The sequence below is a fragment of the Hymenobacter coccineus genome, assembly GCF_001816125.1.
Classification (GTDB): domain Bacteria; phylum Bacteroidota; class Bacteroidia; order Cytophagales; family Hymenobacteraceae; genus Hymenobacter; species Hymenobacter coccineus.
The window spans coordinates 1-45,265 of the sequence record NZ_MDZA01000188.1; the positions used below are offsets into that span (position 1 = coordinate 1).

Annotated in this window: 39 protein-coding genes and 3 pseudogenes; 21 read left to right on the forward strand and 21 right to left on the reverse strand. The window is 55.8% G+C overall.

Going from position 1 to position 45,265, the window contains the following annotated elements:
* Window positions 1–283 (reverse strand): hypothetical protein (locus BEN49_RS28865; protein WP_204376099.1); only part of this gene is annotated, 283 nt, incomplete at its 3' end.
* 636 nt (window positions 284–919) lie between these two features.
* On the opposite strand from BEN49_RS28865, the gene BEN49_RS26855 reads away from it, so the two are divergent.
* Window positions 920–1,096 (forward strand): YqaE/Pmp3 family membrane protein, encoded by a 177-nt coding sequence (locus BEN49_RS26855; protein WP_125916789.1) that lies wholly within the window; start codon window positions 920–922, stop codon window positions 1,094–1,096.
* A gap of 125 nt (window positions 1,097–1,221) precedes the next feature.
* Here the strand turns inward: BEN49_RS26855 and BEN49_RS11830 are convergent, their stop codons facing one another.
* Window positions 1,222–1,449, reverse strand: coding sequence for a helix-turn-helix domain-containing protein (locus BEN49_RS11830; RefSeq protein WP_070743677.1), 228 nt, complete (start codon window positions 1,447–1,449; stop codon window positions 1,222–1,224).
* Between the two features lie 241 nt (window positions 1,450–1,690).
* Here BEN49_RS11830 and BEN49_RS26860 point away from each other — a divergent pair, with 241 nt between their 5' ends.
* A complete protein-coding gene (locus BEN49_RS26860; protein ID WP_125916791.1) occupies window positions 1,691–1,900 on the forward strand; it encodes a hypothetical protein in 210 nt (69 codons plus the stop codon).
* Here the strand turns inward: BEN49_RS26860 and BEN49_RS11835 are convergent.
* Window positions 1,851–2,105, reverse strand: a complete 255-nt coding sequence (locus tag BEN49_RS11835) for a helix-turn-helix domain-containing protein (RefSeq protein WP_070743680.1) — start codon at window positions 2,103–2,105, stop codon at window positions 1,851–1,853. The two genes, BEN49_RS26860 and BEN49_RS11835, sit on opposite strands and share 50 nt — an antisense overlap.
* Before the next feature lie 533 nt (window positions 2,106–2,638).
* Here BEN49_RS11835 and BEN49_RS11840 point away from each other — a divergent pair.
* Window positions 2,639–3,211, forward strand: coding sequence for a hypothetical protein (locus BEN49_RS11840; RefSeq protein WP_070743682.1), 573 nt, complete (start codon window positions 2,639–2,641; stop codon window positions 3,209–3,211).
* A gap of 1,048 nt (window positions 3,212–4,259) precedes the next feature.
* Here BEN49_RS11840 and BEN49_RS11850 read toward each other — a convergent pair.
* Genes BEN49_RS11850 through BEN49_RS11860 form a run of 3 tightly spaced genes read right to left on the reverse strand, consistent with a single transcriptional unit; the run spans window position 4,260 to window position 6,456 of the window.
* Entirely contained in the window at window positions 4,260–4,997 is a 738-nt protein-coding gene (locus BEN49_RS11850; RefSeq protein ID WP_070743687.1) for a hypothetical protein, read from the reverse strand.
* 56 nt (window positions 4,998–5,053) lie between these two features.
* On the reverse strand, window positions 5,054–6,088 hold the full coding sequence (locus BEN49_RS11855; protein ID WP_070743690.1) for a relaxase/mobilization nuclease domain-containing protein: 1,035 nt from the start codon (window positions 6,086–6,088) through the stop codon (window positions 5,054–5,056).
* On the reverse strand, window positions 6,085–6,456 hold the full coding sequence (locus BEN49_RS11860) for a ribbon-helix-helix domain-containing protein (protein ID WP_070743693.1): 372 nt from the start codon (window positions 6,454–6,456) through the stop codon (window positions 6,085–6,087). The genes BEN49_RS11855 and BEN49_RS11860 overlap by 4 nt, the downstream gene beginning before the upstream one ends.
* Window positions 6,457–7,279: 823 nt before the next feature.
* On the opposite strand from BEN49_RS11860, the gene BEN49_RS26865 reads away from it, so the two are divergent.
* Window positions 7,280–7,738 carry a hypothetical protein gene (locus tag BEN49_RS26865; protein ID WP_125916793.1) on the forward strand — a complete coding sequence of 153 codons (459 nt, stop codon included), beginning with the start codon at window positions 7,280–7,282 and terminating at the stop codon, window positions 7,736–7,738.
* Window positions 7,739–8,743: 1,005 nt separating this feature from the next.
* Here the strand turns inward: BEN49_RS26865 and BEN49_RS11865 are convergent.
* Window positions 8,744–9,619 (reverse strand): MvdC/MvdD family ATP grasp protein, encoded by an 876-nt coding sequence (locus BEN49_RS11865; protein WP_070743695.1) that lies wholly within the window; start codon window positions 9,617–9,619, stop codon window positions 8,744–8,746.
* 521 nt (window positions 9,620–10,140) lie between these two features.
* Here BEN49_RS11865 and BEN49_RS25640 point away from each other — a divergent pair.
* Window positions 10,141–10,890: pseudogene (locus BEN49_RS25640) on the forward strand (IS5 family transposase); the annotation flags it as partial.
* Window positions 10,891–11,008: 118 nt separating this feature from the next.
* On the opposite strand, the gene BEN49_RS26870 reads toward BEN49_RS25640, so the two are convergent.
* The 6 genes from BEN49_RS26870 to BEN49_RS11890 all read right to left on the reverse strand — a co-directional run bounded on the left by BEN49_RS26870 (window position 11,009) and on the right by BEN49_RS11890 (window position 16,974).
* A complete protein-coding gene (locus BEN49_RS26870) occupies window positions 11,009–11,191 on the reverse strand; it encodes a peptidase associated/transthyretin-like domain-containing protein (RefSeq protein ID WP_125916795.1) in 183 nt (60 codons plus the stop codon).
* A gap of 534 nt (window positions 11,192–11,725) precedes the next feature.
* Complete coding sequence (locus BEN49_RS11870; RefSeq protein WP_070743697.1) at window positions 11,726–12,919, reverse strand: replication initiation protein; 1,194 nt, start codon at window positions 12,917–12,919, stop codon at window positions 11,726–11,728.
* Between the two features lie 335 nt (window positions 12,920–13,254).
* A complete protein-coding gene (locus BEN49_RS26875; protein ID WP_125916797.1) occupies window positions 13,255–13,695 on the reverse strand; it encodes a hypothetical protein in 441 nt (146 codons plus the stop codon).
* Window positions 13,692–14,453 (reverse strand): ParA family protein, encoded by a 762-nt coding sequence (locus BEN49_RS11880; RefSeq protein ID WP_070743703.1) that lies wholly within the window; start codon window positions 14,451–14,453, stop codon window positions 13,692–13,694. Before BEN49_RS11880 ends, BEN49_RS26875 begins: the two co-directional genes overlap by 4 nt.
* A gap of 1,479 nt (window positions 14,454–15,932) precedes the next feature.
* The gene (locus tag BEN49_RS11885) at window positions 15,933–16,406 is read right to left on the reverse strand and encodes a hypothetical protein (RefSeq protein WP_070743706.1); all 474 of its coding nucleotides are present in this window, start codon (window positions 16,404–16,406) and stop codon (window positions 15,933–15,935) included.
* A 268-nt stretch (window positions 16,407–16,674) separates the two neighbouring features.
* On the reverse strand, window positions 16,675–16,974 hold the full coding sequence (locus BEN49_RS11890; protein ID WP_070743708.1) for a hypothetical protein: 300 nt from the start codon (window positions 16,972–16,974) through the stop codon (window positions 16,675–16,677).
* Window positions 16,975–17,384: 410 nt separating this feature from the next.
* Between BEN49_RS11890 and BEN49_RS11895 the strand changes: the two genes are divergently transcribed.
* A complete protein-coding gene (locus tag BEN49_RS11895) occupies window positions 17,385–17,789 on the forward strand; it encodes a helix-turn-helix domain-containing protein (protein ID WP_158022873.1) in 405 nt (134 codons plus the stop codon).
* Window positions 17,790–18,127: 338 nt separating this feature from the next.
* Here the strand turns inward: BEN49_RS11895 and BEN49_RS11900 are convergent.
* Window positions 18,128–18,913: pseudogene (locus BEN49_RS11900) on the reverse strand (IS5 family transposase).
* Window positions 18,914–19,854: 941 nt separating this feature from the next.
* On the opposite strand from BEN49_RS11900, the gene BEN49_RS30930 reads away from it, so the two are divergent.
* From BEN49_RS30930 to BEN49_RS11910, 3 genes are all read left to right on the forward strand, one after another.
* The gene (locus BEN49_RS30930) at window positions 19,855–20,163 is read left to right on the forward strand and encodes a helix-turn-helix domain-containing protein (protein ID WP_125916799.1); all 309 of its coding nucleotides are present in this window, start codon (window positions 19,855–19,857) and stop codon (window positions 20,161–20,163) included.
* A gap of 215 nt (window positions 20,164–20,378) precedes the next feature.
* Window positions 20,379–20,738: an integrase core domain-containing protein gene (locus BEN49_RS26310; RefSeq protein ID WP_070743745.1), complete on the forward strand. Its 360-nt coding sequence runs from the start codon at window positions 20,379–20,381 to the stop codon at window positions 20,736–20,738.
* Window positions 20,739–20,976: 238 nt separating this feature from the next.
* Window positions 20,977–22,038 carry a hypothetical protein gene (locus BEN49_RS11910; protein ID WP_070743713.1) on the forward strand — a complete coding sequence of 354 codons (1,062 nt, stop codon included), beginning with the start codon at window positions 20,977–20,979 and terminating at the stop codon, window positions 22,036–22,038.
* Window positions 22,039–22,182: 144 nt separating this feature from the next.
* On the opposite strand, the gene BEN49_RS26885 is transcribed toward BEN49_RS11910, so the two are convergent.
* Window positions 22,183–22,671, reverse strand: a complete 489-nt coding sequence (locus BEN49_RS26885; protein WP_125916801.1) for a hypothetical protein — start codon at window positions 22,669–22,671, stop codon at window positions 22,183–22,185.
* 172 nt (window positions 22,672–22,843) lie between these two features.
* Window positions 22,844–23,616 (reverse strand): annotated as a pseudogene (locus BEN49_RS11920) (transposase).
* 541 nt (window positions 23,617–24,157) lie between these two features.
* Here BEN49_RS11920 and BEN49_RS27930 point away from each other — a divergent pair.
* From BEN49_RS27930 to BEN49_RS11955, 11 genes are all read left to right on the forward strand, one after another.
* The gene (locus tag BEN49_RS27930; RefSeq protein ID WP_158022875.1) at window positions 24,158–24,319 is read left to right on the forward strand and encodes a hypothetical protein; all 162 of its coding nucleotides are present in this window, start codon (window positions 24,158–24,160) and stop codon (window positions 24,317–24,319) included.
* 188 nt (window positions 24,320–24,507) lie between these two features.
* Window positions 24,508–24,681, forward strand: coding sequence for a class I lanthipeptide (locus BEN49_RS27935; RefSeq protein ID WP_158022877.1), 174 nt, complete (start codon window positions 24,508–24,510; stop codon window positions 24,679–24,681).
* A 98-nt stretch (window positions 24,682–24,779) separates the two neighbouring features.
* The gene (locus BEN49_RS27940) at window positions 24,780–24,953 is read left to right on the forward strand and encodes a class I lanthipeptide (RefSeq protein ID WP_158022879.1); all 174 of its coding nucleotides are present in this window, start codon (window positions 24,780–24,782) and stop codon (window positions 24,951–24,953) included.
* Between the two features lie 381 nt (window positions 24,954–25,334).
* Window positions 25,335–28,508, forward strand: a complete 3,174-nt coding sequence (locus tag BEN49_RS11925; protein ID WP_070743716.1) for a lantibiotic dehydratase — start codon at window positions 25,335–25,337, stop codon at window positions 28,506–28,508.
* Between the two features lie 16 nt (window positions 28,509–28,524).
* Window positions 28,525–29,208, forward strand: a complete 684-nt coding sequence (locus BEN49_RS11930) for a hypothetical protein (protein WP_070743718.1) — start codon at window positions 28,525–28,527, stop codon at window positions 29,206–29,208.
* Between the two features lie 63 nt (window positions 29,209–29,271).
* A complete protein-coding gene (locus BEN49_RS11935; RefSeq protein WP_083326026.1) occupies window positions 29,272–31,710 on the forward strand; it encodes a TonB-dependent receptor in 2,439 nt (812 codons plus the stop codon).
* A gap of 31 nt (window positions 31,711–31,741) precedes the next feature.
* Window positions 31,742–32,956, forward strand: a complete 1,215-nt coding sequence (locus tag BEN49_RS11940) for a lanthionine synthetase LanC family protein (RefSeq protein ID WP_070743724.1) — start codon at window positions 31,742–31,744, stop codon at window positions 32,954–32,956.
* 16 nt (window positions 32,957–32,972) lie between these two features.
* Entirely contained in the window at window positions 32,973–33,707 is a 735-nt protein-coding gene (locus tag BEN49_RS30530; protein ID WP_317040443.1) for a cysteine peptidase family C39 domain-containing protein, read from the forward strand.
* 2 nt (window positions 33,708–33,709) lie between these two features.
* Window positions 33,710–35,170, forward strand: coding sequence for a peptidase domain-containing ABC transporter (locus BEN49_RS11945; protein WP_317040444.1), 1,461 nt, complete (start codon window positions 33,710–33,712; stop codon window positions 35,168–35,170).
* Window positions 35,171–35,211: 41 nt separating this feature from the next.
* The gene (locus BEN49_RS11950) at window positions 35,212–36,237 is read left to right on the forward strand and encodes a hypothetical protein (protein ID WP_070743727.1); all 1,026 of its coding nucleotides are present in this window, start codon (window positions 35,212–35,214) and stop codon (window positions 36,235–36,237) included.
* 85 nt (window positions 36,238–36,322) lie between these two features.
* Window positions 36,323–39,436: a lantibiotic dehydratase gene (locus BEN49_RS11955; protein WP_070743730.1), complete on the forward strand. Its 3,114-nt coding sequence runs from the start codon at window positions 36,323–36,325 to the stop codon at window positions 39,434–39,436.
* 1 nt (window position 39,437) lies between these two features.
* On the opposite strand, the gene BEN49_RS11960 is transcribed toward BEN49_RS11955, so the two are convergent.
* Both BEN49_RS11960 and BEN49_RS11965 read right to left on the reverse strand, forming a co-directional pair.
* Window positions 39,438–40,166, reverse strand: a complete 729-nt coding sequence (locus BEN49_RS11960; protein WP_239691915.1) for a LytR/AlgR family response regulator transcription factor — start codon at window positions 40,164–40,166, stop codon at window positions 39,438–39,440.
* Between the two features lie 21 nt (window positions 40,167–40,187).
* On the reverse strand, window positions 40,188–41,192 hold the full coding sequence (locus BEN49_RS11965) for a sensor histidine kinase (RefSeq protein WP_158022881.1): 1,005 nt from the start codon (window positions 41,190–41,192) through the stop codon (window positions 40,188–40,190).
* A 722-nt stretch (window positions 41,193–41,914) separates the two neighbouring features.
* On the opposite strand from BEN49_RS11965, the gene BEN49_RS11970 reads away from it, so the two are divergent.
* The gene (locus BEN49_RS11970) at window positions 41,915–42,961 is read left to right on the forward strand and encodes a glycoside hydrolase family protein (RefSeq protein WP_125916805.1); all 1,047 of its coding nucleotides are present in this window, start codon (window positions 41,915–41,917) and stop codon (window positions 42,959–42,961) included.
* A gap of 315 nt (window positions 42,962–43,276) precedes the next feature.
* Here BEN49_RS11970 and BEN49_RS11975 read toward each other — a convergent pair whose 3' ends face one another.
* From BEN49_RS11975 to BEN49_RS11985, 3 genes are all read right to left on the reverse strand, one after another.
* Window positions 43,277–43,837 carry a PIN domain-containing protein gene (locus BEN49_RS11975; protein ID WP_070743740.1) on the reverse strand — a complete coding sequence of 187 codons (561 nt, stop codon included), beginning with the start codon at window positions 43,835–43,837 and terminating at the stop codon, window positions 43,277–43,279.
* Between the two features lie 4 nt (window positions 43,838–43,841).
* The gene (locus BEN49_RS11980) at window positions 43,842–44,291 is read right to left on the reverse strand and encodes a helix-turn-helix domain-containing protein (protein WP_070743742.1); all 450 of its coding nucleotides are present in this window, start codon (window positions 44,289–44,291) and stop codon (window positions 43,842–43,844) included.
* 670 nt (window positions 44,292–44,961) lie between these two features.
* A partial coding sequence (locus BEN49_RS11985; protein WP_141765658.1) for a recombinase family protein occupies window positions 44,962–45,265 on the reverse strand: 304 nt, incomplete at its 5' end.

The following is a 45,265-nucleotide window of genomic DNA, read 5'->3' on the forward strand; positions in this document are numbered from 1 at the left end:
ACCCGGGCGGGCCGGACCCGGGGTGGTCCGCGGACGTGGCCAAGCGTTGGACCAGGCGCACCAGGGCCGGCCCCTCCAGCCACGCCGCCGGCCCCTGCACCACCAGGTCGGGTTGGACATCCCCGAACGCGTCGCGCCACGCGGGCCAGTCCAGCCGGGGAAAGAGCGCGGCCAAGTGCGCCGTGGCGTAGGCCAGCGCCTGCGCCGCCTGCGGCGCCGACGCCGCGGCGAAGGGGATGCGCCGGGCCCCCGGGGGGAGCAACGGCAAATCAGGGGTTGTCATGGCTAGCTAAGAGTTAGCGGAGGCGGGCGCCGATCGCTGCGTGGGCCCAGCCGCAAGGGCCTTCCGCGCCCGGGGCAGTGGAAAAGACGGCAACGGGCCCAAAGCTACGCGTCTTTTAGCAAAAGGGGAACTATGTGTCCACAAAAACCCATCGGGCTGCGGCAGTTCGCACCCACTCTCGACGCGCGGATCTCCCTGAATCGGGCCCTGGCCCCAAAGGTCCGGGACTTGGTCGACGGCCCAGCCCTTCCCAACGCTGATCCGGAGGTGCCGGCTGGGAAAGGCGCCGCGTCCCCACTGCCTTCACCAACTGCGAAAGCAAGACTAGGCGCGGCAAGGCCCGGGCGTATGCGGCGGGGTGGGGCACACCCAAGACGAAGCAGCTTTTTAGGCTGCGTTGGGGGCCAGCAACCGGGCAGGGGAAGGAACGCGCGCCAAAAAGCGGCGCCTCATCGCCCGCGCGTTGCGTGGCAGTGCGTGCAAAAACACCCGCCGTGACGGGCCGCGGAACGAACGCGGGCCAGCAAATCCGGTACTGGTGACGGAACATTTGGAGACCGGGTTGACTTCGCAGGCTACCCTTTTGCTGTTTATCTTCGACACAAAAGAGCCAACCCGCTAGCTAGCTACTTACGCATGCTCCTTGCTTACCTGCTTCCGGGACTATCGCTGGCCTTCAACCGGCGTCCCGGCTTGGGAATACTCTTGTTGGTGCTCCAGCCCACACTCATTGGGTGGATTGTGGGCGCACCGGTGGCCGCTGAGCACCTGCGGCGGCAGCGCCGGCGGCGCCGGCACCAGCGGCCGGCTTAGTTGATCCGGTAACGACCGGCTAGGAGTCTTCAAAACGGGCAGCGGTCGGCTAATTGCCAACCGCCGCACCAGGTAACTATGCCGGATGCAACTGCTGTGGCAAGCCCGTACCGCCCGTTGCGCCATCAGGTAGTGGGCGCAAACGTCACCAGTTCCGCCAGCGAAATCTCCAGCCCCTCGGCCAGGCACACGAGTACGTCCAGCGTGGGCGCCGTTTGGGCCGTTTCCATCCGGTAGACCGTCTTTTTGGTGATGTCCGCCGCGTCGGCCAGCGCCTGCTGGCTCCAGCCCCGCGCCTCGCGCAAGCGCCGCAGGTGCTGGCCGAACGCGTGGATGCTGGCCGGTTTCTTCACCGGCGCAAGCTCCGGCCAGTCAGTCGCGCTTTTGTGGACACATAGTTCCCCCTTTTGCTAAAAGACGCGTAAATTTGTGCACCCGCGGCGGCCTTCGCCCGGCTGGGGGGTGTCCTCCTGTGCGACCGCAAACACCTGCGCCACGTGCGCCGCGCCCGCCGGCGGGCCAAGGCCCAGCAACGGGCGCTGCTCGCCCTCGAGTTGGAAGGCTTCGTGGCCTGTACCCTGCACAACGCTGACCGTGCCCGTTGAGCGGGCCGTGGGCGCGCACGTCGCCGACGCCCTGCGCGAAGCCTTGCGCGAGCGCCGCCAGGTCCTGAAGATCGAGGCGGCGCAGTTGCGACGCGACGGCGGGGAAAACGCCTACCGGCGGGGTCCTGCTCCTCCAGCGCCCGCGGCCCCTAGCGGCTTGGCCCCGCCCCCGGACGGGGCCCGGGCGGCGCAAAGCTGACCAGCTCGGCCAGCGGAATCTCCAGGGCCTGGGCCAGCGACACGAGCACGTCCAGCGTCACGGAGTACCGGGCGGTTTCGATGCGGTACACCGTGGGCTTGGACACGTCGGCCACGTCGGCCAGCGCCTGCTGGCTCCAGCCCCGGGCCTCGCGCAAGCGCCGCAGGTGCTGCCCGAAAGCATGCAGAACCACCTCGTTTTTCACCCCAGCAAGCTGGAACTGAAAAGTACCGGCCTTGTAATCACATGTGATCACATTTTCCTTTTCTCCGCTATCTTGCGGCCGCTTTCGTGCTACGTTTCCCTTTGCCCCTCGCCCTGCTGCCGCAGCCTGGCCCACTTTGCTAATCCCGTGCTTCCCCGCCGGGAAGGCTACCCTGTTCCAACGCCCCGTTTACGCTGCCTTCTCCCTCCTGCCCAACCGCACCACGCGGCCTACTTTTCGTCTGCTGTCCTTATGCTCCGCGAGTAGCCCGGGGTCCTGTCCACCGCCCGACCGAACGGGCCCAAGCGTCTGCTCCCGCTACGCCCAACGGGCCGCCCCGCCCGCTGCGATGCCACCGCGTTGCGCTTCGCCCACCCCGGCGGCGTAGGGGCACTCGCTGGGCCAGCGACGAGCGGATGGGCATTGGGGTAACCAAGGGCCGCGTGGAACGGACAAGGCACTACTTCCGGCCCATTTTCCTGTTTTTTCTTGATTACAATTTAACGCCGATGCGCCCCTCTTTCCGTTTTCCTTTGGTTCCTGCTGCCCTCGTGGCCTTGACCGGGGCCCTGTTGACCAGTTGCTCCTCGCCCAGCCCGGCCACAACGACCGGGGCGCCGGCCGTCGGAAATTCCCCTCAGCCGGCGTCTCAGTTTCCCTTCGGCGGCAAAGTCGATTCGCTCAACGGCATCGCGGGCCACATCTTCGGCCAGCCCCTGAGCGCTTTTCCCAAAATGCGGCTCCTGCCCCCCTCGCCGGGTGAGCTGACGCGCACGTATGAGTACGAAGGCAGCGAGGGCTGGTTCGGCAAGCACCATAAGCAGGTCCGCACGCAGTTCTACTATTTTCTCAACGGCAGATTCTGCCGTTTTATGGCCCTGGGCGACCCAACCGTGCTGCGGCCGGAAGCGACTTACCTGTTCGGGCCCGGCCAGGCCCAGGGTAGTTACCGGCTCTTCTGGGAGGGCAGCCGGGCGCGGGCCGCTTACCGCGAGCAGGCCACCGGCATGGGCATGGAAGGCCAGTTTGATGTACTCAGCAAGGCCCTTGAAGCCGAGCAAGCCGCTCAGGCCCAGGCCAAGCTCAAGGCCGAGAACGCTCAGTAGGTACCAGAGCTGGGCCTCCTTGGGTAGCAGGGCTACCCGGGCGGACCCCAGCTGAGCCGCTCAAACCAGCTTCGGGTACCCAACCTTATTAGCGACCTACACAGCCTCGGCAGCCCGACCCTTCGGCGCCGGACTCCTGCCAGTCTGCTCTCAACACGGCCTACGACGCCCGCTACGCGCAGCGCTACCCCATTGAGTGACGCTTCAGCCGCCTCCAGCAGTTTCGCCGCGCGGCTACGCGTTACGACAAGTTGGACAGGTACTCGCCACCTGCCAGCGTTTCCGCGACCAAAGCGCGGGCTTCACGGTGCTCAGCGTCTCCCTCGACGAGAAGCCGGCTGCCTGGCAGCAGGCCGTGCAACAGGAAGGACTGCCTTGTTTGTTTCTTTCGATGCTTCGGCCCAGGGCACTGACCGGCCCCTGCTGGCGGCGGAGGCAGTGTATCCTTTTGGCAAAGGGCTACCAGAGTCGCCCAAAAGCTTGGCCTACGGCGCAGCCGCTGTGAACTGGGAAGGCCAGCGGGTGCGGGCGACGCGCTCGGATGGCCACAACGAATGCCGGCTAATAAACGAATGCCGGCTAATAAGCAGGCGTAAGCTCGCCGCCGCTCAGAAAGTAGTGATTGAAACCGCTCAGAAAAAGGCGGAGGCCGCGGCACGGGCGGCCAAGCTTTGGGTGGGTAACGCGCCGACCGGGCATTAAAGAAATAAGTGCCAGAAGCTACTTCAAATGGGCGTCAGGTTTTTGGGGTACCCGCTGCTCCTGTTTCGTGGCCGCCGCAAATGACCGACTCGCTGGGCCTGCACAGAACGCTAAATGGTTGCGTCCTTGGCATCTTAACCATCTTCTTCCCCGACCCCACCGGCCGCCTCGTGCCTACGGAACTGCGACCGACGTAGAACAGAAGTTGCTCAGGCGCTTAAAATAATGCGCATACGACTCTCTGGCGTACCACGCTCTACCGGCCAAGCTCCGCGTGACAGCAGGAGCATGTCCACCTAGGTAGCCCGGCCGGCCGCCACTACCCAGGTGGCCACCGGCCAGGTTACTATTTCTTAGCAGGCGAATACACGGGCAAACCAGCTGCGAATTTGGGAAACTTCTTCCGATGTTGACGCAACTGGTTTCGGTAAAAAATCAGTTCTTTTCGCTGGGCAAACCCCTCTTGCCGCAAACTGTCATTTGCCCTTGCTAGGCTAATGCTACGCGCTCTACAATCAACATATGCTTGAAAGACGCGATTATAATTGGCTACCGGGTCTTTCGAGAAGGTTCCGATCATCCCCAATATTGCCAGCACAATCAGCAGTGGCCCCAATGCTACATACGCTAAATTTAGCCAACCCCGCACAAAATCCACTTCTACCCTGCGCGGGATTCTATCGGTTGTCTTCTGAAAGCTCGCATCGCGCGCTTCCAGGTCCTTCAGCCGCGCGGCTAGCGTCGCGTCGCTCGTCGCTAGGTGTTGGGTCAGGCCTACTAGCAGGCGCTCATTCGTGGCCGTGATGGCCGTTACCTGCTCATTGACGAGGGGCGAGAGCAGCTTGGCTACCTCCTCCGTCTTCGGCTCAATCTTCATGGGCAATTGCTTCGGCAACTGCGCCATCAGTTGCGGCATTAGCTGCTGCGCCAGCTTCACCGGGTCCGGGGCCGAAACGGGTTGCGCCCTTATTTCTTTGACGAAGCCTACCAGCTCTGCTCGGGTAATGGGCTCTTCTCGTTTTAGAATAATTTCCAGTTGGCCCTGAAGCGCCTTCATCAAATGGTAAATTTCTTCGGCCGTCATGAAACAGATAAAAACAGATAAAATAGGTTGCGACGACTGGCCCGTAAAGCTGCTCCTTACAGTTCCAGTTCGTCCGATTGGCTCAGGGCTGGCAAGGAGCGTGCCACCTGGACGGTTGACTGTAGGGGCGCTTGAATCGGTTTTTTTACCTCAACCGTTCGTTGCGCGGCAGCGTGCGCCCCTTCCTTTAACAGCGCATTCAGCCGTCCCGTCTCGAAGAGATTGGTGAATTCCATTATCGCCGACGTCACTTGCTGCTTGGTCTGCGCCTGCCGTTCCGCCTGAACTTGCGCAAAGCCTTCCAACAGCTTTGGTGCCGTAAACTGCGGCCCTACTTCTCCCCCTTTGAACCGGTGGCCATTGTATTCGTAGCGAACCCCGTACCTGGTTGACCCATCCTTGTGCCGGTGCTCACTCACCACTTGCTTGATGCGCTGGGGCGCAAGCTTGTCCGCTAGCTCCCCAAAACCTCCACTGTCACCCACCGCGGGTTGTAGCGCGTTGGCGACCGTATGCCTTGCCCGCTGCCAACCCGCCGTGCGCACTTTCCGGGGAGTATCCGCGGCCATTTGCCGGTTTGTAGGCCCCTCGCGCCGCGCTTGCGCGCGGCCCTGCTCTTCGGCCGTGGCCAGGCCCAATTGCTGCTCGACCTGCTGGCACGCGCGCCGGCTGTGCTCCCCGATGAATGCATCCGGAATAACCTGGCCGTGGTCATCCACTCGATTCATCACCAAGTGTGCATGCGGATGGTCTTTATCAAAGTGCTGTACTAGTAGCCATTGGGTCTTTAAGGGGCCAATTGCTTTCGCCAGTTCTTTCTGATACGCCTGGCTAGCGGCTTTCAGCAGCGTGCTTACCTCTTCCGGACTGCGCCCCTCGGCATCTTCGGGCCGCAACGACAGGGCGATGTGGAACACGGCCTTGCCTAGATTTGGTCGCAGCTGTTGCTGAAAAGTAAAGTCCTCCGCCATATGCTGCGCGCTGTCCGTACGGACTCCTTCGGCGGCCAGGACTTCCGCCTTCTTGCTTTCCTGGCACAGATAAGCGCAAACTGCCCGAAAGCTGTCGCCGGTAATCGCATGGGCAATCATTGCGTGTCGCCTTCATTTAAAACGCTTATGAACCGCTGTACCTGGTCAAGCTTAGCTTGCGCCTGCCCCTGGGTAGCCGGTCCAAATTCGTCCGTAGCCACCAGTTCTTCTAGGCTTTTCACTAGCCTCACCAACTGTCGATAGAAAGCCACTGATAGTACTCCGCGCTTCACCTGGGGTGTCAGCGGCAAGCCTTGCCAGGCTCGCCGCAGCAGCTCAGAACGGCTGCGGCCGGTTTGCTTTTTCTGTTCCAGCAGGCGGTCAATGTCCTGTGGCGGCAGTGAAATCGTGAGTGATTTGTAGTGAAGAGCTTTGGGACGCGGCCCTGGGCCACGCTTCTTTTTCTCAGGTCCGTTGGAGTCAGCCATAAAATGGGTAAGCGCAGATTTACTGAAGTTTGGCGATGGTGGGGATAAGCAAAGGGGGCCTTTTCGTAATTCAACACGGGCGCAACACTTCTTGCTTTACATAATTCTTCGGTCCAGCATTAACACTAATGCCGCCCTTTTACAAGTCCTATAGTAATCTTTTGTCGTCCCCACTGCCTGCTCTTCACAACATCAACACCTATTATCAAGTCACAACATTAACACCTATCATCAAGCAATTTCCAATAAACTGTTTAACTGGTTAACCAGGATAACTAAAGTTTTCTCAACTCCAGAAAAAGCAATAACCTTTAAACCAGAAATCAGCCTATGAATTATAATCATAATTTGTAGGTTAACTTTTTTTACATAAAGAAGATTAGCACACTAACCAAAGACCATTCATCAAATTCCAATAAATTTCTCTTAAACTATTATAACTCGAAACGCTCAGAATCCGATTACTAATTTTCAGCTATTTTGGGTAATAGAGCTATACTAATTTTCAGTACTAGAATGATAATCATTGGTATGAGTTAACCTAAATTATCTTTTTTTCATCTTTATGGGTAACTTATAAAGCCGGGTAATAACAGTTTTAGTAAAAACATTATTTAGCAATAATACAATGCATAAGACATACAAAGGATGCTGAACAATGAATAATAGCTAGTCAAGTGCACAATATTTTTTCAAATGATCTTACGTATCCTTTAATCAACACAAATACTCTCAAAAGCCACTTTTGAGAGTATGCATGAAAACAAAATTATTCTTTGAATGAATTATAATAAACAATATTTTTAACACTTTATCTCATCTTTTGCTACTCAAGCTTTGTTACATACCGCCCTTAACGCTACCTTGCTCAAAGCTAGGTTTTTTCTTCTTATCAGTTTCTTTCGTTCCTTCCATTTCTTATTTCATTCAAATGGCTGCCCAATCCCCTCCACCCAAAAAAAGCGCTGGTGGTCGAATCAGTAAAAAGACCCCTGGCGTTGCTTATGATACAACAGCTTACTACATTCCAGAGACTCTCGCCGGATTGCTACAATATGTGGAGATGGTATCACGCAAAAAAGCCGACCCTATCCTTTCACAGCCAATACTGGAGGAAGGATTAGCCAGGCAGATTATGATGGTATGCAAGCAAAAAAATATCATCACTCCCGAAGACTTGTTGCCTACTGATAATCCTGATTGGTGCACTAAATTTCGCAACCTCAACACTGCTATTGCTACTACTCTCGCCACTACTGCTGCGGCCGGTTCCGGCGTTTAATGTAGAACAGGACGAGTGTTTTTCGCAGTTGCGTGGATTCGACAAAATAGCACTTGCCTTCCAGCCGCATTGTTTGTCGACTATGCTTCGCAGGCTATGGCTGTTGCTACCCGAGTACTAACTTGGGTTTGCCGGCAAGTGGACTATGGCTCGCGAGAATAAACTACTCGATGGCAACCCCTCTACTTTGCTCAATCAGACACCTTTTGGCAAGGGCGGTAAGGCCACCTTGCCCAACAGAAACTTAGCCCTTGCTTTGCGAGCACCCCATTGACTACCTACCCAACAGGTAAGACATGGGGTGCTTTCTTGACCAGCGTATCACCCTTTCTGGCGGGCACTGGTTACCCGACTTCCACTATCGGGCCCGGCACCAGTCGCACTTTGCTAGGACCGCTACGCTTGAACAGCAAGCTCGCGCTTACCAATAAGAGCAGCACCATTGGCAACAACAGGGCCGTTGCAAAAGAATGGGCCGCGTCATTCAGAAAGTTGGCCTTCTGGTCGTTATTATCCTTATTGCGCTGGCAGGATTTGTAATAGGCCAGTACCAGCTCGCTTTTATAGGGCTCATAGGTAGCAGGCGGGGTAACGGTGACAGCTGGGTAGTGCTTGAATATGTTCTTCGCGCGCGACCGCGTATAATTTCACTTCAGTACCTTCGTCGTAAGGCTGTGTGAAATACCGAGTTGGTGAAAAACAGAATGGTAGCCGTGAATAACCCGGCTACGACGACGAGTAAGGGCTTCGGTAACTGCGCCAGACTGTAGACAATGAGCGGCGTGAGAAGGGCCACCGGCGACAGTACAAAGCCCGCCTACCCCAGCAGTCGCCCGGCCTTGCCTTCCAGGGCAGTCTTGCGCTCGTTTTCCTTGCCAAAGGTTTCCTTTATAAACTCCAGGTGCTGGTCCAACGTCGGGGACTCAGGCAGCAGGGTAGGGCCTACCACGGGTGCTACTACCTATTAAGGTGACAGGCGTGTGGCGGCGAAAGAAACCGTGGTTATCAGCTACAAATTGCAGCCGGGCCCGTAGGGTGGAGAAAACAGCCATGCTGGGCGCACCAAGTGGTGAACTCCGCAATCAGCGCGCGGGAAATCGGCAGGCCGCAATCCAGTTCCACCCAGGCCCACTGCCCGTTGGGATTGATTTCCAGAAAATAACACTGGCCATCCGTTGACTTTATCAGGTCAATGGCTCCGAACCGCAATTGCAAGGTCTGCACCAGGGCCACGCATTTGCCGGCTATGGTGGTTGGCCGTTCGTAAGCCCGAAATGGTAGTCGATCACGCCGCCAGCCCTGCCGGATAGCAGCCATGGCTTGGGAATCCACCGCCGCCGCAAAGACCTCTTGGCCCACTACGGTCACGCGCGCCCCGTAGGCCTTGGGAATGTTGCGCTGGCAGATGCTGGGGGTTAGCAGACAGTCAAGTTGCGCGACGTGCTCCGGCTTCAGCTTGTTGGTAAAAAGTATCCGCTGCTCCTCGCCCTGCGCCACCCGGGTGTTGTAAAGCGGCTTCAGAAGAACCTCGCACTGGTGACGATGAAAAAAATCCCGCAAAGCTGATTTTTCATTGGTCACCAGCGTTTCCGGTACTGTAAAGCCCAGCTCCTCCGCCCGCTTAAGTTGGTAAAGCTTGTTTTCGACTTGAGTAGATGTAAGCTGGCTGGCTAACCCACTTGCAGTCCAGCAACAGGTACAGGGTTTGCAGCAGGGCCGCAGTTCCCCGGCCACGTACTCGGCTACGTGCGCCTCGGCCAGGGCAAGCACCGGTTTCTTGACGCGTCGGAACCACACGGCCGTGAAGCGCTCAATGCCTTTCAGGGCCAGGGACTGGCCCACACCTTGACGCGGGGCGAAATCCTGGTGCTGGTGCAGCAAGGGGTAGCCCAGCCCATTAGGGACTGGACGACGGTTGAGCCGATCACCAAACAGCTGTTCTGGACGGAGCGAACGCAGCAGCTAGCCGCGTTTTGGCCCGGGTAGCTGGGCAAGGCCCTGTGCGGGCATTGAATGGGCCAGGAATCACTCGATCAATTACGCACGCAGTGGTTCATGAACGCGACCCGTGCGCTAAAAACAGGTCGATTGCCTGCTCTTGCTTGCATTGTTCGTTCGGGGGGGCCTACTGCCAAAAGCGTTTCTAGTGCCCTGTTCTTCTCCAGTAAACCACCCTGATTACGCTGGTGGCACTCGACTCGCTTAGCAAGAACGCCTACGCCAGCGAAGAGCCGTTTGGCTGGCATTAAGGCGCCGTTCGAATTCGAAGGCAGCCAGCCGGCTCTAAGAACGTGTTTGGGAATTAGAGTAGCCCAAAAGAAAACGAGCCAGTAAGTAGCAGGCGGAGTTCCTAGGCTCCCACTAGCTTTAGGGTTGACGTACATCAACCCCTTACTGACTCGCAGTGGCAAGTTATGGTGCCCCTGCTGCCACTGCGCCGAAAACGCCGCCATTGTTTACGGCAAGTACTTGATGCGATGCTTTATGTTTGCCGCACGGGTTGTCAGTGGCGTAATTTGCCTGCCTGCTTTCCACCCTGGTCAGTCGTGTATTACTACTTTGCGCAGTGGCGGGCAAATGGCACCTTCGAGCGCCTGAGTCAGGCCAGTAACCGCGCCGACCGGCTGGCCCAAGGACGCCTGCCGACGCCTTCGCTGGCGCTAGTCGATGCCCAAAGCGTCAAACTAGCCCCACGCCTGGGGCAGCAGCGTGGGCTCGATGCCCACAAACGAGTTAATGGACGCAAACGCCAGGGGCTCTGTGCTACGGGGGGACGCATTTGGCGGGTCGTGGTGCACGCGGCCCATGGCCACGACAGTCGCGGAGCTCTCCCGCTGTTGCCTGCGCAAGACCAGCTTCGTCCAGCCTGGGCTAGCCGCCTAGGCAGTGTCTTGACGGACAAGGCGTACAAAGGACGCTTTGCGCGGCAAACGCACACTTTGGGCTGGCAACACCAAGTGGCGAGTCGTCCACCAACGGCGACCCGCGGGTTTGTGCCGGTGGCTAAACGCTGGGTTGTCGAACGCACCTGTGCCTGGCTCAACTGCTTTCGCCGAGTGGTCATGGACTACGAACGTCAGCCCGCTAGCCATGCCGCGTGGCTCTTTGTCGCCAACTTGACCATGTCCCTTCGGCGAGCCACTACCTCTTAATTCCCAAACACGTTCTAAGCGCTTAGCTTAGCAATGACTGAAGGGACTACATAGTAGGCCCCGTGAGTACTCTGCCAGAGCAGAGCTTAGTTTGAACTGAACCCTGCCCCCCGCTGAGCTATTTGAGATGAGCCTCCAGTGGTTGCAGCCGTACGGCCGGCGCCGCGGGGCCCTGCACCGGCACGCGCGCCGAGGCGTAACCCAGGCACGATACCCGCACCGAGTTGGCCCGCTGCCCGGCCGGCAGAAAGAGTGCAAACGCACCATCGGCGTTGCTCACGGTACCTAGCTTACTGGGCAATTGAGCAGCGCGTAGAGCCGGGCGCCGCAGGTGGTGACGGACGCCGTCCAGCCTGGGCAGCACCTGACGAGCCGCCAGGTCGCTGGCGTACAGCTGTGCTGCACTGGGCCCAGCAAGCCGTAGACGGGTAGGTCTAAAACGGGCACTCCTGGGGCGGCCGCCAGGTAGCTGGGCTAGGTGCGTCAAGTCCGCGAACACAAACGCGACGACTGGGCCCTCCAGCAGCAGGTTAGGACGAAACCCGAATTGGACCCAGGTGGTGGGGCGCAGGGCAGTGTCTGCGTCCGCCGGGGCACCGCGGCGTGGTGGTAGGGGTACCAGCGGAGTAACTGTGTTGCCATTGCCTGCCATGAAGTATCCCCGCCTCGGCGCGCGGTCTCTGGTCGGCCTGCTAGCCATGGCATGTGGCACCCCCGAGTCCAGGGTTTCATTCGAATTTTATCACTCTCGCCGTGCCGGCTTTCCCCGAGCACCTGGCCTTTGGTAACCCCAGCGGGGTCCAGGTTTCCCTGGACTACTACCGTTCTTTTCCGGTCACTTCTTAACCAGCCACTCCTCACCAGCCCGCAGCTCGGCAACAAAGCCATCGGCTAGGTAGACCTGCTCCACATGCTGCGCAAAGGTTTCCTCCTGGCGCCTGCTCTTCAAGAAGGGTCCGGGATTGTCATAAATTTCCCGAACCGCGCTCATGCTGAAGGCAATTTCAGGCTCCGCAACTGGTGCCAGCAGTAGCTTTTTCTTTGGTTCGGCCTGCTTTCGGCTTCCCAGATATTCTTCAAGTAAGTACTTTTCTATTAACGCTTTGTAGATAGCTCCGGCTAATTTTTTAACCTTGCCCAGGCTGTGCTGCCGCTGAATGCGTGTCAAGACAAAGTCGACGTACCCTAAGTCGTATTCGCCCGTTTCCAATTGCCGGGCAATCTGGGTAATGCTGCGTTTGCTTACCCCTACTTGTTGCAAGGAAAATCCCCAGTCCGACGTGTTGTCACTGGAAGCCCCATCCTCGGTGGCCAACGTCTTTTTTGTTGCACCCTCCGTCAGGTGCAGCAGGAATTTGATGCGTTTTACTACCTGGCTTTCCCTTTCCAGCTCGAACGTAAAGGGCAGGTCGGTCCCGGCCAGTTCGTCCTGGGCCTTGTCGAGTACCCGCGATTTAAGTGAACTGAACCGCGGGTACTCGTGCTCGGCGATGTTGAGTACGAAGCGTAGTTGGTCAACGCTCATTGTGCGGCGCCCGAAGTCAGCGTATTCCTTTAGTAGCCAATAGATGCGCAAGGAGTAGGGACTCTTGAGTTTGCGTAGTTGCGCCAGGGCCGCCGTCGTAAAGTTGCCACTTTGCCGCAGCTGAAGCAAATAAGGCATGATCAGCGGGTTGAAGATGGCCAGTACGCCGCCCAGATCCCCCCGGTACTCCGCCTTGGACATCAGGGGCAAGTACTGGTAATTGGGCTTTTTACGCCGCCGCCGCGTTCCCTCTTCCAGGTCTTCGATGTAAAGGGTGAACTGGGTCAGCTTCTCACACATTTCGTCTACCTGCTCGTAAGCTGAGCCGCCGCGGCGGTCAAACACTAACTCGCTGACCGGCACGAAGTGTTCTTTGAAGTCCGCGTCCTCAAACTCAATGCGGGCCAGCAGCGCCAGAAACAAGCGCATCTGCAAAGGCAAGAAGCTGAAACGCGCGTTAATCAGGGCGTTATGCTGGGCAACAATCTTATCGGGCTCTTCCATGCTAAACGTCTTTTTTGTTGCACCCACGTCTTTTTTGTTGCATCCTGCCGGCGAGTAGACGTCTTTTTTGTTGCAACTTGACGTCTATTTTGTTGCAGGCTAACGTCTTTTCTGTTGCACCCTGACGTCTATTTTGTTGCAACTGACCATTTGGGGGAATTAGTAATCAGTTAGTTAGGCCAACTATAATACTACTATAATAGGAGTAATAATAAAAAAAAGCTAGCTTTTAAATGGACGCCTTTTTTGTTGCAACCGAGTTAGCTTTTAAGGTATAAAAAAGTATAACCGTGAGAAAAAAAATTGCGCTTTATACTTTTTTATACTGATGATTTTTAAGCTTTTGTGCGATTTATTTTCTTTATGACCGCCGCCAACTGCTCGGCGGGCAATGGCTGCTGCGAGTTGGGCAGTTCAGCCAGGGCCGTCAACAGCACTTTGTTCACGAACTTACGAATTTCGAAGCCGGGCTCCCAGAACTCCGCCTGCTTAAGCGTCAGGTACACTTGGTCGTGCAAGTAGGTGCCAAAAGGAATCCAGCGGTCGCCGACGATGCCCCCTCCCCCACTGCCTGCGTTTGCCGGTGACGTAGTAGCGGGCGGCGTAGTAGCTGGTGGGACTAGAGATCCGGCTGGTGCGCCTGGTAAACGAGTGCCGTACAGCTTCTGGTCGTTCTCGGCCTGGATGCGTTGTTGCTCTTCGGGCGAGAGCGCAGGCACAGTTGGTTGCTCCCGTAGCAGAGCGGTTAGCGAAGGACGCTTGGTTTTGCTGTTCATAGACGGGCAAGGATTTCGCGGGTGAGCGCTTCGTAATCGTGGGCCCCGTTACTGGCCGGGGCCCAGTGGTAAATGCTTTCCTGTTGAATCTGGGCTTCGGCCAAGGAGACGTTTTCGCGGATGGTGGTGTTGAGCACCAGCTGTTCCGCGGCGTAGCGCTCCCCAATCAATTCGACTATCTCGTGGTGCAGCCGCCGCCGGTACTTGGGCGAGTACTTTGTGAAGAACAACCCGCCTACCCGCAACTGTGGATTGAAGTGTTCGCTCACGCGGGCGCAGGCGTCGAGCAGATTTGTTAAGCCGGTATAGCCGTAAAATTCGGGCTGACACGGAATGAACACCCGGTCGCTGGCGACCAGTGCAGCGTAGGTGAGCGCCGAGAGCCGGGGCGGGGTATCGAGTAGGCAGTAGTCGAACTGGTTGTGCAACGGCTCTAATCCAGTGCGCAGGATGTGCTCGTAACCGAACTGCTGGGCCAGTACCTTTTCCAGAAAATCCAGTTCGGCAGTCGCGGCTACTAAGCTTAGCTTATCGTTTAGGGGCACCACTACCTCCGCCAGGGTAGCCTTCTTGCTCAGCACCAGACCTAAATCAGGGTACGTCGCTGGCAAGCGAAGCGATTGCGTGAGATTGCCCTGCGCGTCGCAGTCGACTAACAGGACTTTGCGCCCATCCCGCACGAGCGTTTGGGCTACGTTCAGGGTGGAAGTGGTCTTGCCAACTCCCCCCTTATGATTGGCAAATGTGATAATCTTCATAGCCGAGCAGTTGCTTAATGGTTGACAATAATAAGCAGATACCAAGCAACAGTTTATATAACTCATTAAATAAACTTGACTTATTAAATAAGTTAATAAGAGTAACGATCATTTACTGATAATTAACTTTCTGATTATTAACAATTTATTAGGCAATAAATTAAGTTTACTCAAATTGCTCAACTTATTACGTTTATTCAACATATGTTATGAGTTTGATAAGCTTAGTAAGCTTACTGAGGAGTTAACCCGTGTTGCTTGCTGGTGTGGTGCTCCACCGCTAACCAAAACGCTACGCCGCCGAACGCTGCAGAACATGGGCGATGCCCGCCAGTAACTATCCAAAGCACTAGCTCACCCAGGGTGGCGCGGTACTGCGAACGATTAGTCCCTTGAAGCTACTACCGACGCACCCGGTCCGTTACAGATCTTGGCGATTTGACGGCCCGCACGCAAGCGTTAAAACTACGCGCAGGCAACTACTTGTTGCACCTGCCACTAAGTCGCTCCGCTACTTCTAAACATTAGCCTTTAACTGTGCACTGCCACAAGATAAAACGGCTGCGGGTCACTGCGATTGACCGGCTGGCTGCAGTGGCAACTATTGGGAACCATGCAGTTTGGTTAGTTAAACTTGCTTCAATAAGCTTAACTTATTATAATTATTGAGGGAAATCCAGTAAGGTTTGCGCGTAACTAGCAGCGGCCGTGGTTTAGCGAGCACTACTAAATGGCTTAAGAAGTTGGATGATGAGGGTAGAATCTATCAAATAATAAGCTCAATAAGTTGAAAAAGTTATATAAGTTTAACAAGTTGCATAAATAGTTCGTGCGCCACTTGTACATAGTTATTGGCGCAATAGCAAGTGACCAAACAGCTGCGTGGCTAGGGCGGTGCTGCGCAAAAATTTTGCGGGCCGGTGAGGTTTAGGGGGGCTCGACACAGAAACTGGTGCCATCCAGAAAGAGTCTTACAAGACAAAGGAGGGTAAAGCAAATAGGGTAGGGGCAGCGAATCAAAAGGTTTACTCCACCGCCGGTGCAGCAAGTGAGTTAGCTTTCACACAGTGGGGTGTTGTTAAACAACTAGAGTAAAACCTCCGACTCAAGCGCACAGCTGCTCAATTTCTGTAATTAGTGCCCTGTCTGACAATGTATTATCTGGCACATGGGGAAAATAATAGTCTTAACGTTCGTTTTCAATACCCGGGTTCGATTACTTTAGGGGACGGGTGAGACTAGTGGGTTTTCGATGCGCTTACCCCGCTTTTGCCCCTTATCACGAGCAACCGCACCAGTGGGCCACGGACTCGGAGGTTTTCCCCAATTTGTTTAACAACACCCAATAATGGGCAGCACCCAGTTCAGTTGCCCGCGCGGAAACGGCGCAGCCGGCCGACACCAGGGGCCCAAACAGCTCCGTGCCCGCCACGCCGTCTCAGAACCGCTGGCACTGGGGCAGGGGCTCGGAAGGGCGGCTTAACGACGCTTTCGGCCGCGCCAACGGGGCGCGTCGTCGCTGGAAAGGAGCGGGCCCTCCGCGTCCTCCACGGTGACCCGCTGCAGGCTTAGGGTGTGCAGCCAGCGGGCGAGGGCGTCCGTCGCGTCAACTTCACGGGTGCGGTTTTCCTCAAAGTACGCCTGCGCGTCCGCGGCCAGCCCCTCCGCCAGCGGGAACAGGTCCACCGGCGCAACGGCGTGCTCGATCAGGTCAAAAGGTTCGGGATCGCCCAGGCTTTCCAGCCAGCGCACGGCCCGCGCCAGCCACAGTTGCCGCAGCACCTGGGGCTGCGCTTGCACGGCGGCGACCAAGGCCAACTCACTTTCCAACCCGAGCCGCCGCACCTCCGCCGCGGCGGCTCCGCCGTCGGGGTGCACCGCCCAGTACTGTTCGAGCAGCTCCGGGGTGATCTCGGCTTCGTCCTGGTCAAATTCAAAAACAATGCGCATCATGGCCTCGGCATGAAAAAGTAAAGGAATTGTTGGGGGTCGGGACGCCCCGGAGCACCGGCCTTCAGGTAATCGGGCGGCGCTGGTCGCCGGGCCCAAGTACGGCAGCGCCTGCTCCTACCACTTCCGGGCCCGGCCTGCGAGGCCGTTGAGCGAATCGACAGGCTGCGAAATGCGCCGGAGCCGTACGTTGGGCCCGGAACCGATCTCGGCGCGACGGGCGGTTACCCCGGTACTGGCCGGGCGGGCGCAAGCGTTCCGGCCCGATGTGCTACGACTTCTCCCCCAGGCCAACGCCTGCGTACTGCTTGTTGGCGTCAAAGAAGCGTTTCAATGCCTGGTTTAGTACGTCCGTCGTGCGGGCCCCGCCGGGCTTGTGCGCTTGGTACTGCGCGAGTTGCCGCTTGTTGTCTTCCGTAATAGTGGAGGTGAAAGGATGCTTTTTGTCCTTCTTTTCCTCCACTACCCCCTGCTTCGCCGGCTTTGGGGGGCCCGGTTTATTTTTGGCAGCAGGGGTAGGGGCAGGGGCCAGCAATGCACTGGCGGGGCTCCTGTTGTTGGCGGAACTCATACGAGCGAAGGGACGGAATAAAAAGAAGCGAGTGGTGCGGCGCGCGTAGGCACAGCACCCCCTGGGGTACGGGTGCTTGGGCAAAGCAGGCGAGGGCCACGGCTTCCGGCGCTGTGGACGCCCGTTCGCGTGTCGCCACTCGGCAGGTCTGCCCGTGGGGGCCGCAGGGGAGGGGTTGAGCACATGAAGCCGGGAAACAAACAAATAAGTCGTTCGCGCAGCAGCGCGGCCAAGAAGCGCCCTTGGCCACCATAACCGGAGGAGCGAACGCCGACAAGAGAAGCAGAACTACTTGCTGCAATATGCAGCTGATAAATTTAAAAGACAGCAAAATACGCAATTTTATTCATAATATTTTAGTAAAATGCGGATTTACAGGCGGGTAGTTTTGCGTGGTTTCCCGCATGACCATGTATTTTGCAAAAAACCTGCGCTTTTTACGGCGTCGAGCGGAGCTTTCCCAGTCCGAACTCGGGGATAAGCTCGTGACCGATTACAACACGGTCAGCCGCTACGAGAACGGCAAATCGACGCCCAAACTGGACGCCTTGACGAAGCTGGCGCAGGTATTTGGCGTGAGCGTGGAGGCCCTGCGCAACCAAGACCTCACGCAGCTGTTGGCAGCCCCCGCCCAACCGGAGACCAACGCCCCGCCCACCCCCCGGCATTTGGGCGAAGCAGCTATCCGCGCGGTTAAGCACCCGCTGTTCGTGTCGGTGGAACTGGACGGGACGGCCGCCAGCTTGGCGCGCGCCGTGGCGCGCCTAACGGCCATCAACAACGTGCTCGTCGAGACCGATGAGTACAGCCAGTAGCCAGGGCTTAAGTGGTTAAGCGCTTTTAGGGACCTACAATGCCTACCGCGCGCCGCGCACCGGCTCTAACCCAACGCCTAAATGGATCGGCTTGGGGCAGGGGAGCGCTACCTGCGTCCCAGCGAGCAGCGGCGCGGCGCGGTACTCCGCCAGCGTACGTACGCAAAGGGCGTTCGAGCAAGCTTGGAAAGTGAGGCTGTAAGCGGGCTTGCAGGCAAGGCAAGGCCTGGGCAAGGGGGCCCTTATTGGACTAATTCATATTGATAATCAATAAGTTAATTTATGGGACGATATAAGTAGTTAGGCCAACACGTCCGGCAGCAGCTCACTAGAGCCTGTTATGCATTTGTGGCGTGTCGGGCGAGCATAATACAGGCGAAGACCACAAAATGGAGTTGCTGTAAGCTGCTGCTCAACCGTTCTTAGTCGCGGCCTAGTCGCCGAAAGCGGCTGAGCCAAGCAAAGCTGCGCTCCACCACCCAGCGCTTCGGCAAGAGGACAAAGCCAGGTTGGCCCTCGGGCTTTCTAATTACTTGCAAGTCAATGTCGTGTACAGCTGCCGCATACTCCGCCTCCTCCCCCGTATAGCCCTGGTCGTCAAAGCCTACCGTCACGGTCTGGCCCGTAATTTCCTGCACCTGCCGACACAACTCGCCCACCTGCGCCCGCTCCTGCTCGTTGGCCGGCGTGATGACTACGCTCAGCAACTGGCCCAGCGTATCGACGGCGATGTGCGCTTTACTGCCCTTGCGTCGCTTAGCCCCGTCCCAGCCCGCCCGATGCCCACTCTCAGGGGTGCTCTGTAAGGTGCGTCCGTCGAGCACTACGACAGAGGGCGTGGCCTCACGACCGAGTAAGATGCGCTGCAACTCGTTCAAATCATGCACGATGGCTTCAAAAACGCGCGCATCCCGCCAGCGCGTCCACTGCTGATAGACCGTTGCCCAGGGTGGCAGGTCGCCGGGCAGGTAGCGCCAGGGGCAGCCCGTGTGAGCCAGGTAGCGTAACCCATTAAATACGTCGCGCAAGGCGTAGTTGCGTTGCGGCGCATCTTCCTTCATCAAGCACAAACACGGTGCGACGAAGCTCCATTCGTCGTCTTTTACGTCACTGGGGTAGGCCACGCCCCTAAGTTCGTCACAAGTTCATAACAGGCTCTAGCCACGTGCAGCGGGGTAAGAAAGCTTCGGCGAGCTACTTTTAACATAAGCTCTCCAGGCAGGCGTTGGCTTTGACAGGAGCCGAGCCCACTGCCTGGGTGTGGCCGACGCTTAAGACGAGACCACGCAATGAGCAAAGACATTGTCAAATAGGTACTCGCACACGCCGGTCGGAAAAAGCTGTCAGGTGCGACTGATGGTAGAGTGCTAAGGCAGGTTCTCGTCCACTCCGTAGTCCAGAAAGTTGAGGACGTCGAGCCGCAAAACATAGTGCTCAACAAGCGGTTACCACTGACAATGTTTTTCATGCGGCCAACCAGCACGAGCTCGAAGAACATCATGGCGCCGAGTGAGGGCTGCCTCATGTGGCTATAAAGGACACGCGTCAGTTGATAAAGAAAATCCAGTTGGACAGCTCGCTCGCCGCCGAAAGAGATTATGGGGTGGCATCCGCTCGGGTAGATGAAAGCATAGGACAGTTTTATCCGCGAAGTGTTTTTGGCCTTGCCTCCACTTTCTACAAGTGGCTTACCTTGAGGTGGTCGGGTAAAAGCGTACACGGAGAAAGTGCCTTTCACCTGTCATAAAAGCAGCAAAACCAGCCGGTAAACGGCAGCGAATTAAGTATGATGCGGCATTTCAGACCGAGGCGGTTCACTGCGTAAAGCAAGACAGGCAGGCGGTGATGCGGGTCGCACTGGCGTTAGGCATGAGCGAGGTCGTGTTGGGCAAATTGTGAGCCGCCCGCAATCAATCTATCCGTCCAGCAGGTAGCGAAACGCTGGAGCAGGAAAACAAGCACTTGCGGGCCCAGCTAGCCCGTGCGGAAATGGAGCGCGACATTTTAAAAAATGCGCTGACCATCGCCCAAATGCTTGACGCGCATTTTCACAACCGACGGGCCGATGAAGCGCTTCGCTTTCATTGCCTTACACGCTGACCGCTGGCCGGTGCGGCAGCAGTGCCAACTGATGGGCGTCAGCCCCAGCGGGTACTATGCATGGCGCAAACGCGTACCCGCTTGCGTTGCACCCGCGCTTGCTGCCTGGCAGTTGGCGGCCCAGTGTGTGTTCACGGGCCATGCAGACCGCTATGGTCAACGCCGACTACGCACTCAATTGCGGCGTGAAGGCCACACCGTGAGCCAGCAGCGCCTGCGTGGCGGGCTCAGTGCCAGTGGCTTAATGTTGCTCTGCACGCGGGTCAGCACCTGACCGCCGCTCACCACACAGGTCGACCCGCAAGCAGTAGCGGCGGCCAACAAGTTGGCAACTTGGCCGGCAGCTACGGCCCCGAACCAAATTTGGGTCGGCGACATCACCTATCTGGCTACAGGCCACTGGGCCTACCTGGCCTGCTGGCGTGACGCTTTTTCCCAGCGCGTGGTGGGGGCTGGCACGTGAGCGAGTGGCTGCACACAGACTTGATTATGACCGCCTTTACCCAATTAATGGCCGTCTACCAACCGCCACCAGGCCTGCTTGTGCACGCCGACTGGGGCAGCCAATACACTAGCGAAGCCTTCACCACCCTGCTCAACCGCACCCAAGCTATCGCCAGCCTGAGCCGGCCGAGCAACCCGTATGATAACGCCTTGGCCGAGAGCGGCTGGAGCACGCTCAAAACCGAACTGCTGCTCCGTGGCGCCTGCTTTGCCAACATAGAAGAAGCTCGCCTGGAACTAGTCAAATACCTCGACCACTACTACAACACGCAACGACTACACTCCGCCTCGGGCTACTGCACCCCGCTCGAAGTCGAACTCCACTACCATTTCAACTTACCTTAGCTTCGTGTCCGTTTGTACCCGACCACCTCAGCGCTCATTTTACGCGCGGACAATGACCTTGCTAATTCCTTTTTCGCGGTTTCGGCAAGCTTTCGACCATGTAGGAACATGGATGAATCGCATGTGTGGGCAACGCCGACCATTGCGATATTGGCTAAAGGCGAATCGACACGCGTTGATTTGGTCCGCGGCAACGCACAAATTTTCTGGGCCAGGGTGGGAGCTTCTTTTACGAGAGTTGACCGAAAGCCGCTTTTTGCTAATTGGTGAGGACCATGGCACCCAGCAGACGGTTGCGTTTACCCGGGCCCTTGCACTTGCATTCGAGCCAGCATTGTATGTAACCGAAATCGATCCGTACCAAGCAAAAGAACTGGTCGAATTGACGGCTCGACCCGGACTGCCCACCGACTACCTGCACCACCACCCGGAAGGCTTATCTATTTATGGTTGGGCTGAAGAGTTTGAACTGGCTCGGCTCTTGTCCAGCAGACAGGTACAGATACTTGGCATTGACCAAGTGTTTTTGGCCTCAACCGGACCACTGTACGCGCGCATGGCCAAGCTGGCAAATAGTCCGAGGGCAAAAGCATATCTAGAGCACTGGGCCGCGGTCTACCAAATGCAAGACTGTCAAGCGCAGCAAAGCGCGGTCACCGAATTTAGTATGTACACGCACTCAGCAGAAGATCTCGCTAAACTGCTGGCCGTCACCGCCGCTGAGGGTCCCACAGTTCACCGAATGGCCCAAGACTACGTCCTCAGTCACAACATTTACCGGCTCCAACTGGCGGGCACCGGCGGCCATCAACAACGCGTAAACCTACTTAAGCGCAACCTACTCAACGGTTTGCGCCCATATCAGCAAACAGTTGAGCAACCATTGCCTAAGTTGTTGGTCAAACTGGGCGCGCTGCACGTCGCCCGTAACATCAGCCCGCTGGTAATAGGGGAATACTTTGACGTGGGAAATTTAATACAGAATCTCGCGGATGCTCAAGACCACAAATCACTTCATCTGTTTGTTGTCGGCCGGCAAGGAACCAAAGCTGTTGCATTACAGCCCGAAGATCCCGCTCAGCGCGTACTTTCCTACCAAATGGATGCCATACCTTTTTTGCTAAATTTTACCAGTCCAAAGTCCTCTGCCTTTGCGTGGGAAGTGATTGACTTACGCCCGGCCCGGCAGGCATTTTGGCAAGGCAACCTGCGCTTGGCCGACCAAGACTCACTGCGCACGGTGTTAGGCTATGATTTTCTGGTTGTCGTTCCTGAAACTACGGCCTGCCGTGTTTACTGATAAAAGCGTGCATAGTGTAAGCAGTGACGACCATTGCAGCGCCCAGAAGCCCCGCTTCACGAAGCAGCGCTGGGCAGTTAAGCTACTTAATCTTTGATAACGGTACTCGTCGCGCAAGGGCTTGACCCAATGCAAGAGTTATCGTTAGGTTCCCGACTTTACCCGAGCATAAAAACATTGACTGAAGATGGGCTGAGAGTGCCCAAAAAGAAGCTTAAGGACTACTCCATCGACTAACTGCCCGTCGATTTTGTGGAAGTGCAACCCGAAGAAGGCCGTCAGTACCTTTTTGTGGCCATTGACCGTACCAGCAAAGTGGCCTTTGCCTGACTGCGGCCGCAGGCCACCAAAATGGCCGCCGCCGACTTTTTGCGCCGGGTGTTGGCCAAGCGGCCGTACCGAGTGCGCACGGTGCTGACCAACAACGGCATTCAGTTCGGCAACCTGCGCCACCAGCTTTGGGCCTTTTGCTACCTCTTCGACCGCGTCTGCACCGAGCATCGCATCGAGTATCGTTTCACTCAGCTGGGCCATCTCTGGACCAACGACTAGGTCGAGCACCTGAACCGCACGATTAAAAAAGCGAAGGTCCTGCGCTACCACTACCAGCCGACGGCCGAGTTGAACGAGCACCTGTAGACCTTTTGCTGGCATAGAACCACGCCAAACGGTTGAAGACCTGAAGAGGCCTCACACCGCACGAATTCGTGTGCGCCCAATGGTAGAAAAATCCCGTTAATTTTAATAACGACCCTAACCACCTTACGCTGGGACTATACACCTAGTTAGCTGCTGCTAGAGTCTGTTATAAACTAACATCGTATTGGGCGAGCATAATGCATGTAAAGACCACAAAATGGAATCGCTGTTCGGGCACTCGTAGTCGCAGCCCAGGCAGCGAAATCGACTTAGCCAGGCAAAACTGCGCTGCACAACCCAGCGGCGGGGCAGCAGCACAAAGCCAGTTTAGCTGTATGGATTCTTAATATTCTGAGAATCGATGTATTAAATAGTTGGGGTGTATTCCGGCTCCTCGCCCGTATGGCCCTGGTTGGCAAAGCCCACCGGCAGACCTGGCCGGTGATTTCCTGCACCTGGCGGCATAACGCGCACACCTGTGCCCGTCCCTACTCATTAGCCGGCGGGATACCGCGCTTAAGAGCTGCCCCAACGTGTCGACGGCAATGTGGGCCTTGCGCCACTTGGCTCCGTCCCAGCCGGCCTGATGTTCGCTTTCGGGTGTGCTTTCCCACGTGTGCCCGTCCAGCACGACGGCGGACGGGCCGGACACCCCGGCAGCAGCCGTTGCAACACGTTCAAATTGTGAACGGTGGCTTCAAGAGTACATGCGTTCCGCCAGCGCGTCCACTGCTGATACATCGGGGCTCAGGGCGGTAGGTTGTGCGGCAAGTAGCGCCAGGGATAGCCCGGGTGGGCCAGGTAGCGAAAGGCGTTGAACACGTCGCGCAACGCATAAGCCCGCCGGGGCACGTCTTTGCACATCAGGCACGGATACGGGGCTACAAAGGCCCACTCTTCGTCTTTGAAATCGCTGAGGTAAGTAAGAACGAAGGAGATACCTCAAATTTTGCTACAAGTTCATAACGGGCGCTAGTCGCCATTTTTTGCCGGAGGTACTACCGAAACCGGGTGTTGATTGGAGTGGGCATTATTTGACTTAATGCATTCGCTTGTCCAAGCTTATGCCACCTCAACCGCACCAGTTTTCACGATCCTAGAACGTAACCTCGCCCGGAAAATCTCGCGTCTGCCCAGTGCCCCGAACTGGAGCGCAATCCTATCTTAACAAGGTAAAAGGGGCGGCTAACGTACAGGATTGATCAATTACAGCTAGTTGGTCCTGTGAATAAAGCAAGTGGTGTAATATTTTTTAGAATAAAACCGAGGCCTTATACTTTTGAATCAATACTAACGGCAAGAATTAGCAATAATAAAGTAGCAGCAATCAACGCTGCACGTGGCCCCGGCACGCAGCTCGGCTGCGGATCAAGTTTGCTAATTGAACGCCTACGAATTGAATCATTTCTGCTTGGCTGTCAAGTTAAGACGATAACTACAACCGACCATAATTATTCCTCACTTTTTTCATAAACTGGCCATGAATCAGTTAGACGACGCTTACTCTGCTGAAAACTACGAATTCAACCCGTTTAGCGAAGAAGAACTCGCTATGATCATGGGTGGCGGCGGGGACGATCAGGCCTTGCATTTTCTGCTTAGTACGATGCAGGAATTCGACGGTACTGACCAACCCCTTTGACGATTGACCACTAATATCCCCTGCCTCCTTCGGGAAGCAAAAGACATGAATCAGCCATTGGTTGATTTATAGTATCTGAGTAATGGCCATTGCTCAGGTATTTGCTCCTCAATGCCACCGAAAGCTCACCGGTTAATTGGTATGGCATTGATAGTTCAATTTTTTCAACCATTCAACCCTTACCCAAGATGAAAAAAGTCATTTTAGCTGACCAGCTGGACCTCAGCAAAGAAACCATCGCCAACCTGACGGAGGAGCAACTCCGCGAAATCGAGGGCGGAGCCGCTGCGGCGGACTTCACCTCGTGTGGCTCGGGCTCGTGCAACCAGACCCACGCTTCGGTAGTCGAGGACGCTAATTAATTAGCCAGTTCACGGTAGGAAATAATTAATCTAATTATTTCCTACCGTGAACTTCGCAAATTCTACTAATTTTTTCAACCATTCAACCCTTACCCAAGATGAAAAAAGTCATTTTAGCCGATCAGCTGGACCTCAGCAAAGAAACCATCGCCAACCTGACGGAGGAGCAACTCCGCGAAATCGAGGGCGGAGCCGCCGCGGCGGACTTCACCTCGTGCGGCTCGGGCTCGTGCAACCAGACCCACGCTTCGGTAGTCGAGGACGCTAGCTAAGGGGGCTGACCTTGCGGTAGGGGGACGGGTGGCTCCGATCCAACCGTTTCCCTACCACAAGTTCAGATCTGTTGCGGCGTATCAGGCGCACTGTAACGTTTGCATTTAGTACTGACTAAATGCAAAGTGCCAGAAATAACTTTGGAATCCGCCTTGAAATACGCCCCTTGGGGCCACTTAAATAGTGATAAAGGGCGCAGCGTTTGAGCAAGTGGGACGGGGTCCGCCGCTAGCGCGAAGTAGCTGACGCTTACCCCTCACTCCAATCTAGCGATTGCAACGATCCAGCATCGTCACAACGAATAGCGGGCAGCTATCCACTACCTCGGTAGTGCGGTATTGCGCACGTCATAAGTGAGAACCGTCTTCACCATTCGTCCCATGAACAACGCGATCAAACCCCTTGATTTTTACTTGCTTCGGTTACCCCTGCTTCCTCTCAGCGGTTTAGGCAAGCTACATACTTGCCTTAATTACGAGGACGTGGCTTCCGTGCTCTACATAGTGTACCAAGATTTGAACGTTCAGGAAGCTATTTATCTGGTCAGCCCCGAATTGTACCAGGAGTTGCTGAAATGGCTAGCAAGGCCATCCGATTGTGCGCGCTCGGAAGACAAGAAGCTGGTGCTGACCCTCTACAAGTATTTGCTGCGCATGAGCAGCCGCTGCACGCCCTACGGCCTGTTTGCAGGCTTCAGCTCTGGAGCCATTACCCCCGCACCCACGCAATGGCGCCTGGCCCCAGTGGACCAGCGCTTTCATAAGCACGTGCGCTTGGACATGAACTACACCACTGAACTCAGCAAGCAGGTGACTGCGGACTCGGCACTGCGCACGAAGCTGACGTTCTTCGTAAATAATAGCTTATACAAGGCTACGGACGCTTATCGCTACTATGAATACCGCATACGCAACAAACGGCGCTATTATTACTTAGTAGCGATTAACGCCTCGGCCCGTGTCGAACAAGTGCTGGGCGCCGCCGCTACCGGCGCGAGCTATCCGCAGCTCATAGCCCTGTTGCAGTGCTCCGGTATCGCTGCGGTAGACGCTCACCGGTTTATTGCCCAGCTAATTGATTCGCAAGTATTACTTTCCGAATTAGAGCCCATGCTAACGGGCGAAGAATTTTACGAGCACCTCGTGGAAAAGGTGGCGACTATCGGGCCACAATATCCCGGCCTAGAGCAACTCATAGCTATCAAAAATTTATTGGCGAGCAAGTGGGTCGGCACGCAAACTTATCAAGCGGTGGAGAGTACCGTCCGGCAACTATTTCCAGCGGCCACCAGCAAAGATCTTATCCAAACGGACCTGCGCATAAATATGACCGCCAATACGCTATGTCAGGCGACGGCCGAAATGCTTAGCGAAGATTTGACGGCATTGGCGGCTCTAGTGAAGGAAGCACTACCAATTGATTTACAAAGTTTTATCAAAAAATTTTACGCTCGTTACGAAGAACAGGAAATTCCGCTGCTGGAGGCGCTCGACAGCGAGACCGGTCTCGGCTACGGCCTGGCCAGTGGGGCAAAAGTGCACCACACGCCCTTGATCGACGATCTGCGTGTACCGGGCAAGGCGACCGTTCGAAAGGTGTCCTGGACAGCATACCGGCAACTGATATTCCGTAAATTCCAGGAAAGTCAGCAATTGGCTACGGCCGTGGTTAGCATTACGGACGCCGACCTGGCCAGGTTGGTCAGCGGCCCGCCTACGAAGTTGCCCGCAACCCTTTTTGCCTTGGGCAGTTTGGTGGCGGTCAGTCCAACGGCCCTGGACCGGGGCGACTTCAAGTTTCACCTGCTTTCGTGTGGCGGCCCGGGAGCCATGACGCTGATGGCGCGCTTCGCGCATGCCGACCCAGCGCTGGCCGCTAACCTAGCCATTTGCGGGCAGCGCGAGCAAGAGGCTTCCGGCGAGGCGTTGCTGGCCGAAATTGTACACTTGCCCGACGCCCGCGTAGGCAACGTGCTCCAGCGCACCAAACTCCGGGAGTACGAAATTCCGTTTTTGGGTAACGCATCCGTGCCCGCCGAGCAGCAGTTTCCAGTAGCCGATTTACTGGTGTCCGTCAGGCAGGGGCGCGTGGTGTTGCGTTCGCGGCGCCTGGGTAAAGAAGTGATCCCCCGCTTGACTACGGCTCATAACTACAGCAAGGGGTTGCCGGTCTACAAGTTCTTATGCGATTTGCATTACCAAGCAACCCCATTCTCCATTAATTGGGACTGGGACACGCTCCAGGAGCAGCCCTATTTGCCTCGCGTCGAATACAAACATGTCATCCTTAGCCGGGCAAGGTGGCACCTTCCGGCCAGCAACTGGGCCGAAGCAGCCGCCATCCGCACGCCAGCGCAGCTACTTGCCTTCCGTCAAGCGCATCGACTACCGGAACGGGTACTCTTGGCCGACCACGACAACGAACTGCTGCTGGACTTTGGGTGTCCACTGGCCGTTGACCTTTTGGCGCAGCAGCTAAGCAAAGGCGCGGTGACGCTGTTCGAGTTCGTACACCCGGCCGGGGTCGGTTTGATAAGCGGCGACCAGCAGGAACAATACGTCAACGAGGTCATTCTTCCATTCACGACCACCACCGCCCGCCCCGCCTCGCCGGTGGCGACAACTGCGGCCCCAGCCGCCGTGCTGCCGCAGCGTTCTTTTACGCTGGGTAGCGAGTGGACGTACCTAAAAATATACTGCGGAGCCAAATGGGCCGATAAAATCTTGACGGAGTACGTATGGCCCTGCCTGCAGCGGCTTAAAGCGGCCGGCCACCTCAAACAATGGTTTTTCGTGCGCTACGCAGACCCTGACAATCACTTGCGATTGCGACTACGCCACGGTACAGCTCCGTACCATTGGGCCGCTATCGTAGACACCTTGCATCACGCCCTGGACGAAGTACAGCAAAGTCGGGTGGTAAGTGCACTGCAGTATGATACTTACCACCGTGAACTGGAGCGTTACGGGGCGGCTACGATGGAATTCAGCGAAACCATCTTTTACCACGATAGCCAGGCAGTTGTGCGCTTCCTGGACCTTATCGGGGGCGACGAGGGCGAACGGTACCGCTGGCTATTTGCCCTGCGCGGCGTTGATCAACTACTCACAGCTTTCGGCCTCACGTTGCCCGATAAGCTGGCTTTGGCCCAGCGAACCTACCAGGACTTCTTTCAAGAGTTCAACGGAGGTGCCCCGCTTACCCGCCAACTCAACGACAAATACCGCGAAGTAAGCCGTACGCTTACCAGCTTTTTAGACCCAGCCCACGACACACCCTATTTGCAGGAAGCCGCCGCAGTATTTGCCACCCGCCAAGCGGCCATGCGAGCCGCCTGCCAGGCGCTTCGCACGAACTGGCCTGACCCATCCCCCACGGCCCCAAACGTTGACGAACAGCTGTCGCTACTACTGCCCAGCTATCTGCACATGTTTCTAAACCGCATTTTTCGGGCCAATCAGCGACTCCACGAGCTAGTGATATACCATTATCTCGTCAAGCACTACACTTCTGTAACGGCTCGAACAAAGCAACTGCAATTAGTCAAAAATTAATAATCGGCTAATTTCCATGGAAAATCGTCCCCTCTATTCGGCCGAAATTACCGAAATTATCGGCACCCCACCTTGGTGGATTATTCGCGCCGGGGGCGGGGTGCTGCTGGTAGTTTTCGTAGCGTGCCTGAGTTTGGCCAGTGTCGTTCAAGTACCCGAACAAAGCAATGCGCCAGTCTTCATCAGTGGCACTACTTCGCCCTACTACGTAAGGCAGATAGCCGGTGGGGCGCGCCCCGCGGCCGCCTCTGGGCAAATAGTGGAGCTAGGGCAACTGTTGGTACGTGGGCCGCTGGACGATGCCAGTGGTATTCGGGCCCCATTTGCGGGACGTTTACGGCTACAACGGCTACCGGCTGCGGCCAGCCCCGGCGACACGATCGGTTTACTCGTGCCTTTGCGCAACGCGTATCGTTTCAATGGGGTGCTTGATTTGGCCCAGGCCAGCACGCTATCCAACGACCAGGCCTTAACCATTCGGGTGACAATGAGCGATCACCCCGACAGTTACCTCTCATTGAGCGGTTACTTGGGCTACGTCAGTCCCGTCGTGCGCCAGGGTCACGTTGCCTGCGTGGGCCAACTTGACAGCTTGTCGAACGTGCTGCTGGCCCGGTATTCGTCGGCGATTACCAATCTTGAAGGCACCCTACTACTTACCAGTAAACGCAAACCTCTGCTGCAGAGCCTATTCAAATAGCTTACCGTCTAGTTTGGCAATGCCATGCTGTCAAACTCTTGCCCATTCTAAAAAATCACTCATATGAAAGCTTTTCTCTGCAATGCATTTCGCCATAAGCTATTGTTTGTAAGTGTCTTGGTGGCCGTCCGCTTCACAGCAGCAGCGCAGCAAGAATTGAAGGGGCAGGCATTCGATCAGCACAACCAAGCGCCCTTGAGTTACGCCACCGTTGTGCTCAAGGCAGGCAATGCTGAAGGGCGCGTCGTGCAGTCGACGTTGGCCGACGAGACGGGCCATTTTAGCCTTAAGATCGGTGCGCCCGGGGGCTACCAACTCAGTGTACTAATGGTGGGATTTGTCACTTACACGCAGCAATTACAACTTGTTGTCGGTAAGCCGGCCCTGGACCTGGGTCCCTTGGGGCTGCAAACAGCGGTCCAGAAGTTGGACGAAGTGGTGGTAACGGGCCACCAGCCCCTCATTGAACAGAAGCTAGACCGCGTCACAATGAACGTGGGCGCAAGTGTATTGGCAATTGGTAATGACGCGTACAACATCTTAGCCATGGCTCCCGCGGTGCAACTCATCGACGGGCGGATCACTTTGCGGGGCAAAAGCAATGTGCTTATTTTACTTGATGGCAAGCGTTTACCCCGTAATACCAACTTGGAAACGCTGTTGGCCAGCATTCCTGGTGACCAAATTGATCGTATTGACCTCATCAGCAACCCCTCCGCCAAGTACGATGCCGACGCATCGGGTGGGGTAATCGAAATATACACGAAGAGAAGCAAAGGCCTGGGCTGGGCCGCCAACGTAGGCGCTAATGCGAGCCAAGGCTACCGGTCAGCGGGCGGAATCAACGGGGGGGTGCGGGCCAGCACGGCCAAGCTGGACATAACGGCTAGTGGAAGCTACACTCACCGTGGCAATGTAGAGCGCGGCTACCAAAACCGTACGCTCTACCAAGGAGCGGTGCCAGTAGGCAGCTTCGCTCAGGCAATAAACTGGGACCGCGAAACCATCGAGAACAGCAATTTTGACGGCAGCCTTAACTACCACCTTAACCCGCGTAACACGATCGGTGTCGACGCCCAACTGCTGCACGCTAGCCTTACGGGGGGAGGGTTGGTAAGTACCACCATTGCGGAGGCCCCAGGCACAACTTTTTCTAATAGCCTTAACAATACATCCCTACGGGCTGATTTGGCCAGCTACAACGTCTTTTATCGGCGCAGCCTGGACACGCTGAACTCCAGTTTAACGCTTGCCAGCAACTTCGCGCGGTATGTTGTTGGACAGCAGCAAACTTTTGACCAATCATTGCTGTCCCCCGGCCAACCAGCGGGCGTGCGCAATCAGTTTCGAAATACGGCCCCCGCCACTTACTCCCTCTACACTAGCGAGGCCGACTATGTTAAGAAGTGGAGTGCGGCGCTGAGCTTGGAAACCGGGATTAAGTACACTCACACTGTCAACAGCAGTTCCCAGGTAACTGAAACCTTGACCAACGACGGGTGGGCCGCACAGCCGCTGGGAGTCCTGGGCCAACTCGGCTACCAAGAGCACATTGCCGCAGGCTACCTCAACCTGAACCATACTGCAGGTAAGCTGAGCACCCAGGTGGGTCTCCGGGCCGAGCGTACCCAGTACCGGGTGATTAGCGGTATTGATTCCAGCTACTTCAATTTGTTTCCGAACGTGCGGGCCGATTACAAAGTCTCAGACCAATATTCAACTTCGCTGGCTTACGCCAAAAACATCAATCGCCCCTCCTACAGCAGCCTGATTCCTTTCGAGTTATTTCTTGATAACTACAATTCGAGTCGGGGCAACGCTTACCTGCAGCCCGAGTATACGCACGGCTTCAGTTGGAACCAGCTCTACAAAGGATACGGCTTACAGTTGGGATATACGCGAACAAGCGGCGCCATTTCCTCGCTCTTTCTCTACGATCCTGCCCACCAACGGTTAATAATGACCGAACGCAATTTTCGGGAGCGCCACCTGAGCAGTGCCACCCTGACGGTGCCGTTGACGCCAGCCAAGTGGTGGAACAGCAGTAACACAGTTGGTGTACTCTACCAAGAACTGAGCTACCCTGACCCCTTCACCGATGGGCTGGTGCGTACGAAATACAAAACGTATTACACAGCTAGTTCCGACAACACATTTCTCCTAGGCAAAAACTGGACCTTGCAAATGTACGGTGTTTATGACTCGCCAACTTTCAATGGCTTGCTGGACTATGGATCGTACTCGTACGTTTCACTTGGAGCAAAGAGAGCATTTTGGAACAAGAAAGCAGCCCTGAAACTAGACGTGGCAGACCTTTTCTACCAGGGGGGCCAGCGGCGGACCTCCGCCGATGTGATACCCGTGGTGAGCGATGGCTTGCTGCGCAACGACACGCGCCGCGTCCGCCTTTCCTTCACTTACAAGTTTGGCAAGACAGACCTAGCCGGTAAGCGCACGCAGACCAAAGGCAATGCCGCCGAGCTAAATCGCCTGGGAATGTAACCCTCTCACGACTATTTCCGCCGTCGCTCCTATGGAAATGCTAAAACTGAACGCGCCACCGGCTATTGCCCCCGCCGACCTGCTGGCAATTATTGTGGAAGCCCTTAATAGTTCGCACGCGCAAACAATGAAAACGTTTGGTGTTGGGCAGGGCAGGGGCGGTTTGATTCTAATCAATTGCCATTATGCGGCTTTCACTGGGCAATCTCACTACTACGACAGGGCACAAGAATACTTGGAGCAAGTACTGGGTCAACTCGATCCGCACGCTTACCGGTCGGATTTCGGCAGCAATTACTACCAAGAGCTGGCCGAACTGGGTCATTTGGTGGGTTACCTAGCCCGGCACGGCCACCTCGCCTGGGACCCGGAGGCGCTACTGAGCACGATTGACGGCATTTTAGAGCAGCGCCTGCACCACTTTCTGGGCCACGGCAACTTCGAGCGCTTGAACGGGGCTCTCAGCGCCGGCACCTATTTCCTGCGCCGAGCACACGCATCGTCCACGGCCCGTTGCAGCCTCGACGCCCTGCTCGACGCCCTGCAAATGCTGCGCGAAGGCGACACATCCACCGGGTATTACTGGATTTGTAGGGTCATCGCCGAGCCGCGCGTTTATACTGGTCTTTCGCACGGTAGTGCCATGATCATCAGTTTTTTGACGGCTCTCCACCAGACTGGCCACCGGACGGCGGAATGCGCAGAACTGCTGCACGGGGCCGTAAAATTTCTGTTGCGCACGCGCATGGACCCCGACCAGTTTTTGTCATCCTTCCCGCTGTGGCGGGGTAAAAACGAACTTACTCCCGACTTGGGTTTGGTATACGGTGACCTGGGCCCGGCTCATGCCTTAGCCCAGGCAGCCTTGGTTCTGAACCGTCCGGACTACCTGGCAGAAGCCGTGGCCGTCGCCCGGCGCACCACCCAGCGTACCAGTCTGGCCACCACCTATCTCCACGACGCGTCGGTGTTCTACGGGGCTTCGGGGACCTACTTGCTATACGCCGGGTTGTATCGGCTCACCGGCGAGGCAGAGTTCGCCGCGGCCGCTGCGTTTTGGTTGGCGCAGATACCCGCCCGGGCCATGCACGGCGGGCCGTACTTGGGCTTCAACTCCTATTTTTTTAGCCGTAGCCCGCCGGCGCAACTGGGCCTTAATATGGGCTTAACGGGCATCGGACTGACCCTGTTGCAAGCGATCTCGCACGGCGAATACGCGCTGGACGAATTCACCTGGCTTTCCTAACTAATTTTTTTCCGCCATGGCTACGCTCCACTTTCCGCATTACCAGCAGCATGACGTCATGGACTGCGGGCCTACCTGCCTGCAAATTGTTAGCAAATTTTACGGCAAGCTATTCAACATCGAGAAAATCCGCTCCTCTAGCCAAATCGGTAAAACGGGGGTTTCGCTGCTGGGTCTGAGCAAAGCCGCCGAAACGCTGGGCATCCGAGCGGTGGGGGGCAACATGACTTTTGAAAAACTGGAACAGCGAGCTTTGCTGCCGTGCATCGTCCACTGGCGTAAAAATCACTTCGTAGTCCTTTACAAAATCAAACGCAATAAGGTTTACGTTTCCGACCCGGCTAGTGGCTTGCACACTTACAGCCGGGAGGAGTTTCTTACCAATTGGGCATACACGTCCATTCACAACAAAGCGGCGGGCATCGTGATGCTGTTAACGCCTACGCCCGCCTTTTATCAGGTTGAAGAAGCCCTGCCTGCCCCCAAGCAGGATATGACCCAACTCTTCCAACACGTGAGGCAGTACAAGTCCTTATTGTGGCAATTACTGGCGGGACTGGGGGTCGGAGTGGGCATTCAATTGCTGCTGCCTTTCTTCACAAAAGCCCTGGTGGACGTCGGCATCCACGATCACGACTTGCACTTTATTCACGTCATTCTGCTGGGGCAGCTCTTTATCGTCCTGGGCCAGATGGCGTCGAGCTCATCCGAGGCTGGGTACTGCTTCACATCACGGCGCGGGTCAACGTAGCGGTGCTTTCCGGGTTTTTGCACAAACTGTTGCGCCTACCGCTTTCGTTTTTTGACACCAAGCTTACCAGTGATATCCTGCAACGCATCGAAGACCATAAGCGCATCGAAGCTCTGCTTACCGGCAGCTCCCTAAACACGTTGTTTTCCGTGCTAACCTTCAGCGTGTTCGGCGTCATTCTTTTTCATTACAATGCCAGCATCTGCGGCGTGTTTATGGGGGGGAGTGCCCTGTATTTTGGGTGGATCTATTTATTTCTGGCTAAACGCAAGCAATTAGACTTCAGCCGTTTCGAATTGTCAGCGCAAAACCGGGCCAAGACAATGCAGCTCATCAACGGTATTTACGAAATCAAGATTAATGACTGTGGTATTCAGAAAATTTGGGAATGGGAGGGAATTCAAGCTAAGTTGTTTCACTTCAACGTGCGTTCGCTGGCCCTGACCCAGTACCAACAAGTCGGAGCAACTTTTCTCAACCAGGTTAAAAACATATTCATCCTGTTCTTGGCCGCCCGCCTGGTCATGAGCAACGTTATGAGTCTGGGCGAGTTGCTCGCGATCCAATTCATCGTCGGCCAGATGAACGGCCCAATCGCCCAGCTGGCAGTATTTCTGCAAACTTATCAGGACGCTCGCATTAGCATGGAACGTCTGGGCCAGGTCCAAACGCTTGAAGAAGAAGAGGTGCCCGGCAAGGCTTATCTACCGACGCTGCCAGCGGGCCGCTGCCTGGTACTTCGCAACGTCTCATTCGTGTACCCAGGAGCCGGCAACAAGTCGACTCTTCACAACTTAAGTTTTACAATACCGGCGGGCAAGACGACAGCCATCGTGGGGGCAAGTGGTAGCGGCAAGACGACGCTGCTTAAGCTATTGCTGCGCATTTGCCTGCCGACCGAAGGGCAAATTTTGGTTGAAGAAGTGCCTTTCGATCAACTTAGTCCCCAGCACTGGCGTCAGCACTGCGGTGTTGTGATGCAGGAGGGCTTCCTCTTTTCCGACACCATTGCCAACAACATCGCATTGCAAGCGGAGCACCGCAGCCCCGAGGCCATCGAGCGGGCGCTACACGTGGCCAACTTGGAGCAGTACACGCGCAGCCTACCGTTGGGGTTGTACACCAAAATTGGGGAAGACGGCAAAGGATTGAGCGGCGGCCAACGCCAGCGGGTATTAATTGCTCGCATGGTGTATAAGAACCCCGACTACATCTTTCTCGACGAAGCCACCAGTGCCCTCGACGCACACAACGAGCAGGTGATCATGGCGCGACTCAACCACTTTTTTACTGGCAAAACGGTCGTTATTGTGGCGCACCGGCTCAGCACGGTTAAAAACGCTGACAATATCATAGTGCTCAACAATGGGGAAATAGCGGAGCAGGGCAGCCACGAGGAATTGGTACAACAGCGGGGTTACTACTACAACCTTATCAAAAACCAATTGGAACTAGGCAATTAGTGCGCAACCCGTTATCTCCATCACCATCCATCCCTGCTGCTATGCCCGACCACCTCCGCTCTTTCGTCACCAAGCTCTGCGCACTGCCGCCGCGTGCCACTGCCCTTCCACCACAGCCTTTGAACGTTCCGGCGCTCTACAGCGTGTTATTCAACCGCGAACTAGAGGCTCAAACCGGGGCCGTCGTCTACAAACAAGCTAGCCAGTTGGCGGCGCAGTACCATAAAGCAGTACAGGCGTGTCGGCAACAAGACTTGGCCGGGGCATTAGCGCATTTGCTAACCGTCGACGCTGCACTTACCGCCGCTGCGCGGGCCGGGCTACCGGCCGTCGCGACCGACTTCGTAACGCTGTTTCGTCTCTCGGCTTGGGGTAACTACTACTACAAGGCTAACAAAGCCGCACGGGCGGTGGAAATCTTGCGACAAGGGCTTGGCCTCAGCGCTGCCCTGGAACGGCAGGGTTACCCTGTTTTCATTTACCGCCGCATCGAACAACTGCAAAATATTGCAACTATCTACTTTCAGCAGCAGCAATACGACCTAGCCAATACGCTGATAAAAAACACGCTGAATTTTGTGCATTCGGGGCGGGTGGCAGGGCTGTTCATCGACGATTGGGATGCGGCGACGTTTCGCAGCATGCGGCTCATTCAGGAGAGCACGCTTGACGAGGGCTTTGGCCGACTGGCCAAGCAGAACACGCAACTCATGGGGCACGCTACCTACGGTAATGCGTACTATTGCCAAACTTTTTTCCAGGATCTACTCCAAACCCTGGAAACAGATACCTATAATCGCGCAGTGCTCTACAACTGGCTCTACGTCAAAGTCGCCTACCACGAGCAGGGACCGGATGCATTTTATGAGTACGCCCTGAGTTTCTTTTCCGATGCTAATATTGCCCCGCAGTACGATGGCCTCAAAGCCAACCTGTTGGCTCAGGCCGTCTGGGAGGTTAAACAGCACGCCCCCCGGGACAGGCAGGAATTGATGGATGCCATTCGGCATTTCTCGCTTACCAACCTGTTAGAGCCGGGTGGCCAACCCTTGAAATTAGCGGCGTAACAGCACTCAACGCCTAGCGAAGCCGGGCGGATTTGGCAGTATTTTGTTGCAGTAGCTGCGGTTGCCCTTAACTTGGTGACCGGCTATGCTCAAGGAACTCTACGATTTTACGCCGCAATTGATTCTGCGCACACCGGCGCAGCCCTTCACGCTGGCCATTGACGAGTCCGCCATCTGGGCCGCCTTGCACGAGGGGGAGTTTATGGAAGCGATTTACCTCGCTTCGCCTGTTTTGTACGAAGAGTGTGAAAAATGGCGCCGGGGCGAGTTAACGAACGCCCGGAAACTGACGCGATTGCAAAGAACGCTCGCCCGGTACTACGCCCGCCGGAGCAGCCGGAGCACGCCGTTTGGCCTTTTTGCGGGTTGCTCACTCATCGAATGGGGCACGACGAGTCGCATCCGGCTTGCCCCTAATAATTCCGGTCGGCACACGCGCTTGGATATGCATTACCTGTGCGCACTGGGGCAGCAGCTGGCTGGAACCGACGACGTAAGGGCCCGGCTGCGTTACTACCCCAATACGAGCCTGTACCGACGTGGCAAAGAACTGCGTTACGTTGAGCACCAGTACAACGGCGGCGAGTGCCTCCACCAACTCAGTGCAATAGAAGCCTCCGCACCCGTGCTGCACGCGGTGGTCGCTGCTGCTCAAGGCCCTACGGGGTATGAATTGGTGGAAGGCCTACTTGACGACGAGTGCGAGCGGGAAGATGCCACTGCCTTTGTGCAGGAACTCTTACGGGCGCAGGTATTGGTGAGCGAGTTGGCGCCAACAGTAACGGGTCCCGAATATTTTTTCCATTTGCAAGCCGTCTTGACGCGTTTATTGGGCAATGAGCCGAACTCACCGGGCCGCGCCGTTACCCAGCGGCTCGCAGCGGTAGGGCAGCAATTGCAGGACCTGGATCAACGGCGCGTCAACACTGCAACCGACTACGAACGCATCGTGGCGACCCTAACGCCGCTGGGCGTGCCTATTGAACCGGGCAAGCTTTTCCAAACCGATGCAACGCACGGACTTGCCGGGGCCGCGACGCTGGACGTGGCCTTGCAGGCAACGCTGCTAGAAGCGGTGGAAGTATTGACCTACTTGGCTCCCTTGTCCCAGAATTCTCGATTAGAGGAATTTATTCGCCGTTTCGAAGCTCGTTACGAAGGACGAGAGGTGCCGCTACTTGAGGCCCTGGACACGGAAAGTGGCTTGGCGTACGCGACGGAGGGCGTTAGCCGCTACTCTGCCCTCGTTCACGATCTGGTATTGCCCGAGCGCGCGCTCCCCACTGCGCTTCCTCCAATCCATCCGGATACGGAGCAGTTGTTACGCCGCAAGCTGAGCGAAGCCGAGCGAAGCCGGGGATACAACGTGACCCTTACCCTGGCTGAACTCCAAGCGCAGCGGGGGCCAGCCGCTGGTCACCCCCTAGCTCCCTCCATTGGGATACTGTTTCGTCCACTAGATGCCACACGGGTGATAGTAGAAAGCGCCAGCGGCTCCAGCGCCGTCAACTTGCTGGGCCGGTTTGCGCACGCTGAGCCCAATATTGATGCGCTCATCCAGCGGGTCACCCAGCGCGAGCAGGCCTGCAATCCAGAGGTAGCTTTCGCGGAAGTCTGTCACTTGCCAGTAAACCGCATCGGCAACTTACTTCAGCGGCCCCATTTTCGGGCCTTGGAGATTCCGTACCTGGCCCAATCTGCCCTGCCGGCCTCGGGGCAAGTGCGGGTGCAAGAACTAACGTTGACTGTTCGGAACGGACAAGTGGTGCTGCGGGAGCGCAATACCAATCAACGCATTATTCCCCGGCTCAGCACTGCCCATAATTTCAGTGGGGCCAACGCATTGCCCGTGTACCAATTTTTGTGTGACCTGCAGACGCAGGGCTTGCAGACCGATTTGGGCTTTACTTGGCGCAGCGTGGCCCCGGCCGCCAAGTTTTGGCCTCGCCTTACCTGCGGGCTGGCCGTGCTGGCGGTTGCCAGTTGGCAGTTCAATGCCGCCGACTTGCAAGCGCTGGTGGAGTCTTCCTCCGCCGACTTTGCTCAGCGATGGGCCGCCTTCCGGGGGCAGTGGCAACTGCCACGCTTTTTCACTTTGGCGGAAGGCGACAACGAGTTGTTTGTCGATGCCGACAATGCGCTGCTCTGCCGCGTGTGGCTCGATGCAATCCGACAACTCTCCATCGTTTTGTTAAAAGAGTTTTTATTCGACCCGCCTGCCAGTCCCGTGAGCGACGTTGCCGGCCGGCCTTACGTGCCGCAGTGCATCGCATTGCTAGTGCGCCAAGCTTCGTGCTACGCGGCGAGCGCTCCCGCAAGCGCTCCTGCGACCGCTCCAGTACCGGTAGCCGACGCCGGGGCCGTGCAACGGGAATTTGCCATCGGCTCGGAGTGGTTGTATTACAAGCTATACTGCGGACAGCTAACGGCGGATCGCGTGTTAATGGAAGCCATCCGGCCGCTGGCGGCTGCGTTGCGGAAGCAAGGCTTGATCGATAACTGGTTCTTTGTACGTTATGCAGATCCCGACAGCCACCTCCGCGTGCGTTGGCACTTGCCCATGCCCGAACGAGTGGGCGAAGTGATTTGCTTAGTGGCGGAATACTTGCAGCCGCTCAGCGGCGACGACGCTATCTGGAAAATACAAACCGATACGTATCGCCGCGAACTGGAACGCTACGGCGGAGTTGCTGTTCTATGCGCAGAAGCCTTGTTTGGGTACCAAAGCGAGGCCTTGCTTGCATACTTGGCTACTCCTGCCACCGAAAAAGTCAGTTCCGAACCTTGGCTTTGGGGATTGGGAGCGATCGAAGACTTGTTGACGGCTTTCGGCTGTTCGCTGGCCCACAAGCTGGCCCTGCTGCAAACGTTAAAAGAAGCCTACGCGCAGGAATTTGGGATGACCAAAGAATTAAAACGGCAACTGGATGCCAAGTACCGCGCCGCACGGACCGCTGTAGAGCAAGCCCTGCGGCCCCACAGTGCCCCCTTGGCCGCGCCTTTGGTGGCCGTTGCTCAACGCATCGCGCAGTTAGAAAAGCAAGGTCAACTAAAAATGCCAAAAACTGCTCTCTTGAGCAGCTACGTGCACATGCTCCTGAACCGATTGTTACCGGCCGATGCCCGCCTTCACGAATTAGTGCTCTACGACTTCTTGTTTCGCCATTACCAATCGCAGCAAGCGCGGTCACGACCGTGAGTTACTTCTTGCTGCCCATAACTTTCTCTTGCAAGGCTTCAAAGAACGCGTTACGGTACGTATCACCCAACGGTATACACGCTTTTACGCCCTTGGTTTTTATGCCCTTTAGCAGGATTTGATTGCCATCGACCGCCCGAATTTCATCGAGCGCCACCAGGTACGATTTGTGTACGCGCATAAATTGCTTGGCGGGCAATCGGTTTTCCAAGTCTTTCATGTTGAGCAGGGTCACAATTTGTTCTTCACTGGTCTGGATCGACACATAGTTTTTCATGCCCTCGACATAAATGATTTCATCGAAGTTGACCTTGATCATCTTGCCCTTACTCTCGGTCTTGACAAAAACATAATCGGCGGCCTTCTCCGCGGGCCGCCACTGCAACGACGGCTCGATGGACGTGTTAAGTGCCTTCTGAGCTGCTTTCAAGAAACGTTCAAAAGCGATGGGCTTAAGTAAGTAATCCAACGCATTGAGTTCGAAGCTTTCAACGGCGAATTCGCTATAAGCTGTGGTGAGAACAATCCGAGTTTTCTCCGTAACGAGGCGCATTAGGTCCAGCCCTGATAGCTGTGGCATATGGATGTCCAGGAAAAGAAGATCGACAGGCTGGCTTTGTAAAATCCCAAGTGCTTCCAGCGGGTTAGTGGTTGTGCCAACCAGGGCTAGGAAAGGAGTTTTCTCAATAAACGTGCGGAGAATGTCGATGGCGCTTTGTTCGTCATCCACTACGAGACAAGTAATCATATGCTAAAGCGCGATGTTTATAATACATGTATAATGGTTTGGTTCGTCGTTTGTTATGAGTTCGTAACGATCTTTGTATAACAACTCCAGGCGTTGCCGCGTGTTGGCTAAGCCGATGCCCGTACTTTTTTCTTTAGGCCCGTGCCGCTTTTTGTTGTGGGTTTCAAACGTCAGACGATTTTGGACAACGGCCAAGCGAATAGTCAGGGGATGAGCAGGATCGGCCAACTCGCCGTGCTTAAAGCAGTTCTCGACGAAGGTGATTAGCACAAGCGGAATAATCATTAAAAATTGGACGTTACCCAGCACCTCAAAATTAATTTGCAATTGATTATTAAAACGAAGCTGGTTAATGGCAATGTAATTGCGCAGGTGCTTTACCTCATGCGTTAGCATTACTTTACCGTTGTTGTCTTCATGTAACGCGTAGCGCATCGTTTCCGATAGTAGAAGAATGCCCCTAGCCGCGTTCTCGGAGTGTGGATACACTTGGGCATAAAGAAAATTGAGGGAATTAAAAAGAAAATGAGGGTTTATTTGGTTTTTTAAGAAGGCTAGGTTGGCCTCCATAAGGCTTTTCTCGGTCACACGCAGTTGTGCTTGCTGCCGCTCTTTCTGCTGTCCTACCAGGATGGCGTTGCGCGTAAACCAATACCCCATGCTCGCGAATTGAAAAAACATCCCGCGGTAGACCGCCAGTGCCCAAAACCGGCCGTAGGAATACGTGGAACCCGGCGTTGGAAACCCGAGCGCGGGGGCCAAATGTAAGTTGATCTCGCAACGCAACAAGCCGTAAACGGCCAAGAGTAGCAGCACGGCAATGGCATAGCGCCAGACCCACCGGTGGGTCTGGGCGTAAAGCCGGGGTAGGACAAAATTGCTGTTAAAATAAAATAGTAATACGTTGAGTGAGTAGACCGGGACAATGAACCAGAAGTTATAGTGCGTATTGTCTGTAAGAAGGATGACCACCTCTTCGTAGGTGAAGAAGCCGAGCCACGACAGCAAGTGAATCAGAAAAGGCTTTGATACGGGCCTTAGGACTGACTTTAACATTTGGGGAATATGTCGCATTCGGCTAAAGTAGTTGGGACGCACGTAAACGAGGCCCGTTGCCTCGCTGGCCTGGGTTTCGTGACCGGATAGTCTGAGATAATAATGGGGGATGAAAAGCCGCTTGGTCCCGGGCAATGGCGAGTTGGTGTAATACTTTTTGAGGGGCAAAGCGGGCCTGATAAGTTTGTTTTAGTCGACGCAGATAGCGAGACTTTTCAACCATCATCAAAAAGTGAGCACCCATGAAAAACATTGACTCGTCCACCAAATTCAAGGTCACCAGAACTATTATTACACGTTTTGTTGCCGTTAGCGGACGCAACAATTACGGTAGCACGTCCAGCCTTACCTCAACTTACGAGCGGCGTTGATTCGATTTATGCTGCTTATTTATGGCCAACGATATGCCCATTGGACTTATTCTTGGGTGATAGGTGATTTGACGACGAGGAAATGAATAACGCAGTAATTATTATTAGTTAAACTTTTGGGTATTAATAATGACTGCTGATCATTCTCCCTCTGCTGGTGGTAAGCCATTAGGACAAGAGGTGCGACCACTGCTTACTGGCCTCAATCAAAGCTGGCAGCAAGTGCACCGCATCCTGGCCGGACTGAACTGGCGAACGTGCGCCCCGCCCGACTTACTGGGGTTGGCTGCTTACCATTACTGTGTGTACAAAGCCTTCGGGCAATCGTCAGCCGCCGTGGTGGCCCAACGCCTTTTTAAGCAAACTTTCGCTCAACTCGTTGGCCAACTTCTTCCCGCGCCGGCCATGCCAATGACGCGGGCTTGGTCAGCCGATCAGCTGGAACAGGCCTGCGCAGCTGCGTGGCTCGGGGCCCGTTTTACGGCCGCAGGCCTCAGTTCTGCCCCGGCTTTGCTGACCACCTTGGATCCGCTGCTGCAGCGGGAAGCATTGCGCCTGTGCTCGCAGCCGGAACCCGCCAGCCGGCGCAGTTTTTCCCGAATATTACGCTACTTTAGTTTGCGTCTGCCCGATGCTCGCAGTCACTTGGTGTCCCTGCTGGATCCGTCAAGAATGGCGGTTATTTTACCTGTTCCGACGCTATCAGCCGTGCCAGAACCACTGCAGTTGGGACTGGACGATGGCTTAGCTTCGGAACTGCTGCTGCTCATCGAACTCTACCAGGCCGGACTACAAGATGACGTTATTGTGCGCCGCGTGCGGGAAGGGATCCAATATTTGCTCGCGCTCAGGCGTGATGTCGATTTCTTAGAGCAAAAATACTCCGTTTTTCCCTCCAGCGTACACCCCTATTTCCAAGAGGCAACCTACGGGGCCGCCTTGGGCTGGCCCAAAGGTGACCTCGGCCAAGTGCTGCTGCTCTACGAAGCGAACCGGCTGCTTGGAGACAACGAGTTGGCTAAAATTGCGGAGCTTATCGGGCTTAACACTCTGTTGCGGACTAGCCGGGAAGCCACTGATGTAATCGGTGCACAGTTTTATCAGGGTGCGGCCGGGGTAGCCCACTTGTACCGCCGGCTATACCAAGTAAGCGGGCAGGTGGCATATCGCGAGGGACAGTATTTTTGGCTTGACCGAACGCAAATTTGGTTGGACCAAGAACTGGCGAGCGGTTCCTATTCTTATGAACACCGCAAGGGCAACTTGTCGCACGGGCTAGTGGGCATCGGCTTGGTGTTGCTGTGCGAAGTGGCGGGAATGGAGTGGAATTGGGAAACCTCTTTACTCTGAGAATTTAGAATGATGGCCTTGGTTAAAAATTTAGTACAAAAGTACGAGTTATAACGGGCCTTTATTGGATGGTTTTACCGAGGGCGCTTCCAGCGCGTGGAGGCGATTTTTTTGGGCTTTTCTGGCTGACCCTTATTGGACTACTTGTTAGTGAAGATTGCGCTGTCTAACGTATCGAGAATTATAAGACACGTTTCTTGGCTAGAACAGGTCTTCTTGACCGCTATTGCCCCCTTATACTACGCCAGCCAAGTAGTAGGTCAAAAATGCGGGGCTGTCGTGGACCTCCCCCATTTGAACCGGACAAGACCCTTGTTATAACAGCGCTTGCAATCGGTCTGCGGTCGTAAGAAGCCCCGATGTGCGCAGGCTGCCGAGTACTTCCAACGCCGTTTTGGGCGGTTTCTTCAAGTAGGCTACTTGTTGCCGAAAAGCTTCTAAGGCTTGGGTTGGGTAGTGGTCCAGTAATTGGCTAATAAACGCATCTGGGTGCTGCCGCTCGATGCCCAGCGTGGCTAAGTAAGGCGCCGGGAAATCCTTTAAGTTGGCCGTGACAATCACCCGGGCCTGACTCCGCAACGCGGCAGCCAACACGTGCCGGTCATTCGCATCTGGCAGGGTGAGGGTGGGAATCAGCGCTTTATAAGCCGTGACTTGCGCGTCGGGAAAGGCCTGCTCCATCAAGGCGATGGTGCGCTGCAATTGCGCCGCCGTTAAATCGGGCCGGTTCACCAGCAGGTTTCGACTCCATTCTTCCTGGATTTGAGGCGTCCATTTGGGCTGGTATAAGTCGGCGGCGGCGAGTTGGAGCAGCAGGTCCCGCAGGGGTACCGGATACAACACACAGGCATCTAGGAGGGCAATGGAAGCAGCCACGCGACTAGTCGTAGCCCAGCTGCAAGTCCTGGGCCTGTTGCGCGAGCAGTTGCAGGTGGTGTTGCCGGTGGGCCAGCTGCTGGGCTTGGTAGGCCAGTACATCCGCTACGCGTACCCGCCGGTGGCTGCCCACTTTGACAAAGGGGAGCGCCTTGGCTTCTAAGAGCTTGACCAGATGCGGACGGGAAACGTGGAGCAGGTCGGCGGCCTGTTGGGTACTGACTTGCTCTTCGGCCACGACCAGCGAAACCTCCTGTCCTTGCGCCATACTCGCTAAAATGACGCGTAGGAGTTCCAACGCCTTGCGGGGCACCGCAATGGCTTCTTCACTGGCTTGTAGGCGCAATTGAACTTGATGCGTCTGCTTGCTTGGCAAGGCCGCCGTAAAGCGCGACAGCGAGTTACTGGCCACCTGCTGGTCGCGCAGCGAAGGAGTTGAATGAAGGGTTTCCATAGGGAGAACGGCGAACGGCCACGGCCAGCTAAACGAAATAAACGAAACAAAGATTGCCTGAAAAAATGACTCCGGCGCTGGTGGGCCGTTGGATGGAGCAAAATCCCGTTGCATGACGTGCCAAGCGCAGTGTTTTTTCAGGAGGGACGGCCTTGGTTAAAAGTTTGGTCCAAAAGTTAATTGGGGAGCTTACCAACCGCCCATTTTACGCTACTGATAGTGCGCTCTCACCGCAGAAAACCTGCCCCTAACGCATCCAGGAGGCCATTTATGGAGTGGAAGTACAGTTTTCCCATCGCGTAGCTAGGTTAACTGTACTTTGATTGCTGAACAAGTTTTCTGAACCAAATCGGCTTCTTTCGGTACCAGTTGCCCGTTCTGCAGATGGTTGGCTCACTTGTTCATTTATAGGGAGGTTTCACTGAACAACAGAGCTCCCTGACCTATGATTGCACTATTTTGAAGGGGATTGCTGCGCTCGGAATCAACCTGTTTAACCTTTGAACCAAACTTTTAACCAAGGCCAAGATTGATTCTAGATTACTCGGTACTACGTTTGAAAGCTATATGCAGAAAGAAGGTCTAATTTATTCTGAATAAGACCTTTTTTCTGCATTAATGGTACCGTTCTAAGAGATTAGGTATTTGGCTACCGTACTGGGCGACATCTTCAGGGCCCGGCCGATGACCTGGTTCGAGGCCACGCTGGCCTTGAGCCGGCGCACCTGGTCGATGAGTTTCTGGCTTTTGGTGGGGGCCCCAGCTCGATGCCGGCCGCGCGCTTCTTGTCCAGGGCCGCCTTGGTGTTCTCCCGGATCTTGATCAGGTCCTGGGCGGCGATGGTGGCCAGCATCGAGACGATGACGTCGCCGAAGGGCCCCAGCGAGTCGAGGTAGGGCTCGGTGAAGGACTTGTAGGCCACGCCGTGGCTAGCCAGCTCCTTTAAATACTTCAGCGTGGCCAGGGCCCCCTCG

Bases quoted from the DNA above. Each gene is read 5' to 3' on its own strand.
- BEN49_RS26855 (WP_125916789.1), top strand. From the start codon at position 920: ATGCTCCTTGCTTACCTGCTTCCGGGACTATCGCTGGCCTTCAACCGG.
- BEN49_RS11850 (WP_070743687.1), bottom strand. From the start codon at position 4,997: ATGACGGCCGAAGAAATTTACCATTTGATGAAGGCGCTTCAGGGCCAA.
- BEN49_RS11855 (WP_070743690.1), bottom strand. From the start codon at position 6,088: ATGATTGCCCATGCGATTACCGGCGACAGCTTTCGGGCAGTTTGCGCT.
- BEN49_RS11860 (WP_070743693.1), bottom strand. From the start codon at position 6,456: ATGGCTGACTCCAACGGACCTGAGAAAAAGAAGCGTGGCCCAGGGCCG.
- BEN49_RS11870 (WP_070743697.1), bottom strand. From the start codon at position 12,919: ATGGAAGAGCCCGATAAGATTGTTGCCCAGCATAACGCCCTGATTAAC.
- BEN49_RS26875 (WP_125916797.1), bottom strand. From the start codon at position 13,695: ATGAACAGCAAAACCAAGCGTCCTTCGCTAACCGCTCTGCTACGGGAG.
- BEN49_RS11880 (WP_070743703.1), bottom strand. From the start codon at position 14,453: ATGAAGATTATCACATTTGCCAATCATAAGGGGGGAGTTGGCAAGACC.
- BEN49_RS11885 (WP_070743706.1), bottom strand. From the start codon at position 16,406: ATGATGCGCATTGTTTTTGAATTTGACCAGGACGAAGCCGAGATCACC.
- BEN49_RS11890 (WP_070743708.1), bottom strand. From the start codon at position 16,974: ATGAGTTCCGCCAACAACAGGAGCCCCGCCAGTGCATTGCTGGCCCCT.
- BEN49_RS11895 (WP_158022873.1), top strand. From the start codon at position 17,385: ATGTATTTTGCAAAAAACCTGCGCTTTTTACGGCGTCGAGCGGAGCTT.
- BEN49_RS30930 (WP_125916799.1), top strand. From the start codon at position 19,855: ATGAAGCGCTTCGCTTTCATTGCCTTACACGCTGACCGCTGGCCGGTG.
- BEN49_RS26310 (WP_070743745.1), top strand. From the start codon at position 20,379: ATGACCGCCTTTACCCAATTAATGGCCGTCTACCAACCGCCACCAGGC.
- BEN49_RS27930 (WP_158022875.1), top strand. From the start codon at position 24,158: ATGAATCAGTTAGACGACGCTTACTCTGCTGAAAACTACGAATTCAAC.
- BEN49_RS27935 (WP_158022877.1), top strand. From the start codon at position 24,508: ATGAAAAAAGTCATTTTAGCTGACCAGCTGGACCTCAGCAAAGAAACC.
- BEN49_RS27940 (WP_158022879.1), top strand. From the start codon at position 24,780: ATGAAAAAAGTCATTTTAGCCGATCAGCTGGACCTCAGCAAAGAAACC.
- BEN49_RS11925 (WP_070743716.1), top strand. From the start codon at position 25,335: ATGAACAACGCGATCAAACCCCTTGATTTTTACTTGCTTCGGTTACCC.
- BEN49_RS11930 (WP_070743718.1), top strand. From the start codon at position 28,525: ATGGAAAATCGTCCCCTCTATTCGGCCGAAATTACCGAAATTATCGGC.
- BEN49_RS11935 (WP_083326026.1), top strand. From the start codon at position 29,272: ATGAAAGCTTTTCTCTGCAATGCATTTCGCCATAAGCTATTGTTTGTA.
- BEN49_RS11940 (WP_070743724.1), top strand. From the start codon at position 31,742: ATGGAAATGCTAAAACTGAACGCGCCACCGGCTATTGCCCCCGCCGAC.
- BEN49_RS30530 (WP_317040443.1), top strand. From the start codon at position 32,973: ATGGCTACGCTCCACTTTCCGCATTACCAGCAGCATGACGTCATGGAC.
- BEN49_RS11950 (WP_070743727.1), top strand. From the start codon at position 35,212: ATGCCCGACCACCTCCGCTCTTTCGTCACCAAGCTCTGCGCACTGCCG.
- BEN49_RS11955 (WP_070743730.1), top strand. From the start codon at position 36,323: ATGCTCAAGGAACTCTACGATTTTACGCCGCAATTGATTCTGCGCACA.
- BEN49_RS11980 (WP_070743742.1), bottom strand. From the start codon at position 44,291: ATGGAAACCCTTCATTCAACTCCTTCGCTGCGCGACCAGCAGGTGGCC.